The following is a 55,628-nucleotide window of genomic DNA, read 5'->3' as shown; positions in this document are numbered from 1 at the left end:
AAAGTGCCCGCACGCCCCTCGTGGCGGCGGCGCGCCGTGCCCCACACTGAGTCGCGGTGCTTGAGTCCTCGGAGCCCTGGAGGTCGCCCCCGTGCAGGCCCAGACCCAGACCCTGACCGAAACCGCAGCGCACCCGGAACCCGCAGAAGCCGTCGAGGACGAGGCGGAGGCGGAGGCCGTGGGAGACGAGCCCGAGTCCTCGGATCCGGCCGAACGGCTGCCCGCGCAGCGCCGGCGGACGGAGAGCGCGGGCGGGGGGCCGTCCGCCGACCTGTTCCGGCAGTACCTGCGCGAGATAGGCAGGATCCCGCTGCTCACCGCGGCGGAGGAAGTGGACCTGGCCCGGCGGGTGGAGGCCGGACTGTTCGCCGAGGAGAAGCTCGGCAGCACCCCCGACCTCGACTCCCAGCTGGCCGTGGACCTCGACCGGCTGGTGGTCATGGGCCGGATGGCCAAACGCCGGCTGATCGAGGCCAACCTGCGGCTCGTGGTGTCCGTCGCCAAACGCTACGTCGGCCGCGGCCTGACCATGCTCGACCTGGTCCAGGAGGGCAACCTCGGACTGATCCGGGCGGTCGAGAAGTTCGACTACGCCCGCGGCTACAAGTTCTCCACCTATGCCACCTGGTGGATACGCCAGGCCATGTCCCGGGCGCTCGCCGACCAGGCCCGCACCATCCGGGTGCCGGTCCACGTGGTGGAGCTGATCAACCGGGTCATCCGGGTCCAGCGCCGCATGCTCCAGGAGCGCGGCTACGAGCCCACCGCCGAAGAGGTCGCCCACCAGCTGGAACTGACCCCCGAGCGGGTCAGCGAGGTGCTCCGGCTCGCCCAGGAACCGGTGTCCCTGCACGCCCCGGTCGGCGAGGAGGACGATGTCGCCCTCGGCGACCTCATCGAGGACGGCGACGCCGCCTCACCGGTGGAGTCCGCGGCCTTCTTCCTGCTCCGTGAACACCTGGAAGCGGTCCTCTCCACCCTCGGCGAACGCGAACGCAAGGTGGTCCAGCTGCGCTACGGACTCGCCGACGGCCGTCCCCGCACCCTGGAGGAGATCGGGCGGATCTTCGGGGTGACCCGGGAGCGGATCCGGCAGATCGAGTCCAAGACCCTCAACAAGCTCCGCGACCACGCCTTCGCCGACCAGCTCCGCGGCTACCTGGACTGACCCCGGGAACGGGAACGGGATCGGGAACGGGATCGGGAACGGGATCGGGAACGGGCCGGGAGCCGCGTACGCGACCACCCGCCCCGGCCCCGATCCCGGTCCGCCCCCCGGCTCAGTCGACCTCGGCGACCGCCTGCGCGAACTGCGCCGCGTACAGCCGGGAGTAGGACCCGCCCGAGGTCAGCAGCTCCTCGTGGCCGCCCTGCTCCACGATCGACCCGTTCTCCATCACCAGGATCACGTCCGCGTCGCGGATCGTGGACAGCCGGTGCGCGATCACGAACGAGGTCCGGCCGGCCGACAGCCGCGCCATCGCCTTCTGGATCAGCACCTCGGTCCGGGTGTCCACCGAACTCGTCGCCTCGTCCAGCACCAGGATCACCGGATCGGACAGGAACGCCCGGGCGATGGTGATCAGCTGCTTCTCGCCCGCGCTGACCCCGGCGCCCTCGTCGTCCAGCACCGTGTCGTAGCCCTCCGGCAGGGTGCGGACGAACCGGTCCGCGTGCGCCGCCCGCGCCGCCGCCTCGATCTCCGCCCGGGTCACCTCGCGGGAGGCGCCGTAGGCGATGTTCTCCGCGATGGTGCCGCCGAACAGCCAGGTGTCCTGGAGCACCATCCCGATCGCCCCGCGCAGTTCCTCGCGGGTCATCCGGGCGATGTCCACCCCGTCCAGGGCGATCCGGCCGCCGGTCACCTCGTAGAACCGCATCAGCAGGTTGACCAGGGTGGTCTTGCCCGCCCCGGTCGGGCCGACGATCGCGACCGTCTGCCCCGGCTCCACCTTCAGCGTCAGGTCCTCGATCAGTGGCCGGTCCGGCTCGTACCGGAAGGCCACCTTGTCCAGGGTGACCTGGCCGCGGACCGACTCCGGCCGCTCCGGGACCTCCGCGTCCGGTTCCTGCTCGGGCGCGTCCAGCAGCTCGTACACCCGCTCCGCCGAAGCCACCCCGGACTGCACCAGGTTGGCCATCGACGCCATCTGCGACAGCGGCATCGAGAACTGCCGCGAGTACTGGATGAACGCCTGCACATCACCGATCGACAGGGTGCCGGAGGCCACCCGCAGCCCGCCGACCACCGCCACCAGCACGTAGTTGACGTTCGATATGAACAGCATCACCGGCTGCATGATCCCGCTGACGAACTGGGCCTTGAAGCCCGCCCGGTACAGCGCCTCGTTCTGCTCGGCGAACACCGCCGCGGACTCCCGCTGCCGGCCGAACACCTTCACCAGGGTGTGCCCCGAGTACATCTCCTCCACATGGGCGTTCAGGGCGCCGGTGCTCTTCCACTGCGCCACGAACTCCGGCTGCGACCGCTTCCCGATCCTCGCCGCGATCACGATGGACAGCGGCACCGTCACCAGCGCGACCAGCGCCAGCAGCGGGGAGATCCAGAACATCATCGCGAGCACGCCCACGATGGTCAGCAGGGAGTTCAGCAGCTGCCCCATCGTCTGCTGGAGGGTCTGCCCGATGTTGTCGATGTCGTTGGTGGCCCGGCTCAGCACCTCGCCGCGCTTCTGCTGGTCGAAGTACGACAGCGGCAGCCGCGACAGCTTCGCCTGGAGCTCCTCGCGCAGCCGGTAGACGGTGCCGTTGGTCACCTGGTTGGTCAGCCGGGTCGCCACCAGCATCAGCAGACCGGCCAGCACGAACACCACCAGGGCCCAGACCGCCACCGTGCCCACGGCACCGAAGTCGATGCCCCGGCCCGGGGTGAAGTCGGTGCCCTTGAGCATGTCGGCCATGCCGCCGTGGCCGTCGGCCCGCAGCCGGTTCAGCGCCTGTTCCTTGGTCAGCCCGGCCGGCATCTCCCGGCCCACGATCCCCGAGAACACCAGGTCGGTGGCCTGTCCCAGGATCTTCGGGCCTATCACCGTCAGGGCCACGCTGCCGACCACGGCCAGCACCATGCCCCAGAGCCTGCCCCGGTCCTTGCCGATCTGCCGCAGCAGCCGCTTCCCCGAGTTCCTGAAGTCGAGGGCCCCCTGGCCCGAGGACCCCATCATCATCCGTCCGCCGGGCCCGCTCACGCCGCTTCCGCCTCCGTCAGCTGGGAGAGCACGATCTCCCGGTAGGTCTCGTTGCCGGCCATCAGCTCGTGGTGCCGGCCGACGCCGACCACCTGGCCCTCGTCCAGGACCACGATCCGGTCGGCGTCCCGGATGGTCGACACCCGCTGGGCGACGATCACCACGGTCGCGTCCTCCGTCTCCCGGGACAGGGCCGAGCGCAGCGCCGCGTCCGTGGCGTAGTCCAGGGCCGAGAAGGAGTCGTCGAACAGATAGATCTCCGGCCGCTGCACCAGGGTCCGGGCGATCGCCAGCCGCTGCCGCTGCCCGCCGGACACATTGGTGCCGCCCTGGGTGACCGGGGCCTCCAGACCGCCCTCCAGCCGCTCCACGAACTCCTTGGCCTGGGCGACCTCCAGGGCCCGCCACAGCTCCTCGTCGGTGGCGTCCGGACGGCCGTAGCGCAGGTTGGAGGCCACCGTCCCGGAGAACAGGTACGGCTTCTGCGGGACCATGCCCACCGTCCGCGCCAGCAGCTCCGGATCGAGCCGCCGGACGTCCTCCCCGTCGACCAGCACCTCCCCGCCGGTCGCGTCGAACAGCCGGGGCACCAGACCCAGCAGGGTGGACTTCCCGCTGCCGGTGGAGCCGATCACCGCGGTGGTCTCACCGGGCCGGGCCAGCAGGTCCACCCCGCGGAGCACCGGGGCCTCGGCCCCCGGATAGCGGAAGTCGGCGCCGCGCAGCTCCAGCAGCCCGCGCCGGGACAGCGTACGGACCGGGTCGGCGGGCGGGACCACGCTGGAGGAGGTGTCCAGCACCTCGGTGATCCGCTCGGCGCACACCTCGGCCCGCGGCACCATCATGAACATGAAGGTGGCCATCATCACGGACATGACGATCTGCAGCAGATAGGCCAGGAACGCCGTCAGCTGGCCGATCTCCATGCCGCCGCTGTCGATGCGCATCGCACCGAACCAGACCACCGCCACGCTGGACACGTTCACCACCACGATGACCACCGGGAACATCAGCGCCAGCCAGCGGCCGGCCGCCAGCGACACGTCGGTGAGCTCCGCGTTGGCCTTCCGGAACCGCTCCTTCTCGTAGTCGTCGCGGACGAAGGCCCGGATCACCCGGTTGCCGGTGATCTGCTCGCGCAGCACCCGGTTCACGGTGTCCAGCCGCTGCTGCATCAGCCGGAACAGCGGCCGGGTCCGCATCACGATCGCACCGACCGAGACGCCGAGCACCGGCACCACCGCGATCAGCACGCTCGACAGCTTCACGTCCAGGGACAGGGCCATCACGATGCCGCCCACGCACATGATCGGCGCCGACACCATCAGGGTGAATGCCATCAGCACCAGCATCTGGACCTGCTGGACGTCATTGGTGGTGCGGGTGATCAGCGTCGGGGCGCCGAACTGGCCGAGCTCCCGCGCGGAGAAGCTCTGCACCCGGTCGAAGACGGCCGCGCGGACGTCCCGGCCGAGGGCCGCGGCGGTCCGGGCCCCGTAGTAGACGGCACCGGTGTTGCACACCAGCTGCACCAGCGACACCGCCAGCATCAGGGCGCCGAAGCCCAGGATGTAGCCGGTGTCGCCGTTGACGACACCGTTGTCGATGATGTCGGCGTTCAGCGTGGGCAGATAGAGGCTGGCACTGGTCTGGAACAGCTGGAGCAGCACCAGCAGTCCGATGGGTTTCCGGTACGGACCGAGATGGGTCCGCAGAAGTCGTATGAGCACGCGCAGGCTCCGGGTCGGCAAGATCGGGGGTCACCCCATCTTCGACCACCCGGTCTCCCGATCCCCACTGTTTTTCGCAAAGCCGGTCCAAAAGGAGGACCGGCTCCGCGAAGGGCCTCGGTCGCGCTGCCTAGGCCTGCGCGTGCCCGTGCGCCGGGCCCTGCGCGTGGCCCTGGGCCTGGACCTGCTCCGGGGTGCCGAAGGCCCCCGGGTGCACCGACTCCCTGGTGGCCGCGTACTGCTGGCGCACCGCCTGCCAGGCCGGCAGCAGCTCCTCGTCCGGGTCGAACACCTGGGCCGCCGCCTCCGGCCAGGCCGGCGGGGTGTGCGGGGCCAGCGTGCCCTGCGCCACACCCAGCGCCCAGGCCGCCTGCCGGGCCGCGCCCAGCGCCGCGTAGTCCGCCGGCTCCGGCACCACGATCCTGGTGCCGAACAGCCCCGGCGCCGCGGCCTGCACGGCCGGCAGCTCGGCCGCCGCCCCCAGCAGGAACACCCGCCGGATCTCCACTCCGCGGCCGCGCAGCACGTCCAGCGCGTCCACCAGACCGCACAACATGCCCTCGAAGGCCGCCTGCGCCAGGTGCTCGGGCTTCATGGAGTCCCGGCGCAGCCCCGACAGGGTGCCGGCGGTGTGCGGCAGGTTCGGGGTCCGCTCGCCCTCCAGGTACGGGAGCAGTACGAGGCCGTGGGCGCCCGGAGTCGACTTCAGCGCGAGCTCGCTCAGCCCGGCCAGATCGGTGCCCAGCAGCTCGGCGGTGCCGCGCAGGGTCCGTACCGCGTTGGAGGTGTTCACCACCGGCAGGTGCATGCCGGCCGCGTCGGCCAGCGAGGTGATCAGCCCGCCCGGCTCCGCCAGCGCCTCGTGGTGCACGGCCATCACCGAACCGGAGGCGCCCAGCGACACCACCGCGTCCCCCGGGCCCAGCCCCAGCCCCAGGGCCGCGGCCATGGTCTCGCCGGTGCCCGCCGAGATCAGCAGCCCCTCCGGGGTGGTGCCGGCCGCGTCGGCCGGACCGAGCACCTCCGGCAGCACCGCACGGTGGCCGAGCGCCAGCTCGACCAGATCGGGGCGGTAGGAGCCGGTGGCCGCCGACCACCAGCCGGTGCCGGAGGCCCCGCCCCGGTCGGTGGTCCGCCGGGCCGGGCGGCCCAGCAGCTGCCACACCAGCCAGTCGTGCGGCTGCATCAGCACCGCCACCCGGGCGGCCGCCTCGGGCTCGCTGCGCGCCAGCCAGGCCAGCTTCGCCAGCGGCTGCGCGTACTGCGGAACGGAACCGACCGCCTCCACCCAGCCCGCACGGCCCCCGAACCGCTCCACCAGATCGGCCGCGGCCACCTGCGCCCGCTTGTCGTTGCCGACCAGCGCCGGGCGGACCAGCGCGCCCTGGGCGTCCAGCGGCAGCAGCCCGTGCCCCTGCGCCGACACGCCGATGGCCTGGACCCCTTCGAGGAGCCCGCCGCCGGCCGCCTCGCCCAGCGAGAGCAGCCAGGCCTGCGGATCGATCTCGTACGGACCCGGGCCGTCGGGGTCGTCCGCGGGCACCGGATGGGGCGCGTACCCCTGACGGAGCACGGCCCCGGTGTCCGTGTCGCAGACGACGATGCGAGTGAAGGCGGAAGAGCTGTCCAGCCCGGCGACTATCCCCATGCGGAGGATTCTGCCGCACCCGGCACCCGCTCAGGTGTCTCAGGTGTTGCTGGTTCCCCAATCGTCCTCGGAGACCGACCCCCGCTCGCGCAGCGACCTGATCCGCCCCGACACCGACTCCGGCAGGACATCTCCCACCTTGTCGCCCACCGCGGCGAAGGCCTTCCCGGCGAACTCCCTGGAGGTCTGGCCGGCCTGCTCGGCCGCGTTCCGCACCGCCGGGTTCTGCGCGACCTGCCGCGCGGACTTCTTCAACTGCTCGTACCGCTCCCGTCCGGCGCGCGTCCCGAGGACGTAGCCGAGGCCCAGCCCGACGACGAACGTGACCTTGTACCGCATGCCTGCCACCCTTCGTTGAGTCGGTGCCCGGCCCGCAGTCGATACCGATTGGCGGAGCACCCCCCTGCTTGCGCTAATCTATGTCTCGCAGCGAGCGACCGCCCCCCGGCGAGGCCGGAGGTGGGTCTGTTCGGTGCAACGCAGCAATCCCCTGTAGCTCAATTGGCAGAGCAGCCGACTGTTAATCGGCAGGTTACTGGTTCGAGTCCAGTCGGGGGAGCGCGATCCCCTGTAGCTCAATTGGCAGAGCAGCCGACTGTTAATCGGCAGGTTACTGGTTCGAGTCCAGTCGGGGGAGCGATGCGGACGAGGACCCCCTGTGGGGTCCTCTTCTCGTTTCCGGCCCCGCCCCCCGCCCGAAAATTTTCGGTCCGCCCGGGAACCGGGCAGCCCTCGGAGCGGTCTCTCTGGGCAGGCGAAGCCGATCATGCGAGACACCCGAGGCAGGAGATCGTATGAGCGGCTATGCTGCGGCAGACGGCGCGCACACTTGTACGCGCCACGCCGTGGAGGGGCGGTAGCTCAGCCGGTTAGAGCAGCGGACTCATAATCCGTCGGCCGTGGGTTCGAGTCCCACCCGCCCCACCGCAAGCCTGGTGAGCAGAAACGTTGCAACCAGCACCCGAGGTGCCCCGCCCGACTTGTCCGGGCCGGGGCACCTTCGCGTTTCCGGGCCGCTGGAAAGGGGCGGTCGGGCCGACCGGCCGACTGCTATGGGCCGAGCCGGGGGAGCCGACGGTGCGGTCATATACTCGCGGCCCATGAGCGAGCACCCCCCGGACCCGTCTGCCGGTTCCTGGTCCCCGCCGGCCGGCTCCTGGGCCTCCTCGGCCGCGAACCGGCGCAGCATGCTCGGAAACCGGAGCCGCGACACCACTCCGGAGCGCGCCCTGCGCTCACTCGTTCACGCGGCCGGACTCCGCTACCGGGTCGCGGCCAAGCCGTTGCCGGGCATGCGCCGCACAGCCGACCTGCTCTTCCGTCCCACCCGCGTGGCGGTTTTCGTCGACGGCTGCTTCTGGCACGGCTGTCCCGAGCACTTCGTACCGCCCAAGACCAACCCGGACTACTGGCGGGAGAAGATCGGGAGGAACGTGCAGCGCGATAGGGACACCGACGCGCGCCTCGCGGACGCCGGATGGCTGGTCCTGCGGTTCTGGGAGCACGAACCGGCTGACGAGAGCTCGGCGGCCGTCTGCGCCGCCGTCAGGTCGCGGCGTGCGGAGGCGGCTCCTCCCCGCCCAGTGGACTAGTAATGCTTCGTGACGTCGGGTGATCTTGCCTGCTCGTGGGCAGTCTGCGCATGAGGTTGGGAGAGGTGGAACGGCTCCGGGGCGAGTTGGCGGAGTTCGTTGCCGATGTCTTTGGGTCCTTGCCGCGGCGGGATCAGCGCCGGTGGGGCGAGTGTTATCTGCGGGGATTGATGCTCGACGGCCGGCGCAAGTCGATCCAGCCGATGGCCGATCGTCTTCCGGACGGCAACATGCAAGCGCTGCAGCAGTTCGTGAACCAGTAGCCGTGGGATCCGCTGCCGGTGCGGCAGCGGATCGCCGAGCGTCTGTGCGAGGTGATTCAGCCCGAGGTGTGGGTCGTCGACGACGTGTCGTTCCCCAAGTGCGGCACCGAGTCGGCGGGGGTGGCCCGACAGTACTGCGGAGCACTGGGGCGGATGCCGGCTACGGCCGCAGCGTCTCCTTCAGGCTCGCTCTGGAGGAACGCGGCTGGTCCTATGTCGTGGCCGTTGACCCCAAGGAGGTCGCTCGGCCCGCGGCGGCTGAGCCTCATCAGCCTGTCTACAGCGGGCTGGGGCCGCCCACGCTGCCCCGCTACCGCGAGGCGGCCCGGCCCCTGCCCTGCCTTGTCGAGACCGGCACCCGGTTCGAGGAGGTCACCTGGCGGCAGGGCAGCAAAGGCGCGATGACCTCGCACTTCGCCGTGATCGAAGTACGGCCCTCGGGGAAGGAGGCCACCCGCTCGGCTCAGGAGCAGGCTGGCGGACGCAGTCGTTGGGACGGGCTGCTGCCCCTGCGGACCATGCTCGTCGAGCAGCCCGCGGAAGCAGCCGAACCGACCGGCTACTGGATGACGAACCTGCCCCCGACTACTCCGGTCACTGATCTGCTGCGGTGGGCGAAGATGCGCTGGAGGATCGAGCACGACTACCGCGAGCTCAAGCACGGCCTGGGCCTGGACCACTTCGAAGGCCGCACCTGGCGCGGCTGGCATCACCACGTCACCCTCGTCACCGCCGCCCAGGCCTTCCTCACCCTGCGACGGCTCGACCCAAAAGTCCGGATGCCGGCCTGAGCCTCTACCAGGTCCTCGATGCCCTCCAGGACCTGCTTCGGTGCTGGGCCGGCACCTGCACCACCTGCGGCCGAACCCTGCCGACCAGCAGAACCAGAACCTAACGAAGCACTACTAGGCCGTTTCCTTCGGATCATCTCGCTGACCAGATGAAGATGGCGGCGAGGTGGAGTCCGGCGAGGTAGCTGGTGGCGGTCTCGTCGTACCTGGTGGCCAGGCCGCGCCACTGCTTCAGCTTGTTGATGCACCGCTCGACAGTGTTTCGCTGCTTGCAGGCCTCACGGTCGAAGGCCGGCGGGCGGCCGCCGAGGCGGCCGAGCCGTTTGCGGTTGGCCGCCTGGTCGGCAGGCTGCGGGATCACCGCCCGGATCCCACGTCGCCGCAGGTGCCGGCGGATTGCCCGGGACGAGTAGGCCTTGTCGGCCAGGACCACGTCTGGCCTGAGCCTTGGGCGGCCGATCCGGCGTGGTACTCGTAATCGGGCCATGACCTGCGGGAACGCCGGTGCGTCGCCGGCCTGGCCGGGGCTGATGACGAACGCGAGTGATCGGCAGCGGCTGTCGGCGGCGAGGTGGATTTTGGTGGTCAGCCCGCCGCGGGAGCGTCCGATGGCATGGTCGACGGGCTCGCTGGCCGGGGCCCCTTTTGACGGGCCCCGGCAGCGTGCTGATGTGCCCGCACGATCGTGGAGTCGACCGCGACGACCCAGTCGAGGTCGCCTTCGGCGTCGGCCTGGGCGAGGGGGGGGGCGGTGAACACCTTCTCCCAGGTGCCGCCGGCAGCCCACATCCGCAGCCGGTTGTGGGCGCCCTTCCACGAGCCGAAGTGCTCGGGAAGGTCCATCCACGGCGTGCCGGTGCGGTACTTGAACGCGATCGCGTCGATCACCTGCCGGTGATCCCGCCACCGACCACCCCTCCAGGTGTCCGGTCCGGCAGCAACGGCTCAACACGGGCCCACTGGGCGTCAGTCAACGACACTACATCAACCAACGATCCGATGATCTGAAAGGAACGGCCTAGCCGTACATCTGAGGGTTCTGCTGGCACGGAGTGCAACAGCGCCCCTTCGTCTAACGTATCGACCAGCGCAGATGCGGTCGCGCCGGACTGGACGATGCGCGGCCGAACCAGAACAGCAAGGTGGGGGGCACCTACGCATGGCGGTCGAACGCACGAACAGGGATGTCAAGACGCTCATCCGCCAGATTGCTGGCGGGGAGATCATGCTTCCGGAGATCCAGCGGGGCTACGTCTGGCGTGCCTCGCAGGTCGCGAAGCTCATCGAATCGATGTACCTCGGGTACCCGGCCGGGACGCTCCTCTTGTGGAGGACGGCCGAGGGGACCGAGACCCGCGCACCTGCGATAGGCCGGGGGCAGGGGCTGCCGAGCGTCATGCCGCTATACCTCTTGGACGGCCAGCAGCGCCTCACCTCGCTGTACCGGGTGTTCAACGACCACCCCACCGCCCAGATCGTCTTCAACATTGAGACGGAGGCGTTCCAGAACCAGAGCAACGCCACGCTCAAGAGCCCGAAATGGGTCAAGGTCCATGACGTCATCGGGCCGGGCGCCGACCCGTTCGCGCTCCAGCTGCAGCTCCGGTCGGCCGGTCTCGCCATCGACGGCGCCGAGATCGGGCGCCGCCTCGCAGCACTCGAATCGATCTCGCAGCGCGACTTCCACATGGAGGTCCTCCACGGCTTCAGCTACGAGGAGGTCACCCAGATCTTCGTCCGGGTCAACAGCGGCGGCCGCGCGCTGAAGACTACCGACCTGGCGATGGCGACGCTCTCCGCGCGGACGCCCGGATTCCTCGGTGAACTGGAGGACGAGTCGGCACGCTGGGCCGATCGCGGCTACCGCGCGGTCGATGCGAACTTCCTTATCAAGGCGATCACGCTGAGCCTGTCCATCTCCGGCAAGCGGACGTCCTCCGTGTCCAGGCTGACCACGGCCAGCCCGGGGTCGGTGGCGGAGGGCTGGGAGCGGGTGCGTCGCGGCCTGGAGCGCGTCGTCCCTCTGCTCTGCGAGCAGCTCCTGCTCCCGAACACCGTGCTCATCTCGTCCGTCACGGCTCTGCACCCGCTGATCGTCTTCTACGGCCGCCTGCCCGCCGGATCGAGGGTGGAACCCGAAGTGGAGAAAGGCCTGCTCTACTGGTTCTTGGCCGCGATCGGCAGCAATCGCTATGCGGGAGCGACCGACAGCGCCCTGACCCAGGACGTCAACGCCCTCGACTCGCACGAACCGGTCCGCGCCCTCCTGGCCAACCTCCGCTTGGACGAGAAGGGGTTCAGGGTGACCGCCCGCGACCTGTCCGGGCGCAACATCCAAAGCCCCTACATCATGCTTTCCTACCTGGCGGCAGCCCATTCTGGTGCCGAGGACTGGTGGTCCGGGGGGCCGATCTCCATCACGGGAGAGGGCAGCGAGAAGCTCCAATACAGCATGCTGCACCCGGCCGCACAGCTTCGCAACCACCGGAACAAGTACTCGTCCGCTGAGATCAACGAACTGGCGAACATCGCCTTCGTCTCGCAGCAGACGGCGAAGAACATCATCGGCAACCGGTCTCCGGCCGAGTACATCAAGGACGTCCAAGCAGGGGACCTCGTCGCCCATGCCGTCCCCGCAGGGCCGCACGTACTGGAGGCCGACGGGTTCCGGGACTTCCTCGCTGCCCGCCGAACGCTCCTGGCGGAGCGGATCTCCGCGCTCCTGGAGCGCTTCCGGCCCTCCTTCATCGACCCTGTCGGCAGCGGCAGCTTCTCAGCAGACGCTCCCCACCGTGTTCTCGTGCTCACTGGCTTCGCCGCAGGGAGCCGCACCCTTCTGCTGGCTGAGGCGCAGGTCGGCGCACGGCACTGGGCCGGGCGGATCGACACTGCCGAACTCGACGGCGCGCTCGACGCCGCTGACAGCGGACTCGACGGTGACGTGACCGTGGCCGGCGAGGCGTCGCCGTTGAAGGTCGACGAAGACGGGGCGACCCTGCTGGTCGGCCCCTTCCGGCTCCGAGGGACAGTGCAGCAGTGGCGGGCCGCGTTGAAGGACGCCTTCACAGACGCTCTGCCTGCGGCTGACTGCCCGGAGGGTCAGTCGCCGGCATGGGCCGACGAGACCGATGAGTTCCTGCTCGCGGACGTCAGTATCCAGACGGCTTAGCCGGTCGTACCCGCTCAACGGGTCGGAAGCGTACGCCGGGTGGCAGGTGCTCCCGCCCTCAGCCGCCCGGCGGGGGCGGCCGGAGGAGCCCGGGGGCCCCGGGAACGAGCAGGGGGGCGAGCCGAGGGATGCCCGGGTCGAGGAAATCGGGTGGAATGTCGAGTCGGCAGGTCTCCCACTGCCCGAAGGCACCGCTGTCTTGAGGCACCTGCCTTCTGATCCACTCGGCCGGGACGGAGGCGACCGCCGCGACCGTCCCGAGGTCGGCGGTGAGCTGGACGACTACGAGCTGCCATGCCGGATCGCCGCACATCGTCCTGTACTCGTGCCGGGACAGGTAGACGGCAACCCTTCCGCGGCGGGCGGTGCTCTTCGCTTCGATGTGCAGGGGGTGCTGCCGGGAGCGCACGGCTATGTCGTAGCCGAAACTGTCGGTGTACCCGGCCACGTGGTCGATCCGGGCACCGGTGGCGCTTTCCAGGAGGGCGACGAGGGCTAGCTCGCCGGCGTTTCCGATCCGGTTCCGCGCGTCCATGTCCACCTTGCCCCAGACCGCGCCGACTTGCTCGAACGCGGCGTGGGCGGGGATGCCCAGGGCCTCCGCGGCCCGGAGGGCGTCCTCCGGGAGCTCGTCCGGCCCCCTCACGAGGACATCGGCATCCGGCAGCCAGGCGGCACCGCTGGAGGTGAGCGCGGCACGGAAGACGCGCTCGCCCGCAGGGGTGCTGCTGTGCAGGTCCTCGAGCAGCCCATTCTCCGTGAGCCACGAGTACGCGGCTTCGAACTGGGTGGGAGTGAGCTCGCTGAAGTCGTCGTGGTTCGCGAACAGGGCCCGGCACCGCGCGGGGCTTGAGGCCGGAAGCCGCTCAAGCCACCACACGGCGGCGCGAAGGACCGGGCTAGGAAGGCTGGGCATGGAGGTGGCCCATCAGAGCCTGGAGGTCCTGTTGGTCCAAGCCGCCGCCGACGGAGGGCTCCTCGTCGAGGTCGGCGAGCTCCTGCACCGCGGAGTCGTCCAGGATCCGCCCCATGAAGAGCAGCTTGTCTCCCAGGCGCTGGTCGACCACCTCGTCGATGGTCCCCTCGGAGGCCAGCACGGTGACACGGGTCTCCGTCCCCGGCCCGAGCCCGAGGCGGTGGATCCGGTCGAGGCTCTGGAGGAAGCGCCCGGCCGCGAAGTCGCGGTCGACGTAGACGGCGTCGTGGCAGTTGTGGTGCAGGCTGATCCCCTCGCCGAGGGTGGCGGGGTTGGACAGCAGCACCATGCAGGCCGGATCACTGCGGAAGCGCTCGAGCTCCGCTTGGCGGTCCTCGGTCCCTCCATGCACCATGGCCGGGCGGAACTCCCTGAGGATCCTGTCCAGTGTGTTCAGACTGCGGATGAACGTGGACCACACCAGGGTCTTGCGGCCTTCGGCGGCGTTCTGCGCGACGATGGCCAGTACCTCCCGGTACTTCGGCGACATCTCGTAGCTGGGCAGGTCGCGCATCAGGTCGAAGAGGGGGCTGCCTTCGGGGACGGCCAGCGGGGGGACCCGGTAGGCGAGCGGTTCGTGTCGGGTGGTGCCGACCGCGAGCAGAGCCGGGCTGGTGGCCGCCATGAGCATGTAGACGATGATCTTGCCGAGTGCCTGGAAGTCGTCCTCAGCACCGGAAGCCCTGGCCGAGAACCGGCCGATCAGGGCCTCGTACACCTCCTGGTGGAGCGGAGGCAGTGGCAGGGTCCGAACGGTGGTCCGAACGGGAGGCAGCCCGAGCTCGCCCTTGGTGGTTCGGGTGAACAGCGGCCGCAAGACCTTGCTTGCCTTGGCGAGGTCCCCGCCTGCCACGGCATGCGTCACCTTCTGCCGCCCGTGCCCGGGCCAGACGAACCCGAAGAGGTTCTCGATGTCCTTGACGCCGTTCGGAGCCGGGGTGCCGGTCAGGACCAGCCGGTGGCGGGCCCGGGGCCCGAGGGCGAGGCAGGCGGCCCCGTACGTCCCTTCAGCACCGAGCTTCATCCGGTGCGCCTCATCGAGGAGGATCATCGACGGCCGGTCCGTCAGCCACCGGCCGAGCGCGTCGACGGACGGGCTGAGGCGCTCGTAGTTGACGATGAGCACCTCGGCGGCCGGGTCGACGTCCCGAGACAGGACCTCCATGCGCAGCGGCTCGCCGAGGCACTGGGCGTTCTCCTCGTGCCAGGCCTCGTAGCAGGACTTCGGGCCGACGATCAGCAGGCGCTCGATGCCCTTGGTGAGGCGCAGTGCCTGGAATACGGCGAGCCCGACGCGGGTCTTGCCCGCTCCCGGCACGGAGAAGTTGGCGCCGTGGCGTAGTGAGAGGAGTTTGGCGAGGTCGCGGCGCTGGAAGGGGGTGAGGGGTGCGGTCCAGTCGGTACCCAGCAGCCCGTCGATGTCCTCCTCGCGGACTTCGCGGGCACCCGGTGACGCGGGGTCCAGCCGCTCGGCCACGGTCTGGGCGTCCACTGCAGAGTCGGTCGCGAGGGCTGCGAGCTGGCTGTCCCAGGACACACTCGATGGCGCAGGCCATGTCGTCAGGGCCACGAGGTTCGTCAGCAGGTCGTCGATGTCCACGTCGACGCTCCCAGGTGTGCGCTGCACACTGGTGCTGAAGCGCAGGGCGAGGCGGCGGAGCTCGCCCTCCAGGCCGCTGCCGGCCTGCATCCGGGCCTGTGTCACGCTGTCGCCGAAGCCGATCTGGAGGCTCGGGGCCTCCGGAGGCGCTGCCATCAGCCCTCCCGGGTGGCGTTGAGCAGCCATTCAACGCCGTCACCGGGCGAGCTGAACGTACGGCTGGCCTGCCTGGCCAGCCGTGCGAGGCTCCTGCGGAGGGCGATTAGGGCGTCGTCGAAGGCATCTTCGTCGAGGGCACGCTTCGACTTCGCCTCGGCGAACTCGGCCGCGCACTGGTTCACGTAGTCCGCCGCGTCGGTCAGGCGGTCCGGTACCGCGATCTTCCGCTTCTGGAGGGAGGCGTCCTGGCCGGCCAGCTTCACGGCGACGTCGAACGTACCGCGGGCCGACTTGATCTTCGCTGCTGCCCGCGCCACCTCGGCCGGGGTGAGCTTGCTGACGGCGAGGGATGCCGCCTTGGCCCGCAGCAGGTCGTCGGTGAGCGCCCGGGTCGTCTTCACGGTGGCGGTGGCGTCCGGGACCGAGACCCCCGGCAGGCCCGGGATGGAGACGGGGGCGGACGCCTGTGCGGCCGGGCGCAGGTCTTCCGGCAGCCGCTCGTCGAGGTAGCGGGTGTGGAAGTCCGCCTCTGCCAGGCGTACCGAGGTCTTGGGGTAGTTCAGCACGACCATCGCCAGCCGGGTCTCCTTCAACTGCTCGGCCGCATCCGTGTCCGTCTTCGCGAGCTTGCTGTAGTCGCGCTGCAGTTCGCGGAGCTTCTCCTGCTGCTCCTCGAAGTCCACCAGGCGGAGGCCGGTGCCGCTGTCCGGGTCCTTGCTGCGCTCGATGGCGCTGCTGACCAGCTGGTAGACCCAGCGGTCCTGGTGCAGCGTCGGGGTCTTGATGTTGAAGTCCCGGGCCACGTCCTCCGGGCGGCGCCCGTTGGTCAGCTCCTCCTCGATCGCGATGAGCCGGTTGATGTAGGAGTACTCGCGCCGCTTGTCGCGCCGCAGTTGGAGCGCCAGCTCGACGCTGTTGATGTCGCCCCGCGAGGTGTCCGCGGGAAGGACGCCCACGCGGATGTCCTTGGTGCCGAGCTTGCGGAGGGCGGCACAGCGGGTGTTCCCGTCGACGAGGATGCCGTCGGGGCTGATGATGCCGGGTTCCTTCTGCCCGAAGTCGTCCAACTCGTCCATCAGCGCGGTGAAGTCCGGGTCGACCTGGGTCGGGTTGGACGGGCTGCGGCTGAGGAGCAGAGCGAGGTAGGACTGGGCTACCTCGCTCCAGGGCTGGTCCTGGAGCACGAGGTTCTTGTCGGGTTCCAGGTCCCGCTGGGCGCGGATGCGGTGGGTGTCCGGGTTCAAGTAGAGCAGGTCCACCGGCATGGAGATGACACTCAAGTGCTTCTGCTCGCCGCGCCATTCCACCGTCACCTTGGCGCCGTTTTCCGCCATGGCCTGCTTGAGCCGATCCTCGACGATGGAGCGGATCCGCTCGCCTTCGGGCGGAACACCGAACTTCGCAGCCATATCCAGAACCTCTCCCCTATACCAGTCGCACTCGCTCGTCAGGAATAATGTCAGCAATCACCGACAACCGAACTGCGATCATCCAGTCCCGGACACCACAGGACCTGACGAATGGAGCAGAGGTGGCACTCCCCAGCTGGGACGACCCGGACCTCAAGGGCGGGACCATGATCAGGGGCGCGCTGTGGCTGGTGCAGGTAGTCGGCGAGGGCAATACCTTCACCAAGGAGCAGCTCCGCGAAGCGTTCCCCGGAGTGGCGCAGGCCGATCGCCGGATCCGGGACCTCCGGACCTACAAGTGGGTCATCCACACCAATACCGAAGATGCCGCTCTGCTGGCTGAGGACCAGCGGTTCGTGGAGGCGGGCGTGCCCGTGTGGGACCGGGCGGCACGGCGGGCGGCTGCCCCGCAGAAGGCGGTCACGGCCAAGGAGCTGCAGGCTGTGCTGGCGCGTGACGGCTATATGTGCACGGTGTGCGGGATCGGGGGCGCAGAGCCTTATCTCGACGACTCGAACCAGACGGCAGTGCTGTCGGTCACCCGCCGCCCCACGGTCCTTCTCGACGGACGCGAGGAGGTGCTCCTCGTCACCGAGTGCAAGCGGTGCCGCGCCGGAGGCGGCGGCCCGGTCGCACGCGCAGACGAGGTCGCAGCGGAGATCAGGGCCCTGGAAGCGGCCGATCAGCGGCGGCTGGTGCGCTGGGTAGAGCGGGGGCGCAGGGGCTCGACGCCGCTGGAGCGGGCCTGGAACGCCTACCGGCGCCTCCCCGCCGATGCGAGGGACGAGGTCCGGGGCGCCCTGGAGCCCTGACCTCGTATGCTGGTGGACCGCGCTGCGGAGCGTGACGGCGCTGGTGTCACTCCCGCCCCGTAGACTTCGGTTCTTGTCCGGTTCCGCAGAGGTGGACGCCGTCGTGCGGTCCTGTACACACAGGGTGGTACAGCGATGCCTGTGCGGCCGGATACGAGTGTGCCACCACGGCGGGCCCGTCGGCCCCGCCTGCTCAGCGCTGGAAGGTCTGGCGTGCCTGGAGGGAGATCGCTATGTCGGCTGTCGGGTCCGGAGAGCCGCTAGAGGTCGTTGAGATCTGCGCGGGCGCGGGCGGCCAGTCGCTGGGCCTGGAGCGCGCCGGGTTCCGCCACCGCCTTGCTGTAGAACTCGACCACCATGCGGCCGAGACGCTTCGCTGCAATCTGGTCGAGTTCCTCGGCTACTCCGAGGAGGAGGCTGCGGCTTCGGTCAAGGTCGGCGACGTCGCGGACCCGGAGACCTTCAACCCCGGCGACCACATCGGCATCGACCTCCTCGCCGGCGGTGTGCCCTGCCCTCCGTTCAGCATCGCGGGCAAGCAACTGGGCAGCAGCGATGAGCGGGACCTCTTCGCCTGGGCCATCGAGCTCTGCGGTGAGATGCGGCCCAAGGCCCTCCTTCTCGAGAATGTCAAAGGGCTCAGTGCCAACCGCTTCGCCGGCTACCGCCAGCATGTGCTCGACCGCCTGAAGGGCTACGGGTACATCGCGGAGTGGCAGCTCCTCAACGCGGACGACTTCGGTGTGTCGCAGCTGCGTCCGCGCTTCGTGCTTGTGGCGCTGCAGGAGGAGTTCGCCCCGTACTTCCACTGGCCGGAGCGGAAGCCGGGCAGCGCACCGACAGTCGGCGAACTGCTCAAGGACCTCATGGGGGAGAAGGGCTGGGACGGGGTCGACAGCTGGGTCAAGCAGGCGAAGGACATCGCGCCCACGATCGTGGGCGGCTCCAAGAAGCATGGCGGCGCCGACCTCGGCCCCACACGCGCCAAGCGTGCTTGGGCTGCTCTGGGCGTGGACGCCATGGGCGTCGCGGACGGACCTCCGTCGCCCGCGCTGCCCCCGGCCGTAGAGGCACCCGGTCCGAAGCTCACCACTGCCATGGTCGCCCGGATCCAGGGCTGGCACGACGCTGACAGTGCCCGCAACGGCGGGGAGGACGAGGACTTCCGCTGGAGGTTCCACGGTCGGAAGACCAGCGTGTACCGTCAGATCGGCAATGCCTTCCCGCCTCCGGTGGCGAAGGCGCTCGGGGTCTCGATCAAGAACGCCCTGGACAAGAACTCCCCGCGCCGCGACCTCGTCGAGGCGGGGGACGTCGTTGCCGACCCCGTCTACAAGGTGCTGCGCAGCAGTCCGCGGGCGCTGTCGGTCGACCAGATCATCGCCAAGCTCGAGTCGGCGGGGACGGTGATGGACCAGCCCGGGGTCGAGAGGCACCTCAACCATCTGAAGCACGACTTCGAAGTGGAGGCGGTGACCCGCTCGAACGGGGCGGCCGCCTACCGGCTGGGTGAGTTCAAGGCGTTCGTGGGCCAGGACGACCACCAGCGCCATGATCTCTTCAACCAGCACCGATCCAAAATCAGCTGATCCTCGGTGATCCGGCGGCCCTGCCGGGGTTGCGGGATCACGCCCGGAGTGCGGCTACCAGTTCCTCCTGCTCGGTTTCGGACAGGGAGGACTTCTTGATCGCTTTGACGACGAGCGAGTGCAGCTGGGCAAGGTCGAGGTCGAGGGAAGCCAGCCTGTAGTGGCCGACGCCCTCGTGCTTCACGGCGTCGATGCGCAGGCCGAGCTCGCGGAGCTCGCGGATGCGCCGCTCCGTGTGGATGTCGTCCGCGTTGATCGCACGAAGGACGGCCGTCTCGACGGGTGTGCCCAGGTGTGCGTGGAGAAGCCCGTAGAGGTCTTGGTTCGCGGTGCTGTCGTAGGGGACGGACAGGTACTTCTCGGGTACGCGTCCGCCGAACCGCTCCAACAGGGCTCGGCGGACCTGCTCGCGCATCTCGTGGAAGGCCTGCCGGGACGGAGGCAGGGTCGATCGGAGGAGCTCCTGCATGGAGCGGGCCAGGTCCCGCTTCGCGGCCAGGTAGGCGCCGAAGATTGCGTCTGCTGACTCCGTGCCCTCACTGAGCAGGCTGGCCAGCTGCCCCACTGCGAACTGGGTGTTGGGCTTGCGGCGCTGCCAGTCTGCGTGCGCTTCCTGGTTCCTCATGGCTCCTCTTCGTGTGGATCCGGTGCGGCAGCCCCGGAGGTCAGCCGAGTTCGTTCCTGTTCGCCTCGGCCTGCTGTGCGGCGAGGCTCCGCAGGACGGCGTGGTCGGCCTGGGGCAGGTCCTTCAGCAGCCGGACGAACCATGACGCGATCCACGACGACTCGCGGTAGACCCAGTCGCCGTGCCGGAACACGGTTGCCGATTCCCAGGCTCCCGGCGGGGCCTCGGCACTCCGTGAAGCGGCCGCGATGTCCACTCCGCGCTCGCCCGCTGAAGGAGTGCGCCGACCCAGCTGCTCGGTGACGCCGATCAGCCACCACTGGAACACCCGGAAGGCCGGTGCTGAAGATTCCAGCGCCGACCGCGCCCCGGCCGTGGTGAGGCCGACCGAGCGGGACGCGCTGGCGGCGAGTCCCGGAGGAGGCGCGATGTGCGCGGCGTTGTGGAGGCGCACTACTCCGCCCTCTTCCTCCAGCAGCTCCTCCTGGACGGTGGAGATCCGCTCGATCTCCTCGTATGTGGTCGCGTTCAAGCCGGTGTGGAGGAACTGCTTGATCCCGCCGAAGAAGAGCGGGGGCGTCTCAATACGGAGCTCGGCGCCCGCCCGGGCCCGTACTTCGTCGAAGAGCCTCGGCCACGGGCGCTGGGTGCCGCCCGGTGCCCGCCCGGTCTCGTACCAGTCCTCCTTGGTGTCATTGGAGACGAAGAGGATGCGGCGGGAGTCGGCAGGCAGGTCCTTCGCGTGCTCAACGAGCTCCTCCCACAGGAGGAAGTCCGCCGCGGCCTTCATCGGGGTGTCCTTGCCTATGTCCCGGTAGCCCGGAGGGATCTCATTCGGGAAGCGGAAGTTGACGGCTTCCTCGACGCGTGCGCGAAGCAGTGCGTCATCGGGCGGGGTCCCGATGCGGTCGCCGTACATGCGGGCCACGCGCAGGAGGACGGGGTCCTTGTCCTCGGAGAGGTCGGCCGGCAGGCCGTGCTGGGACTTCAGGGTGTCGAGACGCTCCTTCAGGACGGCCTGGTACTCCTCCAGCTGCCCTTTGACTCCCGGTTCGCTGATGAGCTGCGTCAGCTCCGCTGCTGCCTCTGGTGACGCGCCGTACTTCGTGATCTGCCTGCTCACGGTGTTGCGGGCCGCGATGACCGACTTCACGGCCTGCATCAGGTGCTGGTTGACTTCTTTGGCCGCGCCGATGAGGGCCGTCTTGCGGGACTTCAGCGTGCTCCGTCGTCCGCGTACGAACTCCAGGCCCACCTGGTGCGGCATCCAGAGCCGTTCTGACACGGACTCCAGCGCCGTGAGCACATCCTCGCGTGCGGACTCCGTGTACTCGTACAGGCTGAGCAGGATGTTCGTGTCGAGGACGATGAGCCCGTCCGTGAAGAACCTCTCCCGGGCAGCGTCCTCGGCCGATGGAGCCGACTGCAGCCAGGATCGGAATCGCTGGAGCAGCAGAGGTTCGCTGTGGTCCACGTGCTCTCCTGCGGTTCGTCCGGCCATGGCTCGGAGATCATGCTGCCATGAGCCCGGTAGGGACGGAAATGAGTTCGAACACACAGGGAAGCCGCAGGTGCGGAACGGATCGCGCCTGCGGCTCCGTGTTTTCTCGGGCGTACGGGAACCGGGGAGCGGGCCGGGTCAGAAGGACTCGGTGGTGTCGGCCAGGTGGTGCAGGACGTCCTTCAGGTCGCCCCGGCGGGCGAAGGCGGTGCGCTGGAGGTGGGCGCCCGAGCCGTCGCGGAGCAGGGCGGTGAGGGTGGCCGCCGCGTGGTCCAGGTCGCCGGCCGCGGAGAGTTCCGGGGCGAGGTGCTCCAGCAGGGTCTCCGCGAGTTCGGCGGCCGGCAGCTCGGCCCCCGTGTAGGGGTCCAGGCCGAAGCCCTCCAGGCCGTCGCGGGCGGCCCGCCAGCGGGCCAGTCGCAGCAGCTCGTCCCGGGGTTGGGGGGCGGGCCGGAACTCGGCGATCTCGCGGAGTGCGGTGGCCACCAGCGCGCGGGCCAGCTCGGCCTGCAGCACGGCGGTGTCCAGGTCCGGGGACATGTCGGGGGCCCGGATTTCGAGGGTGGGCCAGTTCCCGGAGGGCCGGAGGTCCCAGTAGACCATCTTGGTGTCGAGCGCCGCCCCGCTGCCGAGGAGGGTCGCCACCGTGCGCCGGTAGTGGGCCGTGGAGGTGAAGTGCGGGGGGAGGCCCGCCGAGGGCCAGCTCGACCAGGCCATGGCGCGCCAGCTGGCGTGGCCGGTGTCACGGCCCTGCCAGAAGGGCGAGTTGGCGGCCAGCGCGATCAGCGTCGGCAGCCACGGCCGGACCCGGTTGGCCACGGCCACGGCGGTGTCCGTGTCGAGGGTGCCGACGTGGATGTGCCGGCCGCAGCCCACCAGGGTGTCGGTGAGCGCGCCGAACCGGCGGTGCTGCTCCCGCTGCCGGGGTTCGTCGTCGGTCAGGTGCAGCGGCCCCTCCAGGGCCATCACGGGAGACGGGCTGGCGAGCAGCCGGCAGCCGTGCGTACGGGCGGCCTTCGCGAGCGAGCGGCGCAGCGCGCCGAGCTCCGCGCGGAGGGCGGCGGCCGAATCGGCCACCGGGGTGGAGATCTCCACCTGGTACCGGGTGCCCTCGGGGTGCAGCCGGTGCGGGTCGAGGCCCGCGGTGGCGAGGACCTGCGGGGCGGCCGGGACCACCCGGAGGGTGCGTTCGTCGACGAGGAGGAACTCCTCCTCGACCCCGAGGGTGAGGGGGACCGGTCCGGTGCGTCCGGCGGGGTCCTCCCCGGGGAGCCTTCCGTGGAGCTCCCGGTGGAGCGTCTTGCTCGTGGTTCCTTTGCCAGGTTCGATCACTACGCCTCCCTGGACATACGAGTCGTTTCATCATGGGCGGAGGCCTGCGGTCCAGACCCCGGCGATTCGGTCAAATGTCCGGGGAAAATGGCGGGTTACCGGTACGGAACGGTCACCTCTGCGGCCCAGGAGCCGGCTGGGGTGACTGGTGCCGGTGAGGGGCCCGGACCGGGGGCCCGCGAGAAAAACCCGAGGGGGCCGGGAGGGGGCGCCGGTTAGCATCCCCTGTGACCCGTACGCCCTCCGAAACCCGGCCCGCCCCGCCCCGCCGGCGAATATTCGCCGACCTGACCCCGCTGCGCACCTCGCCCCACTACCGGCGCGTGTGGGTGGGCAACACCATCTCCTGGACGGGTGCGGCGATGACCGTGCTGGCGGTCCAGCTCCAGGTGTACGACATCACGGGATCCAGCTTCTCGGTGGGCCTGGTCGGACTGTTCTCCCTGGTCCCCCTGGTGGCCTTCGGCCTCTACGGCGGCGCGATCGCCGACTCGGTGGACCGCCGCAAACTGGGTCTGGTCAGCTCCGGCGGGCTCGGGGTCCTCTCGGTGGCGCTGGCCGCCGCCGCGCTGCTCGACTACCACCGGGTCTGGCTGCTCTACACGGTGGTCGCCCTCCAGGCGGTGTGCGGGGCGATCAGCTCGCCCGCCCGGTCGGCGATGATCCCGCGCCTGGTGCCGCCCGAGCAGCTGCCCGCCGCCAACGCCCTCCAGTCGATGACCACCACCTTCGGCTTCCTGGCCGGTCCGATGCTGGGCGGGCTGGTCGTGGGCCTGTGGGGGTACCAGGCCGCCTATCTGATCGACGCGGTCGCCTTCACCGCGGCCTTCTACGCGATGTGGCGGCTGCCCGCGATGCGGCCGGAACGGGCGGACGGCAAGCGGGGCCGGGCCTCGGTGCTGGACGGGCTGCGGTTCCTCGCCACCCGCCCGAACGTCCGGATGACCTTCTTCACCGATCTGAGCGCGATGGTGCTGGCCCAGCCCAAGGCGCTGTTCCCGGCCATCGCCGTGCTCTGGTACGGCGGGGACGCGTTCACCGTCGGCCTGCTGGGGGCGGCCACCGCCGTCGGCGCCCTGCTGGGCGGGGTGTTCTCCGGCTGGCAGGGCCGGATCCGCCGGCACGGGCTGGCGATCCTGCTGTCGGTGGGCGCCTGGGGGCTGGCCGTCGCCGTGTTCGGACTCACCCGGAACCTGTGGCTGGGGCTGTTCTTCCTGGCGCTGGCGGGCTGGATGGACACCATCTCGATGGTGTTCCGGACCACCATGCTCCAGGCCGCCACCCCCGACGACATGCGCGGCCGGCTCCAGGGCGTGTTCATCGTGGTGGTCGCCGGCGGGCCCCGGCTGGGCGACTTCCTGGCCGGTACGGCCGCCGACCTCACCTCCCCGGGCGCGGCCGTCACCGGCGGCGGGCTGGCCTGCGTCGTGGTCCTGGTCCTGCTGGCCGCCCGCTGGCGGAACTTCGCCCGCTACGACGCGCGGCACCCGCAGGCGTAGGGCGGCCGGCGTCCTGATGTGAACGATTTCGAATCACCATATGACAGTTCGGAAGTCCGTCGATCACGCCCTTCTCCCAGGGCGGCCGGGGGCGAGGGACCCCTCGCCGGGGACGGCACGGACTCCGGGGGCCGCACCCTCCAGCGGGTCCAGACCTGGAGCGGCAGCGCGACGGCCGGTTCGCGCTCGGCCGGCAGTACGCCTACGCGGTGGACCCCGGGCACGGCCTGGTCGAGCTGGCACCCACCCGGGACGGCCGGCTGATCGTCCTGGAGCGCGGCTTCACCCGGGAGTTCGCCATCACCGTCCGGCTGTACCTGGCCGACCCGCTGCGCGCCACCGACACCCGGAACGTGGAGCGGCTCGCCGGGGCCCCCGGCTGCGGACCGCCCGCAAGACCCTGCTGGGCGACTTCGGCACCTGCCCGACGCTGGGCGCCCCCTCGAAGCTGCCGCAGAATCATCCGCTGGTCGACAACGCCGAGGCCATGGTGGTGACCGGCTGCGAGGGCGACCGCCGGGTGCGGCTGCTGCTGCCCAGCGACGACAACGAACTGCCGCAGCAGACCACCCGCCTCTGCACCGCCGAGGTGCGGCTGCCGGCCCGTACCCGGCACTGACCGCGCCCGCCGCACCGTCCCCGGGAACGGGACCGGTCAGGCGGGCGGCTCGCCGTCCGCGGTGACGATGCCCCGGGCCACCCCCAGGTCCACCAGGTCCTGGGGGCGCAGCCGCAGCTGGCCGGCGGTGGCCGGGGCCTGGTCGGCGGGCCGCTTGAGGATGGCCGCGGCCAGTTCGGGGGCGATCACCGAGAAGTAGCTGTCCGGGGTGACCCAGGTGTTGCCCGGTGCGGCCAGCGCGAGGGCCCCGCCGGAGCCGCCCTCCCCGATCAGCAGGGTGGTGACCGGGACGGTGGCCGCGGCCAGCGCGGCGAAGGCGTCGGCGATGGCCGCCCCGGCCCCGGCGTGCTCGGCGGCCGCGTCGTTGGCCGCGCCCGGGGTGTCGACCAGGGTGAGGACCGGGACACCGAGCCGGTCGGCGAGCCGGACCAGCCGGGCGGCGGTCCGGTAGCCGGCCGGGCGGGTGGCGGTGCCGCACTGGGCGGCGTACGCGACCGGGCGGCCCTTCCGCAGGCCGAAGCCGCAGAGGATGCCGGGGTCGGTGCCGCCGGCGCGGTCCCCGGAGAGCGGCAGCCGGGACTCGAAGTAGGCGTCCAGATAGGCGCGGGCGCGCGGCCGGTCCGGATGGCGGGCGCGCAGCACGGCCTCCCAGCCGGTGGCCGGTGCCGGGTCCTCGCCGGACCGGCCCAGCGCGGCGGGCGGTTCGGCGGCCGGTATCCCGGAGGGTCCGGCGGGGCCCGGGGCGGCCAGCAGGGCCAGCCAGCCGCCGACGGTGGCGCGGAGCTCCGCCGGGGGGACCACGGCGTCCACGTGCCCGGCCGCGTACTGGCCCTCGGCGGTGTACGCGGCCGGGTCGGCGTCGGCCGGCCGGACCCGGGACCCGGCGAAGCCCACCTGGGCGCCGGGCAGGGCGAGCACCACGTCCGCGCCCGCGCCGAGGGTGGCCCAGCCGCCCCCGGTGGTGGGGTCGCGGAGCACCGCGATCTGTGCCAGGCCGGCCGCCCGGGTGAGGACCGACTGGCGTGCCACCCGCTGGAGTTGGGTCAGCGCGAGCATGCCCTCCTGCATTCGGGAGCCGCCGGTGGCGATCAGCGAGACCAGGGGCAACCGGTGGTCCCGGGCGTGCCCGTAGGCGGCCTCCAGCCGGTCGCCGGTGCGCTGCCCCAGCGAGCCGCCGAGGAAGCCGAACTCGAAGGAGACCAGCACGGTTTGGCGTCCGCCGACCCGGGCGGTCCCCACGACCACGGACTCCTGCTCGCCGGTACGCTCCCGCGCACGCTCCACCGAACCGCCGTACCCGGCCCAGCCGATGGGGCCGTCCGGGTCGGACTTCCTTGTGGGGGAGGGCAGTTCGTCGAAACTTCCCGGATCGGCCACGGATTCGAGGGCCGCGCGGGCGGACAGGCGGGTCACGGTCTCGGTCACGGGCCCAGCCTAGGGGGTGACCGGTGGATCAAGACTGGACCGGCCACCCGGGCCGGGGCCCGGGCCCCGGCCACCCGGGCCGTACCGGCAGGCCCGGGCCATCGGCCGCGACCGGGGGCCCGGGTCCGACCCGGCGGTCGGTGCGGGCTAGCCGAGGCCGGGCAGGGGTGTGGCGATCTTCAGGGCGTAGGCGGCGATCAGGCCGTGGCCGAGGCGGAAGGTCCAGGTGCGGACGGTGGGGGAGATGCGGGCGCCGGCGAAGGAGCCCAGGGCGGCGAGGGAGTGCTGCCAGAGCAGGGAGGCGAGGAGCACCCCGGCCGCGAAGGCCCCGGCGGCGGCGGGGCCGTCCAGCCGGGCGCCCTGGGCGGTGGTGAGCGCGGCGAAGTAGAGGGCGGTGGTGGGGTTCACGGCGGTCAGGGCGACGTACCGCCAGAAGGTCCGGCCCGCCGAGGAGGAGCCGGACGCGGGCCCGACGTCCGCCGGGGAGGCCGGCGCGGCCGGCGCGGCCGTTCGGGAGTCGAGGAGGCCGCGGGTGGCGATGGTGAGGAGGACGACGGCGGCCGCCAGCCGGACCCAGGCCTCCACCGGGGCCACATGGGAGGCCACCCAGGGGCCCACGGCCACGGCCAGCCCGGCGTACGCGAAGTCCACCACCGCGATGCCGGTGGCTCCGGCCATGGCCGCCCGCCGTGACCGGATCGCCTCCTGCAGCAGCAGGACGCTCATGGCGCCCATCGGCATCGCCACGCCCAGCCCGGCGGCCGCGCCGGCCAGCGACGGCCCCATCCACGCGCCGGGAGCCGCCAGCGCGGCCAGCTCGGTCAGTCCGGTGAGCTCAGTCAGGTCGGTCATGGCGGGCAGCCTGCGCCCGGGGCCGGGAAACGCGCGGGCCATTACCGGGCCGGACTGCGAGAATCGCGGTATGGACGCACTGGACAGGGAGATTCTCGGCATCCTCCAGCAGGATGCGCGGATCTCGTACCGTGATCTCGGGGTCCGGGTGGGCCTCAGCGCCAATGCGGCGGCCGACCGGGTGCGCCGGATGCGCCGGGACGGGGTGATCCGCGGGTTCACCACGCTGGTCGACCCGGCCGCCGACACCCGGGGCGGGCTGGTGGTCTTCATCGACCTCACGCTGCGCCAGGACACCACGAACGACGCCTTCGAGCAGGCCATCACCCGGCTGCCGGGGATCACCGAGGCGGTGCACGTCACCGGGGCGTACGACTATCTGGTGCGGGCCAGGGCCGCGGATCCGGCCGCCCTGGACACTCTGCTGCGGCGGCTGAAGGCGGAGGCCGGGGTCGCCCAGTCCAGCACCCGGATCGCGCTGCGCGCCGCGAACCGTCCGGGCGGACCCGCGCCCACCCCTGGCTAGTCCGTCTCTTCCGGATCTTGCCGGGCGGCGCGGGCCCGGCAAGATCCGGAAGAGACGGACTAGACCCCCGGTCCGCTGCCCGCCGGTTCCCGGGTGGCGGCCGGAGCCCCTTCCAGGGCGGACCGCCAGGCCAGGGTGGTGCCCCGGGTGCCGGATTCGGTGTGGCCGTCGTCGGTGACGGTGAGCCGGACGGAGTCCGGGTCGGCGTCCACCGACACGTTCACCGAGCCGACCCCGGGCCTGCGGTGCGCGGCCGCCAGGGCACCCCGCAGCACGGCCAGCAGGTCGGCCGCGACCGGGTCCGCGACCAGCGCGTCCACCGCGCCGGTGAAGTGCACGGACGGCTGGAAGCCGAGGAGGACCCCGGCCCCGCCGGTCTCCCGCAGGACCCGGCCGCGGAAGGTGGTCGGGGCGTCGGTGGGCGGCTGCTGGAGGGCGAAGATGGCCGTCCGGACCTCCTGGATGGTGGAGTCCAGCTCGTCCACGGCCCGGGCGAGTTCCTCGCCCACGGTGTCCCCGGCGGGGGCCGCCGAGGAGCGGCGCCGGGTGCTCTCCAGCATCATCTCGGTGGCGAAGAGCCGCTGGACCACCAGGTCGTGCAGATCGCGGGCGATCCGGTCGCGGTCCTCGTAGACGGCGAGCTGTTCGCGGTCGTGCTGGGCGTCGGCCAGGACGAGCGCCAGCGCGGCCTGGGAGGCGAACTGGGAGGCCAGCAGCCGGTCCACCGCGTCGTAGGGGCGGCCGTCGCGGTGCCGGGGGAGGGCCAGGGTGCCGATCAGCTGCCCGCCGCTCTGCAGCGGCAGCATCATGCTGGGGCCGAACCGCTCGCGGACCCGGGTGGTCATCCGTGGGTCGGTGGCGGAGTCCTCGACGAAGACCGGTTCGCCGCCGAGGAGCTGTTCCAGGACGGCGCTGCCGGGGGCGATGGCGGTGCCGACCAGATCGCCGGGATCGCCGTCGGTGGAGGCGGCCACGATCTCCATGCCGCCCTCCGGGGTGGGCTGGAGCACCACCCCGGCGGCCGCGTCGGCCAGCAGTCTGGCCCGTTCGGCCACGCACCGCAGCGCGTCCGCGGCCGGCCGGCCCGCCAGCAGGGTGGTGGTGACGGCGGCCGCGCCCTCGATCCAGCGCTCCCGGCGGCGGGCGGTCTCGTACAGCCGGGCGTTGCCGATGGCCGTGCCCGCCTGGGAGGCGAGGACCCGCAGCAGGGCCAGGTCCTGGTCGGTGAAGGGGGCGCCGGTGAGCTTGTCGGTGAGGTAGAGGTTGCCGAAGACCTCGGTGTGCACCCGGATCGGGACCCCGAGGAAGGACTCCATGGAGGGGTGTCCGGGCGGGAACCCGGCCGACCGCGGGTCCTCGGGGATCCGCTCGACCTTCAGCGGGCGCGGATCGTGGATGAGGGTGCCGAGCAGCCCGGAGCGGCCGTCCGGGAGGCGGGCGATCCGGGCCCGGCCGGCCTCGTCGAGCCCGGTGGTGAACAGTTCGGCGATCCGGCCGCGCTCGGGGTCGAGGACCCCGAGCGCCCCGTACCGGGCTCCGCAGAGTTCGGCCGCGGACTCCACCACGTGCTGGAGGGTGGAGTGCAGTCCGAGCTCCGAGCCGACACTCAGGACGGCTTCCAGCAGCACCGGGAGCCGGGGCGGCGGGTCCGCGGGGCCGCCGGGCGGCGGTGGTGCGTCATTCATACCGTCGGGCCGTTCGGTCGGTCGGTGGTCCGGGTCATCCGGTGCCCTGTCCGGTCTGTCCGGTCTGTCCGGCCTGTCGGCCTCCGGGCAGGCGGGCCGTGGGGTCGGCCGGGTCAGTCGGGTCAGCCGGCCAGCGGGTTGAGGACCATGGGGGCGATCTTCCCCTCCAGCATCGCACCGAGGCCCAGGATCGCGCACACGTCCGGGCGTTCGGCGATGGCCACCGGCATTCCGGTGGAGTCCCGCAGCATCTGGTCCAGGCCTGGGAGCAGCGCGCTGCCGCCCACCATCATGATCCCCCGGTCCGTCAGGTCGGCGACCAGGTCGGGCGGGCAGTCCCGGAGCACCTTGCCGATGCCGTCGAGGACGGCGGTCAGCGGGGTGTGGATGGCGTCGCGCACCGCGGCGGTGTCCACGTGTACGGACCGGGCCAGCCCGGTGGCCACGTCCCGGCCGTGGATCAGGGTGGAGGAGGGGCCCTCCCCGGTGATCCCGGTGCCGTGCAGGGCCAGCTGGAGCGGCCGGACGGCCTGGCTGGGCAGCATCAGCTCGTGGGCGTGCCGGAGGTGCTGGACCACGGCGTGGTCGATGGCCTCGCCGCCCACCGGGATCCGCTGGGCGGTCACGATGGAGCCGAGGGAGAGCACCGCCACCTGGGTGGCGGCCGCCCCGCACACCATGATCATGGTCGCGGTCGGCTGCTCCACGGGGAGTCCGCAGCCGACGGCCGCCGCGATCAGGGTGTCGACGAGTTCGACCCGGCGGGCGCCGAGGCCGACCAGGGTCTCCACGGTGGCGCGCTGGGCGAGCGGGTCGGCGTCGTGCGGGGTGCAGGCGGCGGCGCGCAGCCGGGGCTTGCGGCGCAGGGCGCGCCGGAGCTTCTCGCCGAGGAGGTGGCGCAGCATCCGCTGGGCCATCTCGATGTCGACCACGGTGCCGCCGGAGACGGGGCGGACCACCCGGATGTAGTCGGGGGTCCGGCCGGTCATCCGTTCGGCGAAGGTGCCGACGGCGATGAGTGCGCCGGTGCGCGTGTTGACCGCGGCGACGCTGGGCTCGTCGACGACCAGTCCGGCGCCCTTGACGTAGACGCGGGTGCGGGCGGCCCCCAGGTCGACGGCGACGTGGCACCGGCGCAGCTGCTCAAGGCTGACGGTCACGGCGGATCCTCCCGAGTGCGCTGACACAAGGTGACCGGCGTCCTGCCCGTCACATATCCCATCATTTCGGGCAAAACGGGCTGATGGCTCGTTGGGTTGCTCCGGTCGGGGTGCTGCGCAGGGGTGGATTTCTGTACCGACAGGCCGCAGCATGCCCTCACCAACCGCGCTACTCGTGCGTAACAAGGTAGGGGAGAGCCGATGCTGACGACCCGCCAGGGACTGGCCGCGCCGCTGACACGCTGTCTGGCGCTGCTCGCCCTGCTCGTCCTGACCGTGGCGCTCGCGCCGCGGCCCGCCCAGGCGGCCGCACCCGCGGCCGCCCGGAACCCGGTGGTCCTGGTCCACGGCTACAACGCCGACCCGGGGGTCTGGGGCTCGCTGCGCGAGGACCTGCGCGCCGCCGGATACGCCGAGTCCGAGCTGTTCTCCTGGGGCTACGACACCCACCAGTCCGTCAACGAAGTGCTCTCCGGCCGGTTCGCCGGCTACGTCGAGGAGGTCCGCCGGCAGACCGGCGCCGCCCGGGTCGACGTGGTCTCCCACTCCTTCGGCTCGCTGGTCACCCGCTGGTACGTGAAGTTCGGCGGCGGGACAGCCACCGTGGGCCGCTGGGTCTCGCTGGCCGGCCCCAACCACGGCACCTCCACCGCATGGGCCTGCGCCTTGTGGGACCAGGCCTGCCGCGACATGACCCCGAACTCCTACGTGCAGAAGAACCTGGCCTCGGGCGACGAGACCCCGGGCGAGGTCCGCTACGCCACCTTCTGGTCGAACTGTGACGAGGTGGTCAACCCCGACAACAGCGTCCCGCTGACCGGGGCCCTCAACACCGGCGTCGGCTGCCTGAAGCACAACGACCTGCTCGGCGACGACCCCACCTCGGCCGGCGTCCGCGCCTTCCTGGCCGCCCCCTAGAAGCCGGGGCGCCCCCCGGGGGACCCCGGCTCAGGTGGTCTCCACCCGCTGGAGCAGCCCATGGGTGAACTCGGCCACGCAGGTCCGGCCGTCCGCCTCGAAGGCCAGCCGCCAGCGGGTGGGCGCGGTCCCCTCCAGCGGGCGCACCGGCGCGAACGCCCGCGCCACCTCGTCCACCGTGGCCGACCAGGGCAGCAGATCGGCCGGTCCGTCCAGTACGGGTCCGGGCGCACCCGGCGCCCGGACCAGCCATTCGTTCCACACCGCCCCGTCGGGCGCGGCCAGCACCTCGAACCGCAGGTCGGGCCAGAGCGGCACCGGCCACAGCAGGGCCTCGCACTCCAGGTCCCCGATCCGGCGCCGGTCGGTGGACTCCGGCGGACCGAGGACCGACCGGTAGCGGGCCAGCGCGCCGCGCGAGCGCGGCGACCGGACCATCGCCTGCCAGTGCCGGTTGGCCTCCCGCTGCTCCGCGAGCGAGGCGCCGAGCCGGAGCCGGGCCTGCTCGGCGAGATCGGGCTGGAAGTCCGCCATCCTGCGCAGAAGCACCAGCTGGAAGGCGGTGGGACCGAACTTCAACACAGGATCCTTACGTCGTCGGGATACGGATGTTGCCGAACAGCGCATAGCCTGCGGGCGCCATGGATTACTGCCACGCCTGCCACAGATACCTCAACGGCGCACTGGCGTGCGCGGGATGCGGAACCCCGGTCGAACACCTTCCGGCCGCGCCGCCCGCCCCGTACGCGACGCACAGCGCCCCGGCTCCGGCCGAGGAGCTCTCCGTCGTCCTCGGCGGCGCCCATCTCGGGGGGCGGGCCGGGGCCCGCCGCCGGGCGGGCCACCGCAGGCGGCGCCGGACCGCCCTCACCCTGGCGCTCGGTCTGACCGTGGCCGTGGGCGGCTCGCTGGCGCTGGCGCGGATGGCGGTCGACGGCGAGCAGCGCGACCGGACCTCGACCGTGCTGCTCCAGGAGGACATGCGGCAGCCGGAGCCCGAGCTGTCGCCGGGGCCGGCGGAGGCCACCACCGGGGCGCCCGCACCCGTACGGAGCGCCAAGGGCGCCGGCCGGACCGTCCGGGCGACGGCGACCGCGACCGCGACGGTCACCGGCGCGGCCCCGTCCCGGTCCGCCCCGCCGGTCTCCGATCCGGAGCCGCCGGTGGGCCCGGAGGCCTCGGCCGATCCCGGGCCGGAGGACAGCGGGGAGCCGGAGGAGTCCGGGACCCCTTCGCGGTCCGCCTCGCACAGTGCGGGCCCGTCCGCCTCCTCGAAGCCGGGCAAGGGGAAGCCGGGGAAGACCTCCAATCCGCCGAAGCCGTCCGCCCCCGCCTCCACCAGGCCGGCCCCCGAGCCCGAGCCCGAGCCGGAGCCCACGGAGGAGCCGGAGTGCGAGTGGTGGGACTGGACCTGCTGGTAGCGGTCGGCGGCCGGTTCCGGCCGGTCAGTCCAGCATCCGCCGGAGCAGGTCCCGCAGCAGCACCCGCTCCTCCGGGGACAGTCCCGCCAGGGGCTCGCGGGCGAAGCCGAGCGAGGTGCGCAGCTGCTCGGCGGTGACCAGGCCGGCCTCGGTGGGCGCGGCCATCTTGACCCGGCGGTCGGCCGGGTCGGGTCTGCGTTCGACCAGGCCGCGGCCCTCCAGCCGGTCCACGATGCCGGTCACGTTCGAGGGCTCGCACTTGAGCCGCTCCGCGATCCGTCGCATCGGCAGCGGCTCCAGGGAGAGCAGGCCGAGCAGTTTGGCCTGGGCGCCGGTGAGCTGGTGGCTGGCGGCCGCGCGTTCGTACTCCTCGTGGTACCTGGCCACCACGGAGGCGATGAGGTCCACGACTTCGGTGGTGACCGGGTCCATTCGGCTACTGGGCATGGCTCCAGCCTACCCATTTACTTGACAACATGAAATATCCAGGAGCATGGTTGTTTCATCACCTGAAGCAATTTCTCCGATCGGGAGTCCCGCCATGACCGACCTTTCCGCGATCCCCGCCGTCAGCCGCGAGTGGCACCTGGTGGCCCGTCCGCAGGGCTGGCCGACCGCCGCCGACTTCGCGCTGCGCGAGGTGCCGGTCACCGAGCCCGCCCCGGGCCGGATCCTGGTGCGCAACCTGCACATGTCGGTGGACCCCTACATGCGCGGCCGGATGAACGACACCAAGTCCTACGTACCCCCCTTCCGCCTGGACCACCCGATGGAGGGCGGCGCGGTCGGCGAGGTCGTGGCCTCCGCCGCCGAGGGCTTCGCGGTCGGCGACCACGTCCTGCACGGCCTGGGCTGGCGCGAGTACGCCGACGTGGACGCGGCCCACGCCACCAAGGTGGACGCCTCCCTCGCCCCGCTCTCCGCCTACCTCGGCGTGCTCGGCATGCCGGGCCTGACCGCCTACGCCGGCCTCTTCGAGACCGCCTCCTTCAAGGAGGGCGACGCGGTGTTCGTCTCCGGCGCCGCCGGTGCCGTCGGCAGCCTGGTCGGCCAGTTCGCGAAGATCAAGGGCGCCTCCCGGGTGATCGGCTCGGCCGGCTCCGCCGCCAAGGTCGACCTGCTCACCGGGAAGTACGGCTTCGACGCCGCCTTCAACTACAAGGACGGCCCGGTGGCCGGCCAGCTCCGCGAGGCCGCCCCCGAGGGCATCGACGTGTACTTCGACAACGTCGGCGGCGACCACCTGGAAGCCGCCATCGGCGCCCTCAACCCGCACGGCCGGGCCACCCTCTGCGGGGCCATCGCCCAGTACAACGACACCGAGCCGGCCCCCGGCCCGCGGAACCTGGTCCAGGTGATCGGCAAGCGGCTGCGGCTCCAGGGCATCCTGGTCAGCGACCACTACGGGATCCAGCAGAAGTTCGTGAAGGACGTGGCCGGCTGGCTGGCCTCCGGCGAGCTCCAGGCCGACGAGACGGTGGTCGAGGGCATCGAGAACGGGGTGGAGGCGTTCCTCGGAATGCTCCGCGGCGAGAACACCGGAAAGATGATCGTTTCTTTCACCGGTTAGGCTCTCACCACACCGCCACGACCGTGGGCGCGAGTCGCGGCGCACACCAGGAGGATCTTTCTACATGTCCATCCAGCAGTCCGACGTTCTGTACACCGCCGTCGCCACCGCCGAGAACGGCCGTGACGGCCGCGTCTCCTCCGACGACGGCCAGCTCGACGTGGTCGTGAACCCGCCGAAGGAGATGGGCGGCAGCGGCGCCGGCACCAACCCGGAGCAGCTGTTCGCCGCCGGCTACAGCGCCTGCTTCCAGGGCGCCCTCGGCGTCGTCGCCCGCAACGAGAACGCCGACATCACCGGCGCCACCGTCACCGCCGAGGTCGGCATCGGCAAGAACGACGACGGCTTCGGCATCATCGTCAAGATCGTCGCTTCCATCCCGACCGTGGACCAGGAGCGCGCCAAGGACCTGGTCGAGAAGGCCCACCAGGTGTGCCCGTACTCCAAGGCCACCCGCGGCAACATCACCGTCGAGCTCGCCGTCGCCTGACGCCTGCCCGCACGGAACAGCACGACCCGCACGGAACAGCACGACCGGAGGCCGCACCGCCCGCGAGGGGGTGCGGCCTCCGCCGTAAGCTGCCGTCATGCGTGATTTCGGTGGGGGATTCGGCTATCTGCTGGCCGGACAGAAGTGGGTGTTCCGGCACGGCCGGTGGTTCGGATTCGGGCTGCTGCCCGGTCTGGTGGCGTTCGTCCTCTATGCGGCGGCGCTGATCGGGCTCGGCTTCGGCGCCGACGACCTGGTCGCCTGGGCCACCCCCTTCGCGGACGACTGGTCCTCGCCCTGGAACGGCCTCTTCCGCAGCTTCCTCACCGCCCTGCTGTTCTGTCTGGGCCTCTTCCTCGCGGTGATCACCTTCACCGCGGTGACCCTGCTGATCGGCGAACCCTTCTACGAGTCGCTGTCCGAGCAGGTCGAGCGCAGCGAGGGCGGCAGCGTCCCGGAGTCCGGCCGCTCGCTGGCCCAGGAGCTGTGGATCTCGCTCCGGGACAGCCTGCGGGTCCTGGGCCGGGTCCTGCTCTACGGGGTGCTCCTCTTCGCCCTCGGGTTCGTCCCGCTGATCGGCCAGACCGTGGTCCCGGTCATCGGCTTCTGCGTCTCCGGGTTCTTCCTCACCCTGGAGCTCACCGCGGTCGCCCTCCAGCGCCGCGACATCCCCCTGGAACGCCGGCTGGGCCTGCTGCGCGCCCGGCGGGGCCTGGCCCTGGGCTTCGGGGTGCCGCTGGTGCTGTCCTTCCTGGTGCCGCTGGTCGCCGTCTTCCTGATGCCCGGCGCGGTGGCCGGCGCCACCCTGCTGGCCCGCGACCTGCTCCCGGACGAGGACCGCGCCGAGGACCCTTCCCGGCAGGCGGACGCGGACGACACCGCCACCGGGACCGACACCGGCACCGGGGCCCCGACCGGGTTCGGCCCGCCGCCGCCCGGCTACGGGCCGCCGCCCACCCTCTGACGGGCGGGCCCGACCCGGTGTCGGAGCGCCGTGCGATGGTGGACGGGTGACCGATCTGGAAGACCTCGTCCGGCTGCGCCGGGCCCGCGACCTGATGGACCGCGCCTACGCCGAGCCGCTGGACGTGGCCGCGCTCGCCCGGGTGGCCCTGATGTCCTCGGGCCACTTCTCCCGGAGCTTCCGGGCCGCCTTCGGCGAGACCCCGTACAGCTATCTGATGACCCGCCGGATCGAGCGGGCCAAGGCGCTGCTGAGGATGGGCGAGCTGTCGGTGACCGAGGTCTGCTTCGCGGTGGGCTGCACCTCGCTGGGCTCCTTCAGCTCCCGGTTCACCGAGCTCGTCGGCGAGAGCCCCAGCGCCTACCGGGCCCGCGGCCACGAGGAGGGCGCCGCCGTCCCCGCCTGCATCGCCAAGATCCACACCAGACCGGTCAGGAACGGAGAAGCGCGGTCCGGGCGGCGCGCCTAGCGTGGAGGGCATGGAAATCAACCTCTCCCAGTGCTTCATCGCCGTCGACGACCACGACAAGGCCCTCGGCTTCTACCGGGACGCCCTCGGTCTGGAGGTCCGCAAGGACGTGGGCTTCGAGGGGATGCGATGGGTCACCGTCGGCTCCCCGGCCCAGCCGGACGTGGAGATCGTCCTGGAACCGCCGCTCGCCGACCCGAACGCCCCCGAGGCCGACCGGAAGGCGGTCGCCGAGCTGCTCGCCAAGGGCATGCTGCGCGGAGTGATCTTCACGACCGACGACTGCGACGCCGCCTTCGAACGGATCCGCGCCGCGGGCGCCGAGGTCCTCCAGGAGCCGATCGACCAGCCCTACGGGGTCCGCGACTGCGCCTTCCGGGACCCGGCGGGCAACATGGTCCGGCTCACCCAGTCCCGGACCGCGTAGCCGTCGGCGTTCCCGGTCGGCTCAGCCGATGCCCACCGTGTACGAGGCCCGGTAGCCGGTGCCCGCCGAGACCGGGGCCAGGGTCATGGCGCGGCCGTTCTCCCGGTAGCGGCTGTCCCGGGCGTTGGGCCGGTCCGGGGCCTCCCGGTCGGAGTACGGCGGGCGCGCGTACACCTTCAGCAGGAGGTCCTCCGGGAGGTAGAACACCGAGGTGCTCCGGGTCCCGCCGTCCGGGCGGACCTTGAAGTGGATGTGCGGGGCCAGCCCCGAGTACCAGCCGGGCACGATCGTCTCGAACACCAGCCGGCCGTCCGGGCCGGTGACCTGGGTGCCGCGCAGCCAGCCGGCCGATCCGGTGGAGTAGACCCCGGCCGCGTCGGCCTGCCAGAGGTCGACCGACACCCCGGGCATCGGCCGGCAGCCCGAGGCGACCCCGACCACGGTCAGCTCCAGCCGCAGCGGAACCCCGGGCCGCCCCTCGGTGATGTCCGAGCGGACCCGTTCCCGGCTGGTGTAGTACGGACCCTCGCCGGCCTCCGGGACCAGTACGCAGCCGGGGGTGCTGCCGCCGGAGGGCAGGGCCGCGGGGGCGGCCGGCCGCCGGGCCTGCCCGCCCTCGGTGTCCGGCCGCCCGGCGCAGCCGGTGGCCAGGGCGGCCAGCCCGGCCGCTCCGGCCGAACCGGCGGCGGCCCGCAGCAGCGTACGGCGGCTGGTCGGGGAGGTGGTGCCGTGCTGCTCGGTCATGCGAACCCCTCACGCGTGCTCCGGGGGCCGTCGCCCGTGGACGGCCGCCCACCGCGCCCACCGTGCCGCAACCGCACCGCCCAGGCCGCGACCGACACGGCCGGGCCACACGGCCGGGCCACACGCCCCGGTCGGGGCCGTCGGCTCAGACCTCCCGGCCGGGCCCGTCCCCGCTCCCGGCCCCGTCCCCGCCCCCGTCCGTGCCTCCGTGCAGCAGGGTGAGGAAGGCCCGGAAGGAGCCCGCCATGTCCACCGCGCCCGGATCCAGCAGCCACTGGTACTGGAGTCCGTCCATCACGGCCGTCAGCAGCGGGGCCGCCGCCTCCGGGGTCAGCCCCGAGGGCAGCCGGTCGCCGAACTCGGCCCGCAGCACCTGGGCCATCTCCGTCCGCACCTGCGCGTAGCGCTCGGTGAAGAACTCCCGTGCCGGGTGCCCCTCCGTGACGGACTCGCCGAGCAGGGCCGAGAAGGTCTGCACGATCCCGGGCCGCATCGCGTTGTAGTCCACCAGCGAGGCCAGCAGGTCCAGCCGCCAGGCCCCGGCCGAGGCCCGGGAGCCGCCCCCGGTGTCCCACCGGTCGCGCTCCTCCAGCACCGCGACGAGCAGTGCCTCCTTGGACGGGAAGTGGTGCAGCAGCCCCTGCTGGGTCAGGCCCGCCCGTTCGGCGACCGTGCTCAGCGAGGCGCCCCGGTAGCCCCGTTCGGCGATCACTTCCACGGCCGCGCGCAGGATCTCGCCGCGCCGCTCCTCGCTCCTGGCCCGCGCCATCCGGATCGGTTCCCCTTCCGCCCCTGCCGGTGTCCTGCCGGTGGCCCGCCCGTCCGGGGGGCCGTACGAGGACCGTACGGCATCCATACATCACGAATAGATCACGAACCCTACCGTTCACCAGGTGTCGGGTCCACCATGGGGGCGACCGCACCGCTCTCGATGAGGAGGACCGGCCGTGACCGACGCCGACCAGATCCGTACGGACGCCGTAGAGGCCGCCCTCGGCAAACTCGACCTCGACACCAAGGCCCGGCTGCTGGCCGGCCAGGACATGTGGACCCTGCCCGCGCTCCCCGAGATCGGGCTGCGGTCCCTGGTGATGTCCGACGGCCCGATCGGCGTCCGGGGGGTCCGCTGGACCGCCGACGACCCCTCGGTGGCCCTGCCCTCCCCGACCGCCCTGGCCGCCGCCTGGGACCCGGAGGGCGCCCGCCGGGCCGGCCGGCTGCTCGCCCAGGAGGCCCGCCGCAAGGGCGTGCACGTGGTGCTGGCCCCGACCGTCAACCTGCACCGCTCCCCGCTCGGCGGCCGGCACTTCGAGTGCTACTCGGAGGACCCGCTGCTCACCGGCGCCATCGGCACCGGGTATGTGGCCGGGGTCCAGGAAGGCGGAGTGGGCACCACCGTCAAGCACTTCGTCGGCAACGACGCCGAGACCGAGCGGTTCACCGTGGACAGCGTCATCGCCCCGCGACCGCTGCGCGAGCTCTACCTGGCCCCCTTCGAGGCGATCGTCCGGGGCGCCCGCCCGTGGGGGATCATGACGGCCTACAACCGGGTCAACGGCATCACCATGACCGAGCACGGCCGGCTGGTGAACGAGGTGCTGCGCGGGGAATGGGGCTTCGACGGCTTCAACGTCTCCGACTGGATGGCCGCCCGCTCCACCACCGGGGACATCCTCGGCGGCATGGACGTGGCCATGCCCGGGCCGCAGACCGTCTACGGTCCGGCCCTGGCCGCCGCCGTCCGGGCCGGGGAGGTCCCGGAGAGCGCCGTGGACGAGTCCGTCCGCAACGTGCTGCGACTGGCCGCCCGGGTCGGCCTGCTGGACGGGGCCCCGCCGGTGGTCGCCGAGCCCCCGGCCGGCATCGACGGCCCGGCCCTGGCCCGCGAGCTCGCCGCCCGCGGCGCCGTCCTGGTCCGCAACGAGGGCGCCGTGCTGCCCCTCGCCCCCGCCCCGGGCCGCACCGTCGCCCTGATCGGCGCGGCCGCCCGGGACGCCCGGGTGCTCGGCGGCGGCTCCGCCACGGTCTTCCCCGAGCGGACGGTCTCCCCGCTCGACGGCCTCACCGAAGCCCTCCCGGACGGCACCCTGGTCTACGCCGTCGGCGCCGACCCCAGCGAGGAACTGGTGCCGGCCGGCCAGGGCTTCACCCTGCGCGCCGTCTGCCGGGACGCCTCCGGCACCGTCGTCGGCGAGGGCAGCCTGCCCTCCGGACAGGTCCAGTGGATCGGCGACGACCTGCCCGCCGGGGTCACCTACGAGAACCTGGCCTCCGTCGAGGTCACCGGCACCTTCACCCCCCGGGAGACCGGCGAGCACGCCTTCGGCACCCGCGGGCTCGGCGCCTTCGCCCTCACCGTGGACGGCACCCTCCTCTGGGAGGGCGTCCAGCCGATGGGCGACGAGGCCGACCCCTTCGAGGCCTTCTTCGGCGCGCCCAGCGAACGCGGCCGGGCCGCGCTCACCGCCGGCCGGCCCGTCGAGGTCTCGCTGCGCTTCCAGGTCCCCGACATGACCGGGCTGCCGCTGCGGGCCCTGATGTTCTCCTTCCTGCACCTCGGACCGCGGCGCGATCCGGACGAGCTGATCGCCGAGGCGGTGGAGGCCGCCCGGGCCGCCGACACCGCCGTGGTGGTGGTCGCCACCACGGAGCGGGTGGAGTCCGAGGGCTTCGACCGCAAGGACCTGCGGCTGCCCGGCCGCCAGGACGACCTGGTGCGGGCCGTGGCCGCCGTCAACCCCCGCACCGTGGTGGTCGTCAACGCCGGCTCCCCGGTCGAACTGCCCTGGCGCGAGGAGGTCGCCGCGATCCTGCTCAGCTGGTTCCCCGGCCAGGAGGGCGGCGCCGCCCTCGCCGACCTCCTCCTGGGACACGCCGAGCCGGGCGGCCGGCTGCCGACCACCTGGCCGGCCCTGCTCGCCGACGCGCCGGTCACCGAGGTGGTCCCGACCGACGGCCGGCTGGAGTACCGGGAGGGCCTCTTCATCGGCTACCGGGCCTACGAACGGGAGGGCGTCACCCCCGCCTACGCCTTCGGTCACGGCCTCGGCTACACCGACTGGACCTACGAGTCCCTGGAGGTCGACGGCGGCACCGCCCGGGTCCGGCTCGCCAACACCGGCGGCCGCCCCGGCCGCGAGGTGGTCCAGGTCTACCTGGCCCCGGCCGGGGACGGCCCCGACCCGGACCCGCACGGCCGCCCGGACAGCTGGCTGGCCGGATTCGCCGCGGTGACCGCCGGTCCCGGGGAGACCGTGGAGGTGGAGATCGAGCTGCCCGCCCGTGCCTTCGAGGTCTGGGACGAGGCGGCCGACGGCTGGCGGCGGATCGAGGGCCGCTACCAGGTGCGGGCGAGCCACGCGCACGACGACACCCGGCTCCGGGCCGATCTGGAGATCTGACCCGACACGCCGTATGGCCGGAAATCACCCATGAACCGGACCGGGGGAGGCCCCTGACAGCCTCCCCCGGTCCTCGGGGTCTCCCCCGGAACCTCAGATCGGCGGTTCGACCGCCGTCACCTGCCGGTGCGCCAGCTCGGCCAGCCGGGCCTGCCCGTCCTTCCCCGGATGGAACCAGTCCCACCGGCTCAACTGCTCCACGCTGAACGGGTACTGGAACACCGCGCCGCCGTCGTACCGGCACAGCCCGTCCCGCGCGCACACCTCGCGCAGCACCTCGTTGTAGGCCACCACCCGGGCCCGCACCCGCTCGCGCCGGGCCACCGAGGCGGCGGACACCGAGCCCGGGTCCGCCAGCATCGACGGGCAGATCCCCAGCTTCCAGATCTGCCGCCCCAGCGGGCTGTCCTTGCCCGTCTCCCACAGCCGCAGCAGGTCCGGCACGCTGGACACGTACACCTGGGTCTTCGGGGCCGTCCGGCGCAGTTCGGCCAGTGCCCGGCGGAAGTCCGCGCGGAACTCCGACACCGGGGTCATCGCCGAAGCCGTGGTGCGGCAGGCGTCGTTCGACCCGACCATCACCGTGACCAGCTCCGGCCGGTGCCCGGCGGCGGCGGCCAGCTGGCCGGGCAGATCCGCCATCCGGGAGCCGGTGGCCGCGTAGTTCCAGCTTCTGGCGGGCGCCGCGGCGCTGCCCAGCAGCCGGCTGGCGAGGGAGCGGACCTCCGGGTCGTCGCCGGTGGCCCAGGAGGCCTCCGGGCAGTCCGCCAGGACCGAACAGGCATCGAAACCACGGGTGATGGAGTCACCCACAGCGGCGATGGAGTCCGGGGCCGTGTTCCACCGCGGGGCGTGCGCCGGCGAGGGGCGCGCACCGCTGCGCGCGCCCTGCTTCGCGCCGGACCCGTCGCCCTCCGCGGTGCAGCCGGTCAGGCCCCCGACCAGGAACAGCGAGGCGGCCGCCGTGACCGCGAGGGCGGCCCGCGCACGCCGGCGCCCGGTCGTGATGCGCATCGCGTGCTCCCCTCCCTCGTCGCTCCCGGTCCGCCCGGGACGTCCCGCCGAGTGAATGCTCTGTGTTTCCCTGGTTCAGGACCGACGGTACGTCACACCGGGACCCCCGGCGCACGGTAGCTTTTTCCCGTGGCGTTTCGGCCGCGGGGCCCGTGACGCAATGTCTGATCATTTCCGGTAAATTACATCACGTCACATACTGTCCGTTTTCAGGAGATTCTTCCCGACCTCGTCCCACACTGGAGGTCCCGGTGACGACACGTGGAGTTCTGTACGTGCATTCCGCACCGCGCGCGCTCTGCCCGCACGTGGAATGGGCGGTCGCGGGCGTGCTCGGAGTACGGGTGAACCTCGACTGGATCAGGCAGCCCGCCTCGCCGGGCACCTGGAGAGCCGAGTTCTCCTGGCAGGCCGAGCCCGGCACCGCCTCCAAACTCGCCTCCGCACTGCGCGGCTGGCACCTGCTGCGCTTCGAGGTCACCGCGGAGCCCTGCGCCACCGCCGAGGGGGAGCGCTACAGCTCCACCCCCGAACTGGGCATCTTCCACGCGGTCACCGGTATGCACGGCGACATCCTGATCCCCGAGGACCGGCTGCGCGCCGCCCTCGCCCGCTCGGTGCGGGGCGAGACCGAGCTGGAGGCGGAGATCGCCAAGCTGCTCGGCAAGCCATGGGACGACGAGCTGGAGCCCTTCCGGTACGCCGGCGAGGGCGCCCCCGTCCGCTGGCTCCACCAGGTGGTCTGACGCGCCGTCAGCCTCCGGGCCCGCGCTCACGTCCCCCCGTCGCACGCGTGTCGTACGCGCTGCGCGGACAGGACACGACGGTGCCCCCGCCCGGATCCCGGGCGGGGGCACCATGCGTGTGCGACGGGGCGTCAGACCGACCGGAAGGCCAGGGTCACGTTGTGGCCGCCGAAGCCGAAGGAGTTGTTGATCGCGGTGATCGAGCCCTCGGCGGGCAGCTTGCGCGGCTCGCCGACGACGATGTCCGCGTCGATGTCCTCGTCCAGCTCCTCGACGTTGATCGTCGGCGGGGCGAGCCGGTGGTACAGCGCCAGCACGGTCGCGACCGTCTCGATGCCGCCCGCGCCGCCCAGCAGATGACCCGTCATCGACTTGGTGGCGGAGATCGCCACGTGGTCGAGGTCCTCGCCCAGGACCTTGCGGAGCGCCTTGATCTCGGCGATGTCACCCTGCGGGGTGGACGTGGCGTGCGCGTTGAGGTGGACCACCTCGGCCGGGTCCAGACCCGTGTTGTCCAGCAGGTTCTGCACCGCCGCGGCGACACCGCGGCCGGTCGGCTCGGGCTGCGCGATGTGGTGCGAGTCGGCCGACAGGCCCTGGCCCAGCACCTCGCAGTAGACCCGGGCACCGCGCGCGGCGGCGTGCTCGGCGGACTCCAGCACCACGACGCCCGCGCCCTCGCCGAGGACGAAGCCGTCCCGGTTCTTGTCGTAGGGGCGGGAGGCCTTGGTGGGCTCCTCGTTGTTCTTGGACATCGCCATCATGTTGGCGAACGCGGCGATCGGCAGCGGGTGGATCGCCGCCTCGGTGCCGCCCGCGACGACCACGTCGGCCCGGCCGGTACGGATCATCTCGACGGCGTAGCCGATGGCCTCGGCGCCGGAGGCGCAGGCGCTGACCGGGGTGTGCACGCCCGCCTGGGCGTTCACCTCCAGGCCCACGTTGGCCGAGGGGCCGTTCGGCATGAGCATGGGGACGGTGTGCGGGGAGACCCGGCGCACACCCTTTTCCTTCAGTACGTCGTACTGGTCCAGCAGCGTGGTGACACCGCCGATGCCGGAGGCGATCACGGTGCCCAGACGCTCCGGGGCGATGGCGGGGTCCTCGCCCGCGGGAGCGGTGTATCCGGCGTCCGCCCAGGCCTCGCGGGCCGCGATCACGGCGAACTGCGCCGAGCGGTCCAGCTTGCGGGCGAGCGGCCGGGGAAGTACCTCGCTCGGGTCGACGGCGACCGGCGCGGCGATCTTGACCGGGAGTTCCGCGAAGCGCTCGCCCTCCAGGGGCTTCACTCCGGAACGACCGGCGAGCAGACCTTCCCAGGTCGATGCGCTGTCGCCACCCAGCGGAGTGGTTGCGCCGATACCGGTGACGACCACGGTGCGATTGGTCGGGCTCACAGGAATTCTTTCTCCACGTGTAGAGGGTGCTGAATTGTCACGGCGCCACCGCCAGGTGGCGACAAGCGATCGTCAGACTCAGGCCTGGTTCTTCAGGATGTAGTTCGCGGCGTCGCCGACGGTCTTGAGGTTCTTGACGTCCTCGTCCGGGATCTTCACCTCGAAGCGCTCTTCGGCGGCGACGACGACCTCGACCATGGACAGGGAGTCGACGTCCAGGTCGTCGGTGAAGGACTTGTCGAGCTGAACGTCCTCGGTGGGGATACCGGCGATCTCGTTGACGATGTCGGCGAGGCCCTCGACGATCTCTTCCAGCGTGGCGGCCATGTTGGCACTCCTTCTCTAGCTATCTGGGGTGGAACCGGGAGGGGAAGGATCCCCAGCCCTAAGGGAGGGTAACGACCGTCGCGGCGTAGACGAGTCCCGCCCCGAAGCCGATGACGAGCGCGGTGTCGCCGCTCTTCGCCGCACCGGTCGCCAGGAGCCGCTCCATAGCGAGCGGGATCGAGGCGGCCGAGGTGTTGCCGGTGGTCTCCACGTCACGGGCGACCGTGACGTGCTCCGGCAGCTTCAAAGTCTTCACCATCGAGTCGATGATCCGCATGTTTGCCTGGTGCGGGATGAAGACGTCCAGGTCGTCCGCGGTGATCCCGGCCGCGTCGAGCGCCTGCTGGGCCACCTTGGCCATCTCGAAGACGGCCCAGCGGAACACCGCCTGGCCCTCCTGGGTGATGGCCGGGAACTTCTCGCCGCCGTCGGCTCCGCGGTACTCGTCCCACGGCACGGTCTGCTTGATGGTCTCGGACTTGTCGCCCTCCGAACCCCACACGGTGGGGCCGATGGCCGGCTCCTCCGAGGGGCCGACGACCACGGCCCCGGCACCGTCGCCGAACAGGAAGGCCGTCGCACGGTCCTCCAGGTCGGTGAGGTCCGAGAGCCGCTCCACGCCGATGACCAGGACGTACTCCGCCGAACCCTCGACGACGATGCCCTTGGCCAGGGTCAGGCCGTAGCCGAAGCCCGCGCAGCCCGCCGAGATGTCGAAGGCGGCGGGCTTCACGGCCCCGATCCGGTCGGCGATCTCGGTGGCCACGGCCGGGGTCTGCTTGAAGTGCGAGACCGTCGAGACGATCACCGCACCGATCTGCTCCGGGGAGATCCCGGCGTCCGCCAGGGCCTTCCCCGAGGCCTCCACCGACATCATCGCCACGGTCTCCTGGTCGGAGGCCCAGTGACGGCTGGCGATGCCGGAACGGGAGCGGATCCACTCGTCGGAGGAGTCGATCGTCTCCAGGATCACGTCGTTGGGCACCACCCGGACCGGCCGGTAGCCGCCGACGCCGAGGATGCGGGCATAGGGGGAGCCCTTGGCAGGCTTGATCTTCGACATGCTGTGTGGGCTCCTTGTTCTCAGACCGCGAGTTCGGCGGCGAGCGTCGCGGCCTTCTCGAGGTCGTCCGGAGTCTTCAGGGCCACGGACGGGACGCCCTTGAGTGCGCGCTTGGCCAGACCGGTCAGGGTGCCGCCGGGGCAGAGCTCGATCATCCCGGTGACGCCGAGGTCGGTGAAGGTCTCCATGCACAGGTCCCAGCGGACCGGGTTGGCGACCTGGCCGACCAGCCGGGCGACGACCTCGGCGCCCGTGGCGACGGTCCGGCCGTCCTTGTTCGACACGTACGTCACGGTCGGGTCGGCGACGGTGAGGGCCTGGGCGGCCGTCTCCAGCCGGGCCACCGCGGGAGCCATGTGCTCGGTGTGGAAGGCGCCCGCGACCTTGAGGGCGACGACCTTCATGGCACCCTCGGGCTTGTCCTCCGCGAGGGCGGCCAACTGCTCCAGGGTGCCGGCGGCGACGATCTGTCCGGCGCCGTTGATGTTCGCCGGGGTCAGCCCCAGCTTCTCCAGGTGCGCCACGACCACGTCCTGGTCGCCGCCGAGCACCGCGGACATGCCGGTCGGGGTGACCGCGGCGGCCTCGGCCATGCCCAGACCGCGGGTGCGGACGAAGGAGAGCGCCTCGGTCTCGGACAGGACGCCCGCGTACGCGGCCGCCGTGATCTCGCCGACGGAGTGGCCGGCGACGGCGCCGGGCACCACGCCTGCCAGCTGGGACGCCGCGAGCAGACCGGCCGCCACGAGCAGCGGCTGGGCCACGGCGGTGTCGCGGATCGCGTCCGCGTCGGCCTCGGTGCCGTAGTGGACGAGGTCGAGGCCGATGGCCTCGGACCAGGCGGCGACGCGGTCCGCGGCACCGGGAATCTCAAGCCAGGGGGTCAGGAAGCCGGGCGTCTGAGCGCCTTGGCCGGGAGCGACGAGTACGAGCACCCTCACACTCTCTCTTGTCTACGGTCCGCCCCGCCCGTGGGGACAGGGACGAAGAACGGTCGGGGTAATTGTTGATGTCCGACAAAAGTCTAGGACTGGCCATCCCCGTCGGCCAGACGCCCGAGGATCAGCGCGATCCGCAGAGTGAACGCGGAACGGACATCGGAGGGTGACCAGCCGGTGACGTCGGTCACACGTCGCAGCCGGTAGCGCACGGTGTTGGGGTGCACGAAGAGCATCCGAGCTGCGCCTTCGAGACTGCTCGCCTGCTCCAGGTACACGCTGAGCGTCTCAAGCAAAGCTGAGCCCGCTTCTTCAAGCGGTCTGTAGATCTCCTCCACCAACTGCTCGCGCGCCGCAGGGTCGGAGGCGATCGCCCGCTCCGGCAGCAGATCGTCCGCGAGCACCGGACGGGGCGCGTCCTGCCATGCCGAGCAGGCCTTCAGCCCGGCCGTCGCGGCCTGCGCGGAACGGGTGGCCGCCAGCAGGTCCGGCACCACCGGTCCGGCCACCACCGGACCGGCCGCGAACGGGCCGATCAGTGACTTCGCCACCTGGAGCGGGTTGTCGCTGCCGCCCGCGATGACCACCAGCCGGTCGCCCAGCACCCCGGTCAGCACCTGGAGCTTGGAATGCCGCGAGGCCCGCCGGATCGCCTCCACCGTCAGCTCGCTGTCCCCGTCCGGCGCGGTGCCCAGCACCACGCACACGTGCTCCGGGGAGTTCCAGCCCAGCGCGGCGGCCCGGGAGAGGGCGCCCTCGTCGGCCTCCCCGGACAGCACCGCGTTGACCACCAGGGACTCCAGCCGGGCGTCCCAGGCGCCCCGGGCCTCGGCCGCCTGGGCGTACACCTGGGCGGTGGCGAACGCGATCTCCCGGGCGTACACCAGCAGCGCCTCGCGGAGCACCGACTCGTCGCCGGGCGCGGCCACCTCGTCGATGGCGGTCTCCATGACCTCGATGGTGGTGCGCACCATCTCCACGGTCTGCCGCAGGGTGATGGCCCGGGTCAGTTCGCGCGGGGCCGTCCCGAACACGTCGGTGGAGATCGCCTGTGGGGTCTCCGGGTGCCGGAACCACTCGGTGAACGCGGCGATGCCGGCCTGGGCGACCAGACCGATCCACGACCGGTTCTCCGGTGGCATCGCCCGGTACCACGGCAGCGTCTCGTCCATCCGGGCGATCGCGTTCGCGGCGAGCCGCCCGGAGGACTTCTCCAGCCTGCGCAGCGTCGCGGTGTGCGGATGGGCGGGCTGCGTGGCGGCTCGCGCGGGCACGTGCTCGGGGAAATGCTCACGTTCGGGTTGGGGCACGGCACAAGACTGCCTTATCCGGACGGCCTGACGCTGTCCCGGGGCCCGCTACCGTGGCGGTCATGATGGATGTACGCCGTGGCGGGGACCGCTACCGGGGCGGGGACGAGAGCGCCGGCATCGACACCCGGCACGCCTTCAGCTTCGGGAGTTTCTACGACCCGGACAACCTCGGGTTCGGCCCGCTGCGCGCGGTCAACGAGGAGATCCTGGCCCCGGGCGCGGGTTTCGACGAGCACCCGCACAGCCACACCGAGATCGTGACCTGGGTGGTCGAGGGCCGGCTCGGCCACAAGGACGACGCCGGTCACACCGGCACCGTCGAGGCCGGGGACCTCCAGCACCTGAGCGCGGCGTCCGGGGTGCGGCACGTGGAGCGCAACGACGCCACCGAGCGGCTGCGCTTCGTCCAGACCTGGCTGGCGCCGGTGGCCGCGGACCCGGGGGCCGCCGCGGAGCCCTCGTACCGGGTGGTGCGGGCGCTGCCGGACGGGGCCCGTTACGAGGTGCCGGCGGCGGCCGCGGTGCTGCACGTGCGGCGGCCGGGGGCGGGCGAGCGGATCCCGCTGCCGTCCGCGCCCCGGGTGTACGTGCACGTGGTGCGCGGGGACGTGCGGCTGGGCGGGGAGGAGCTGGGTCCCGGGGACTCGGCGCGGATCACCGGCGCGGAGGGCGCGGAGGTGCTGGCCGGGTCCCCGGGGGAGCTGCTGATCTGGGAGCTCGCCGATCCGGGAGCCCCCTGACGGGGGGTCAGTCCTTGAGGTGGACCAGCCCGTCGGTGGTGATCGCCGGGCGTCCCGGGGTGCCCTCGACGACGATCTTGACGGTGTGCTTGCCCTGGGTGGGCCAGGAGGTGGTCCAGAGGGCGTCGCGGTACTTCACGGTGTCCGACTTCAGGTCCACGGTGGCCTTCTTCACCCCGTCCACGTAGACGTGGGCCCGGCCGGAGCCGCTCGCCCGGGAGACCACCCAGGCCGCCGAGCGGCCGGTGAAGGTCCAGGTCAGGCTGGCGTTCGCGGTGGAGCTGGTGAGGGAGGCCCCGCCGAGGTAGCTGCTGGCGGACTTGCTGGTCCAGGTGCCCGTCCGGGTCGCGGCGGTCTCCTGGACGATCACCGGGGTGCCCCAGGCGCCCGCGTACTTGAGGTTGCCGGCGAAGTCGACGGCCTTCAGGTCCCAGAGGGCGGCGGTGTTGGCCTTGGCGGTGTGGGCGGCGGTGGTGACGGTGGGGCCGTAGGTCGCGGTGACCGGCTTCATCAGCTGGACCTGGCGCAGCGCGTGGCTGTCGGCGGCCTTCCAGTTGACGCTGATCGGGACGGCGCCGAGGTCGACGGTGCCGGTCCGCAGGGCCAGCGAGGTCGGGGCGGTGAAGGTGGGCGCGGTCTGGTCGGCGACCACGGTCACGGCCGGGGAGAGGGTGGTCCGGCCGCCCCGGTGGGTGGCGCGCACCTGCACCTGGTGGCTGCCGGGGGCGAGGGTGGTGGTGGGGGCGGAGGTGGCGGTCCCGGCGGTGGTGGCCACCGTCCTCCCGTCCACGAGGACCTCGAACCGGCTGATGAACTCGGCCGGGGTGGCGGAGGTCCAGCCCACCGTGGCCTTGCCCTTGGTGTACCAGGTGGAGCCGGAGAGGGCCGCGTCCCTGACGGTGCCGACGGTCAGTCCGGTGACCGGGCCGGCGGCCCAGGCGCGGATCTGCGGGAGCTGCCCGTAGAGCAGGGTGCCGGGGCACTCGGTGGCGAATCCGTCGCGGTGGCCGGAGATCCGCTGGAAGGCGACCTTCTGGCCGGGCTTGAACTTGCCGTTGTCGGTGGCGGCGGTGAGGGTGACGGTGCCCGCCGGGTCGTAGGCGTACTGGCCGAGCTTCCAGGCCGCGATCCGGGCGACGGAGGCCTTGGCGACGGCGCTCGCGTCCGCCGCGGAGTAGCTGCCGATGACGGCGATGCCGGCCGTGTCGGTGTTCCAGCCCAGGGTGTGGGCACCGGTCACCGGCAGGTCGGCGCCGCCCTTGCGGCCCTCGAAGATCGTGCCGCACTTGTCGACCACGAAGTTGTAGCCGAGGTCCTTCCAGCCGTTGGTCTTCACGTGCAGGGTGTGCAGGGCGCGCATGATGGCGGCGGACTGGGCGCAGTCGTAGGTGTTGGTCTGCGCGGTGTGGTGCACGTAGACGACCTTGACCTCCTTGCCGTAGGTCGCGGCCTCGGAGTTGATGCTCTCGTCGGCGCCCCACTGGGCCCGGGTGACGATCTGCGGGCGCGGTGCGGTGGAGGGCGGGCCGGTGGGGCTCGCGGTCGGCGAGGGCGCCGTGGGGGAGGCCGAGGGGACCGGCGGGGTGGGGGAGGCCGGGGCGCTGGGGGAACCGCTGGCGGTGGTCGGCGCGCTGGGGGTGCCGGTCGGGTCGCCGGGGGTGCCGGAGGGGCTGCCGGTCGGGCCGGCGGAGTCGCTCGGGCTGCCGGCGGGGGCGCTGGGGGAGGGCGTGGTGTCCACGCCGAAGGCGGCCGGTTCGGCGCGCAGCACGGTGGCGGTGCCCGGGTCGACCAGGTCCACCCGGAGGCCGGCCGGGAGGGTGCCGCGGCCGGTGACCGCGACCTCCACGCCCTCGGAGGGGCCGGCCCAGACGGGTTCGGAGACCCCGCGCAGATGGGGCCGGTCCGCGCCGTCGTTGGCGGAGTTGTTCTCGGAGCCCAGGGTGGTCCAGCCGGACCAGGTGCCGGACTTCGCGGCCTTGGTGCGGACCCGGATCTCACCGTCGACCCTGCGGTCCGGCTCGTCCCAGGAGACGGCGAGCATGCTGAAGGGCTCGGTGTCCGCGTCCTTGAAGCCGGCGCCGGAGCCGCGGACGGCGAGCGCCGCCGTGCGGACCTCGGAGCTGACCGGGCCGGTGACCACCGGGGCGGGGGCTGCCTTGGCGTCGCTGCCCGCGGTCCCGCCGGGGCCGCCCGTGCCGGGGCCGGTGGTGCCGGTCACGCCCTGGACGGCGAGCACGCCGACGACGCCTGCGGTGACGGTCGCGGCCGTCAGCCAGATTCTGCGGGTCCGCAACCGGATCCCCCCGATGATTCAACGGTTGATGAGAACCGGAATCTACCGAGCGGTTTTCGGGCACCAACCGGGGCGATCCGGCCGGAACGGAGCAGATCGCCGAAGCCGGTGGTGTGAAGTACGTCTCAGACGGTGCGGGCGAGTTCGGCCAGGACGGCGTCGGTGAACACCGGCCACGCCTCCACGGCCCAGGGGCCGAAGGCCCGGTCGGTCAGCGCCACGCAGGCGGCGCCCGCCACCGGGTCCACCCACAGGAAGGTGCCGGACTGGCCGAAGTGCCCGAAGGTGCGCGGGGAGGAGCCGGCGCCGGTCCAGTGCGGGGACTTGCCGTCGCGGATCTCCATCCCGAGGCCCCAGTCGTTCGGGGACTGGTGGCCGTAGCCCGGCAGGACCCCCTTGAGGCCGGGGTGGACCACCGTGGTGGCCTCGGCCAGCGTGGAGGGGTCCAGCAGCCGGGGGGCCTGGAGTTCGGCGGCGAACCGCAGCAGGTCGGTGACGGTGGAGACGCCGTCCTTGGCGGGCGACCCCTCCAGCGCCGTCGAGGTCATGCCCAGCGGCTGGAACACGGCCTGGTGCAGGTACTCGGCGAAGGGGATGCCGGTGGCCTTGGCCAGGTGGTCGCCGAGCACCTCGAAACCCGCGTTGGAGTACAGCCGGCGCTGTCCGGCCGGGGCCATCACCCGGTGCTCGTCGAAGGCCAGACCGCTGGTGTGGGCCAGCAGATGACGGACCGTCGAGCCCTCGGGCCCGGCCGGCTCGTCGAGCTCGACCGCGCCCTCCTCGTACGCGACCAGGGCGGCGTACGCGGTCAGCGGCTTGGTGACGGAGGCCAGCGGGAACCGGTGGTGCAGCGGGCCGTGGGCCCCGGCGAGGGTGCCGTCGGCGCGGACCACCGCGGCGGCCGCGGTCGGCACCGGCCAGGTCTCGACGAGGCGCAGGCTGTCCAGGCCCGACGGACCGGCCGGGTTCACGGGGTTCTGAGGGCTCTCCATGCCGCCGAGCCTACTTGCTTGGAGTGTGCTCCAAGGTTTTAGCGTGTGGTCATGAGCCTGACGGAGACGCGGTACACGATCAGCGAGGTCGAGGCCCGGACCGGGCTGACCCAGCACACCCTGCGCTGGTACGAACGGATCGGACTGCTGCCGCAGGTGGACCGCTCGCACTCCGGACAGCGCCGGTTCACCGACCGCGACCTGGACTGGCTGGCCTTCGTGGGCAAGCTGCGGGCCACCGGGATGTCGGTGGCGGACATGGTCCGGTACGCCGAGCTGGTCCGGGCCGGCGAGCACACCTCCCGGGAGCGCCGGGAGCTGCTGGAGCGGACCCGGGCCGAGGTGCGGGCGCGGATCGCGGAACTCGGCGACGCGCTCGCGGTGCTGGACCGCAAGATCGGGGCCTACGCGGGGCGCGGCTGCGGGGAGCACTAGGCCGCCTCTAGCCGGTCATTCGCGGCCCGGCCCGGCCCGGCCTCGAAGCCGGGTCGGGCCGCGTCGGGTCGGGCCGCCGTCTCAGCTCGTCTCGGCAGCGAAACGATCCCGCAGGGCGGCGTACTCGGCGTCCGTCAGCAGACCGGCGCCGTGCAGCTCGCTCAGGTGCCGCATCCGGTCCGACTCCTCCGGGGACAGCCGGGCCGGCGGCACCGAGGCGACCGGGGTCCGGGCCCGGGCGGCCGCCAGGACCGCCGCGGCGAACGGCAGCGACTCGTGGACCGCGCCGTAGCCGAGGGCGAACACCACCGCCGCCGGATCCTGGTCCGGCGCCGGATCGGAAAGCCCCTCCCGGCCCCGCAGCCGCAGCCGCAGATGCCCGCCGGGACCCTCCGGCGAACTCCACTCCACCCCGCAGACACCGGCCAGCGGGTACTCCCGGTCGCCGGTCTTCCACTTGGTGCTGCTGGCGCCCGTACGGGACCAGCGGAACGTGACGGCGGAGCCGTCGAACGCGGCCCGCGCGTCGTACGCCTTGAGCGCCAGCGGCGGCTCGGGCACCCCGACCAGGAAGGCCGGCGCCTCCTCGGCGGGCCCGAGCAGCGGCCTGAGCTCCTCCAGCAGCGAGGCGGTCGGCTGCGCCCGGTCGCCCGGCAGCACCAGCCGGTACGGGTCGCAGACCTCCTTGAGCTGCCCGTCGGCGGCTTCCATCAGCGGATCGGCGCCCGGTCTCGGCACCCCCCGCAGGATCACGGTGTCCCGCTTTCCAGGAGTCAGGCTCAGCCCGGACAGCGCCTCGTACGGGATACGCCGCTCACCGAGCGCGTTCCACAGCCGCCGTGTCCTGATCCCCCGTACGAAGCGGATGACCACCGAGTCCGAGTCGAACTCCCAGACGGCGTGATTTCCGGCCAGTACGTCACCCATGCGGGCCATCGTAAGGGGCGTCGGCCCCGGCCGTCTGCCTCGATGCGGAGACCGCTTTCCTGCGGATTCTCCGGTCTCGCCCCGGCTCAGTGGTCTTCGGTGGCGGAAATGCCCCGGAGACACGACTCGTCCTCCGGTGCGCAGCGCACGGAACCGAACGAACCGGTTCCGATTCCGGCGAGGTTCGCGACCGACTCGGTGCCTGGCTCGAAATAGCCCGTATGACTTCCGGCCCCGGCCGAGGAGATCCGGCGCGCGCCGAATCCGTCGCCCATCGGGTCCGCCCCGTGGCCCAGTCCGCCGACCTCCAGGTGCGGGACGTCGGCGATCCAGTCCCCGGAGTCCCGCATCGCCCAGATCCGGGCCGTGGACCCGAGCTCGTCGGCGTTCCCGGCCCGCATCCCGGGGCTGCCCGCCACCACGATGTCGGTCACCCGCTCGGGCAGGCCGGCCGCGGCCAGCCCGCACACCACGGAGCCGTAGCTGTGGCAGAACAGGGCGGTGGTCGCCGTCGGGGGCAGCGAGGCGGTCAGTGCCTTCAGCCGGACCGCGCCCTCCACGGCCAGCCGTCCGGTGGCCGCGTCCACGCCGACGCCGGCGGGGGCCGTGTAGTCGGCCCAGGCGATGACCGCGCTCGGCACGGTCGGGGCGGCCGCGCGCTCGGCGGCGTAGAGGGAGAGGGCCATGCCCACCGGGGCGGTGTAGCGGCGGGCGGTCCGCTGGAAGGTGAGCAGGTTGGTGTCCACCCCCGGCACCACCACGGAGATCCGGCGGGCCCGGTCGAGGTCCCCGAGGACCTCGGCGGCCCGGCCGCCACCGGTGGGGTCGAAGGACAGGATCTGCCGGCCGCGGGAGGACAGCGAGCCGAACCGGTGCATCCGCCGCACGGCCTCGCCGCGGTCGGCGGGCGACAGCCGCACGTCCTCGGCGCGGACCCGCTCCACCTCCCGGAAGGTGACCAGCGACCGGCGGTTCGCCCGGTAGCGCAGCTGCGCGGGCACCCCGGCGAGGTTGCCGACCACGAGCGGATAGCCGTCCGCGAGCCGGGTCCGCTGGGCCGGGTCCAGGCCGGCGAAGAACCGGGCGACGGTCCGGACCGGGGCGTCCGCGGGCGGTACCGGACGGCCGCCGACCCGGGCTCCGGCCCAGGCGGCGAGGGCCGCGGCGCGCGGGGAGACCCCGCGGTCCGGCCGGTGCACGGCGGTCCACCCGGTGGTGGCCAGCATGACGAAGACCACCGCCAGCGCCAGCAGTGCGCGCATGGCGGTGGGGGAGGTCTGGAGGGAGGCGGCGGGGCCGGACAGGTTCACTGGGAAACAGCGTAGGAGACGAGTTCCGGGGTTGGTGCGCGGGGTGACGGGGGTCACGTTTGAGGCCCGTCACAGCATCCCGCCGGGCGCGGGCCGGGGCCGCTCAGCGGTCCGGGGAGGGCTCGGCCAGGGCCGGTGCCAGCCGGTCCAGGAACTCCTCGGTCATCCGCCGGATCGAGGCCACGCTCTCGTCCTGGCCCCGCCCCCACAGCCGGCCGGTCAGCCGCAGCACCCCGAAGACGGCGGCCACGGTCACCCGCGGCCCCGGATCGGCGTCCACGTCCAGGCCCTCGCGGCGGGCGATCAGCCGGGAGATCCGTTCCTCCAGCTCGGCGGAGCGCCTCAGGTGCACGGCGAGCAGCGTCGGGGTGGACTCGATCAGCCGGCAGGCGCGCATGTGCAGGTCCACCGGGACCACCTCGGAGACCGCCGGGCCCAGGGTGTCCCAGCCGTCGAGGACCGCGTTCCGCAGCGCCTCCACCGGGCCCTCGGCGGCCGGCCGGGCGGCCAGCGCGGCCAGCAGGCGGGACTCCACCAGGTCCTGGACCGCGAAGGCGGCCTCCTCCTTGTTCGCGAAGTAGCGGAAGAAGGTCCGCTGGGACACCTCGGCGGCCTCGGTGATCTCGTCGACGGTGGTCCGCTCGTAGCCCTGGGAGGTGAAGAGCAGCAGGGCGGCACGGAGCAGGGCGTCGCGGGTGCGCCGCTTCTTCCGCTCGCGCAGCCCGGCCGGGGCCGGGGGCGCGGACCGCTGGTCGGTGATCACGGTGGTCCTCCTCCGTGTGCGCGGCCAGGCTACCTGGGCACACCCCGGATTCCCGGGGGGTCGGGCCCCGGGGCGTCCCTCTTTCGGGTAGCCGCCGCCGGCCGGGGCGCGGGGCGCGGAAGCCGTGCGGCAGCGGCCCCGAGGGTGTCCGGCAGCCATCCGGAGGAGTCAACTCCGTGTGATCGGGGCGGCCTCCGGGGGGGGTTCCCGCGCACTGTCCCCTATCTGTGCGGTTCCCTCGCGGAGCTCTTCCGGTCCGGCGTCCGCGCAGGTCAGCGTGGGGTCACGGCGATCCGTACGGGCCCCCGGCCGACCCCGGCCACCTGTACGGGCCCTTCGCCGTGCGAGGAGTTGACCCCCATGCGCGTGATTTCCGTGGTCCTGGCCGCCGCCGTCCTGGCCGGCACCGCCCTCGTCCCCTCGGCCTCCGGGGCTCCCGCCGTCCCGGGCGCCCCGGCCGGCCGCGCCGCCCCCGGCGCACGGGCCGGCGCGCCGCCCGCCACCCTGGGGCCCTGCGCGGCCGGCCAGCTCTGCCTGTGGGCCAAGCCCGACTTCACCGGCGGCCGGCAGGTCCACGAGCTCAGCGGGCTCGACGTGGACTCCTGCACCCCGCTGCCCGCCGGGAAGACCGCCCAGGCCCTCGCCAACCGCACCGGCCGCCCGGTGACCACCTACCAGTCGGCCGAGTGCGCCGAGACCGGGGAGTTCCAGACCTACCCGGGCGACGGGGTCTGGGTGCCCCGGGCCCCGTACCAGATCCGGGCCTTCAAGGTCTGGGAGAACTGAGGTGGGACGGCCCGG

52 protein-coding genes, 3 tRNA genes and 2 pseudogenes (1 of these 57 cut by a window edge) are annotated in these 55,628 nt (G+C 72.3%); 26 read left to right on the top strand and 31 right to left on the bottom strand.

Annotation, left to right across the window (positions count from 1 at the left end; all coding sequences use genetic code 11):
- Positions 1-76 precede the first annotated feature (76 nt).
- A complete protein-coding gene (locus ACZ50K_RS03140; protein ID WP_468897201.1) occupies positions 77-1,168 on the top strand; it encodes an RNA polymerase sigma factor in 1,092 nt (363 codons plus the stop codon).
- 112 nt (positions 1,169-1,280) lie between these two features.
- On the opposite strand, the gene ACZ50K_RS03135 is transcribed toward ACZ50K_RS03140, so the two are convergent.
- The 4 genes from ACZ50K_RS03135 to ACZ50K_RS03120 form a co-directional block, all read right to left on the bottom strand.
- Entirely contained in the window at positions 1,281-3,206 is a 1,926-nt protein-coding gene (locus ACZ50K_RS03135; protein ID WP_468896777.1) for an ABC transporter ATP-binding protein, read from the bottom strand.
- Positions 3,203-4,936: an ABC transporter ATP-binding protein gene (locus tag ACZ50K_RS03130; protein WP_468896775.1), complete on the bottom strand. Its 1,734-nt coding sequence runs from the start codon at positions 4,934-4,936 to the stop codon at positions 3,203-3,205. The genes ACZ50K_RS03135 and ACZ50K_RS03130 overlap by 4 nt, the downstream gene beginning before the upstream one ends.
- Positions 4,937-5,066: 130 nt before the next feature.
- Positions 5,067-6,584, bottom strand: a complete 1,518-nt coding sequence (locus tag ACZ50K_RS03125; protein WP_468896773.1) for an FGGY family carbohydrate kinase — start codon at positions 6,582-6,584, stop codon at positions 5,067-5,069.
- Between the two features lie 39 nt (positions 6,585-6,623).
- Complete coding sequence (locus ACZ50K_RS03120) at positions 6,624-6,923, bottom strand: YtxH domain-containing protein (protein WP_468896771.1); 300 nt, start codon at positions 6,921-6,923, stop codon at positions 6,624-6,626.
- A gap of 147 nt (positions 6,924-7,070) precedes the next feature.
- Between ACZ50K_RS03120 and ACZ50K_RS03115 the strand changes: the two genes are divergently transcribed.
- The 6 genes and pseudogenes from ACZ50K_RS03115 to ACZ50K_RS03090 all read left to right on the top strand — a co-directional run bounded on the left by ACZ50K_RS03115 (position 7,071) and on the right by ACZ50K_RS03090 (position 9,230).
- Positions 7,071-7,143: transfer RNA gene (locus ACZ50K_RS03115), tRNA-Asn, on the top strand.
- Positions 7,144-7,148: 5 nt separating this feature from the next.
- A tRNA-Asn gene (locus tag ACZ50K_RS03110) sits at positions 7,149-7,221 on the top strand.
- Between the two features lie 213 nt (positions 7,222-7,434).
- Positions 7,435-7,508, top strand: a tRNA-Ile gene (locus ACZ50K_RS03105).
- A 176-nt stretch (positions 7,509-7,684) separates the two neighbouring features.
- Complete coding sequence (locus tag ACZ50K_RS03100; protein ID WP_468896769.1) at positions 7,685-8,176, top strand: very short patch repair endonuclease; 492 nt, start codon at positions 7,685-7,687, stop codon at positions 8,174-8,176.
- A 50-nt stretch (positions 8,177-8,226) separates the two neighbouring features.
- Positions 8,227-8,601 (top strand): annotated as a pseudogene (locus ACZ50K_RS03095) (transposase); the annotation flags it as partial.
- Entirely contained in the window at positions 8,484-9,230 is a 747-nt protein-coding gene (locus ACZ50K_RS03090) for an IS701 family transposase (protein WP_468896767.1), read from the top strand. The pseudogene ACZ50K_RS03095 and the gene ACZ50K_RS03090, both read left to right, overlap by 118 nt.
- Before the next feature lie 133 nt (positions 9,231-9,363).
- Here ACZ50K_RS03090 and ACZ50K_RS03085 read toward each other — a convergent pair.
- A pseudogene (locus ACZ50K_RS03085) lies at positions 9,364-10,222 on the bottom strand (IS5 family transposase).
- A 167-nt stretch (positions 10,223-10,389) separates the two neighbouring features.
- Between ACZ50K_RS03085 and ACZ50K_RS03080 the strand changes: the two are divergent.
- A complete protein-coding gene (locus tag ACZ50K_RS03080) occupies positions 10,390-12,399 on the top strand; it encodes a GmrSD restriction endonuclease domain-containing protein (protein WP_468896765.1) in 2,010 nt (669 codons plus the stop codon).
- Positions 12,400-12,457: 58 nt separating this feature from the next.
- On the opposite strand, the gene ACZ50K_RS03075 is transcribed toward ACZ50K_RS03080, so the two are convergent.
- Genes ACZ50K_RS03075 through ACZ50K_RS03065 form a run of 3 tightly spaced genes read right to left on the bottom strand, consistent with a single transcriptional unit; the run spans position 12,458 to position 16,543 of the window.
- Positions 12,458-13,315 (bottom strand): hypothetical protein, encoded by an 858-nt coding sequence (locus ACZ50K_RS03075; RefSeq protein WP_468896763.1) that lies wholly within the window; start codon positions 13,313-13,315, stop codon positions 12,458-12,460.
- On the bottom strand, positions 13,299-15,131 hold the full coding sequence (locus ACZ50K_RS03070) for a DEAD/DEAH box helicase (RefSeq protein WP_468896761.1): 1,833 nt from the start codon (positions 15,129-15,131) through the stop codon (positions 13,299-13,301). The genes ACZ50K_RS03075 and ACZ50K_RS03070 overlap by 17 nt, the downstream gene beginning before the upstream one ends.
- A complete protein-coding gene (locus tag ACZ50K_RS03065; protein WP_468896759.1) occupies positions 15,131-16,543 on the bottom strand; it encodes a transcriptional regulator in 1,413 nt (470 codons plus the stop codon). Before ACZ50K_RS03065 ends, ACZ50K_RS03070 begins: the two co-directional genes overlap by 1 nt.
- 122 nt (positions 16,544-16,665) lie before the next feature.
- Between ACZ50K_RS03065 and ACZ50K_RS03060 the strand changes: the two genes are divergently transcribed.
- The gene (locus tag ACZ50K_RS03060; RefSeq protein WP_468896757.1) at positions 16,666-17,355 is read left to right on the top strand and encodes a hypothetical protein; all 690 of its coding nucleotides are present in this window, start codon (positions 16,666-16,668) and stop codon (positions 17,353-17,355) included.
- A gap of 233 nt (positions 17,356-17,588) precedes the next feature.
- Positions 17,589-18,944: a DNA cytosine methyltransferase gene (locus ACZ50K_RS03055; RefSeq protein WP_468896756.1), complete on the top strand. Its 1,356-nt coding sequence runs from the start codon at positions 17,589-17,591 to the stop codon at positions 18,942-18,944.
- 37 nt (positions 18,945-18,981) lie between these two features.
- Here the strand turns inward: ACZ50K_RS03055 and ACZ50K_RS03050 are convergent, their stop codons facing one another.
- From ACZ50K_RS03050 to ACZ50K_RS03040, 3 genes are all read right to left on the bottom strand, one after another.
- On the bottom strand, positions 18,982-19,569 hold the full coding sequence (locus ACZ50K_RS03050; RefSeq protein ID WP_468896754.1) for a hypothetical protein: 588 nt from the start codon (positions 19,567-19,569) through the stop codon (positions 18,982-18,984).
- Between the two features lie 40 nt (positions 19,570-19,609).
- Positions 19,610-21,043, bottom strand: a complete 1,434-nt coding sequence (locus ACZ50K_RS03045; protein WP_468896752.1) for a PIN-like domain-containing protein — start codon at positions 21,041-21,043, stop codon at positions 19,610-19,612.
- 165 nt (positions 21,044-21,208) lie between these two features.
- Positions 21,209-22,399 (bottom strand): carboxylate-amine ligase, encoded by a 1,191-nt coding sequence (locus ACZ50K_RS03040; protein ID WP_468896750.1) that lies wholly within the window; start codon positions 22,397-22,399, stop codon positions 21,209-21,211.
- A gap of 227 nt (positions 22,400-22,626) precedes the next feature.
- Here ACZ50K_RS03040 and ACZ50K_RS03035 point away from each other — a divergent pair, with 227 nt between their 5' ends.
- The 3 genes from ACZ50K_RS03035 (at position 22,627) to ACZ50K_RS03025 (ending at position 24,517) form a co-directional block, all read left to right on the top strand.
- Positions 22,627-23,898, top strand: a complete 1,272-nt coding sequence (locus ACZ50K_RS03035; protein ID WP_468896748.1) for an MFS transporter — start codon at positions 22,627-22,629, stop codon at positions 23,896-23,898.
- A 62-nt stretch (positions 23,899-23,960) separates the two neighbouring features.
- Complete coding sequence (locus ACZ50K_RS03030; protein WP_468897199.1) at positions 23,961-24,395, top strand: esterase-like activity of phytase family protein; 435 nt, start codon at positions 23,961-23,963, stop codon at positions 24,393-24,395.
- Entirely contained in the window at positions 24,386-24,517 is a 132-nt protein-coding gene (locus ACZ50K_RS03025) for a hypothetical protein (RefSeq protein ID WP_468896747.1), read from the top strand. The genes ACZ50K_RS03030 and ACZ50K_RS03025 overlap by 10 nt, the downstream gene beginning before the upstream one ends.
- A gap of 36 nt (positions 24,518-24,553) precedes the next feature.
- Here ACZ50K_RS03025 and ACZ50K_RS03020 read toward each other — a convergent pair whose 3' ends face one another.
- Positions 24,554-25,942 carry a carboxyl transferase domain-containing protein gene (locus ACZ50K_RS03020; protein ID WP_468896746.1) on the bottom strand — a complete coding sequence of 463 codons (1,389 nt, stop codon included), beginning with the start codon at positions 25,940-25,942 and terminating at the stop codon, positions 24,554-24,556.
- 147 nt (positions 25,943-26,089) lie between these two features.
- Positions 26,090-26,794: a LysE family transporter gene (locus ACZ50K_RS03015; protein ID WP_468896744.1), complete on the bottom strand. Its 705-nt coding sequence runs from the start codon at positions 26,792-26,794 to the stop codon at positions 26,090-26,092.
- 70 nt (positions 26,795-26,864) lie between these two features.
- Between ACZ50K_RS03015 and ACZ50K_RS03010 the strand changes: the two genes are divergently transcribed.
- Positions 26,865-27,320 carry an Lrp/AsnC family transcriptional regulator gene (locus tag ACZ50K_RS03010; protein ID WP_468896742.1) on the top strand — a complete coding sequence of 152 codons (456 nt, stop codon included), beginning with the start codon at positions 26,865-26,867 and terminating at the stop codon, positions 27,318-27,320.
- A 59-nt stretch (positions 27,321-27,379) separates the two neighbouring features.
- Here the strand turns inward: ACZ50K_RS03010 and ACZ50K_RS03005 are convergent, their stop codons facing one another.
- Together ACZ50K_RS03005 and ACZ50K_RS03000 are read right to left on the bottom strand one after the other, a co-directional pair.
- Complete coding sequence (locus ACZ50K_RS03005) at positions 27,380-29,005, bottom strand: sensor histidine kinase (protein WP_468896740.1); 1,626 nt, start codon at positions 29,003-29,005, stop codon at positions 27,380-27,382.
- Between the two features lie 122 nt (positions 29,006-29,127).
- On the bottom strand, positions 29,128-30,165 hold the full coding sequence (locus tag ACZ50K_RS03000; RefSeq protein WP_468896738.1) for a rod shape-determining protein: 1,038 nt from the start codon (positions 30,163-30,165) through the stop codon (positions 29,128-29,130).
- Positions 30,166-30,366: 201 nt separating this feature from the next.
- On the opposite strand from ACZ50K_RS03000, the gene ACZ50K_RS02995 reads away from it, so the two are divergent.
- Positions 30,367-31,083, top strand: a complete 717-nt coding sequence (locus ACZ50K_RS02995) for an esterase/lipase family protein (RefSeq protein WP_468896736.1) — start codon at positions 30,367-30,369, stop codon at positions 31,081-31,083.
- A gap of 30 nt (positions 31,084-31,113) precedes the next feature.
- Here ACZ50K_RS02995 and ACZ50K_RS02990 read toward each other — a convergent pair whose 3' ends face one another.
- Positions 31,114-31,710 (bottom strand): RNA-binding protein, encoded by a 597-nt coding sequence (locus tag ACZ50K_RS02990; RefSeq protein WP_468896734.1) that lies wholly within the window; start codon positions 31,708-31,710, stop codon positions 31,114-31,116.
- A 14-nt stretch (positions 31,711-31,724) separates the two neighbouring features.
- On the opposite strand from ACZ50K_RS02990, the gene ACZ50K_RS02985 reads away from it, so the two are divergent.
- Positions 31,725-32,504, top strand: coding sequence for an SCO2400 family protein (locus tag ACZ50K_RS02985; RefSeq protein ID WP_468896732.1), 780 nt, complete (start codon positions 31,725-31,727; stop codon positions 32,502-32,504).
- A gap of 24 nt (positions 32,505-32,528) precedes the next feature.
- Here ACZ50K_RS02985 and ACZ50K_RS02980 read toward each other — a convergent pair whose 3' ends face one another.
- On the bottom strand, positions 32,529-32,951 hold the full coding sequence (locus ACZ50K_RS02980; RefSeq protein WP_468896730.1) for a MarR family winged helix-turn-helix transcriptional regulator: 423 nt from the start codon (positions 32,949-32,951) through the stop codon (positions 32,529-32,531).
- Between the two features lie 94 nt (positions 32,952-33,045).
- Between ACZ50K_RS02980 and ACZ50K_RS02975 the strand changes: the two genes are divergently transcribed.
- The 5 genes from ACZ50K_RS02975 to ACZ50K_RS02955 all read left to right on the top strand — a co-directional run bounded on the left by ACZ50K_RS02975 (position 33,046) and on the right by ACZ50K_RS02955 (position 36,424).
- On the top strand, positions 33,046-34,074 hold the full coding sequence (locus ACZ50K_RS02975) for an NADP-dependent oxidoreductase (protein WP_468896728.1): 1,029 nt from the start codon (positions 33,046-33,048) through the stop codon (positions 34,072-34,074).
- A 64-nt stretch (positions 34,075-34,138) separates the two neighbouring features.
- Positions 34,139-34,564: an organic hydroperoxide resistance protein gene (locus ACZ50K_RS02970; protein ID WP_468896726.1), complete on the top strand. Its 426-nt coding sequence runs from the start codon at positions 34,139-34,141 to the stop codon at positions 34,562-34,564.
- Positions 34,565-34,661: 97 nt separating this feature from the next.
- Complete coding sequence (locus tag ACZ50K_RS02965) at positions 34,662-35,528, top strand: EI24 domain-containing protein (protein WP_468896724.1); 867 nt, start codon at positions 34,662-34,664, stop codon at positions 35,526-35,528.
- Between the two features lie 46 nt (positions 35,529-35,574).
- Positions 35,575-35,997: a helix-turn-helix domain-containing protein gene (locus ACZ50K_RS02960; RefSeq protein WP_468896722.1), complete on the top strand. Its 423-nt coding sequence runs from the start codon at positions 35,575-35,577 to the stop codon at positions 35,995-35,997.
- A gap of 10 nt (positions 35,998-36,007) precedes the next feature.
- Positions 36,008-36,424: a VOC family protein gene (locus tag ACZ50K_RS02955; protein WP_468896720.1), complete on the top strand. Its 417-nt coding sequence runs from the start codon at positions 36,008-36,010 to the stop codon at positions 36,422-36,424.
- A 21-nt stretch (positions 36,425-36,445) separates the two neighbouring features.
- On the opposite strand, the gene ACZ50K_RS02950 is transcribed toward ACZ50K_RS02955, so the two are convergent.
- Both ACZ50K_RS02950 and ACZ50K_RS02945 read right to left on the bottom strand, forming a co-directional pair.
- A complete protein-coding gene (locus tag ACZ50K_RS02950; RefSeq protein ID WP_468896718.1) occupies positions 36,446-37,168 on the bottom strand; it encodes a dioxygenase family protein in 723 nt (240 codons plus the stop codon).
- A 145-nt stretch (positions 37,169-37,313) separates the two neighbouring features.
- A complete protein-coding gene (locus ACZ50K_RS02945; protein ID WP_468896716.1) occupies positions 37,314-37,937 on the bottom strand; it encodes a TetR/AcrR family transcriptional regulator in 624 nt (207 codons plus the stop codon).
- 178 nt (positions 37,938-38,115) lie between these two features.
- Between ACZ50K_RS02945 and ACZ50K_RS02940 the strand changes: the two genes are divergently transcribed.
- Positions 38,116-40,569: a glycoside hydrolase family 3 protein gene (locus ACZ50K_RS02940; protein ID WP_468896714.1), complete on the top strand. Its 2,454-nt coding sequence runs from the start codon at positions 38,116-38,118 to the stop codon at positions 40,567-40,569.
- 93 nt (positions 40,570-40,662) lie between these two features.
- Here ACZ50K_RS02940 and ACZ50K_RS02935 read toward each other — a convergent pair whose 3' ends face one another.
- On the bottom strand, positions 40,663-41,583 hold the full coding sequence (locus tag ACZ50K_RS02935; protein WP_468896712.1) for an SGNH/GDSL hydrolase family protein: 921 nt from the start codon (positions 41,581-41,583) through the stop codon (positions 40,663-40,665).
- 251 nt (positions 41,584-41,834) lie between these two features.
- Between ACZ50K_RS02935 and ACZ50K_RS02930 the strand changes: the two genes are divergently transcribed.
- Entirely contained in the window at positions 41,835-42,329 is a 495-nt protein-coding gene (locus ACZ50K_RS02930) for a DUF3145 domain-containing protein (protein ID WP_468896710.1), read from the top strand.
- A 131-nt stretch (positions 42,330-42,460) separates the two neighbouring features.
- On the opposite strand, the gene fabF is transcribed toward ACZ50K_RS02930, so the two are convergent.
- The 5 genes from fabF to ACZ50K_RS02905 all read right to left on the bottom strand — a co-directional run bounded on the left by fabF (position 42,461) and on the right by ACZ50K_RS02905 (position 47,328).
- The gene (gene fabF, locus ACZ50K_RS02925) at positions 42,461-43,726 is read right to left on the bottom strand and encodes a beta-ketoacyl-ACP synthase II (protein WP_468896708.1); all 1,266 of its coding nucleotides are present in this window, start codon (positions 43,724-43,726) and stop codon (positions 42,461-42,463) included.
- Positions 43,727-43,804: 78 nt separating this feature from the next.
- Entirely contained in the window at positions 43,805-44,053 is a 249-nt protein-coding gene (locus ACZ50K_RS02920; RefSeq protein WP_468896706.1) for an acyl carrier protein, read from the bottom strand.
- A 58-nt stretch (positions 44,054-44,111) separates the two neighbouring features.
- Complete coding sequence (locus ACZ50K_RS02915; protein ID WP_468896704.1) at positions 44,112-45,116, bottom strand: beta-ketoacyl-ACP synthase 3; 1,005 nt, start codon at positions 45,114-45,116, stop codon at positions 44,112-44,114.
- A 20-nt stretch (positions 45,117-45,136) separates the two neighbouring features.
- Entirely contained in the window at positions 45,137-46,051 is a 915-nt protein-coding gene (locus tag ACZ50K_RS02910; RefSeq protein ID WP_468896702.1) for an ACP S-malonyltransferase, read from the bottom strand.
- A gap of 89 nt (positions 46,052-46,140) precedes the next feature.
- Positions 46,141-47,328 (bottom strand): PucR family transcriptional regulator, encoded by a 1,188-nt coding sequence (locus ACZ50K_RS02905; protein ID WP_468896700.1) that lies wholly within the window; start codon positions 47,326-47,328, stop codon positions 46,141-46,143.
- Between the two features lie 98 nt (positions 47,329-47,426).
- Here ACZ50K_RS02905 and ACZ50K_RS02900 point away from each other — a divergent pair, with 98 nt between their 5' ends.
- The gene (locus ACZ50K_RS02900) at positions 47,427-48,107 is read left to right on the top strand and encodes a pirin family protein (RefSeq protein WP_468896698.1); all 681 of its coding nucleotides are present in this window, start codon (positions 47,427-47,429) and stop codon (positions 48,105-48,107) included.
- A 7-nt stretch (positions 48,108-48,114) separates the two neighbouring features.
- Here the strand turns inward: ACZ50K_RS02900 and ACZ50K_RS02895 are convergent, their stop codons facing one another.
- Complete coding sequence (locus tag ACZ50K_RS02895) at positions 48,115-50,400, bottom strand: N-acetylmuramoyl-L-alanine amidase (protein ID WP_468896696.1); 2,286 nt, start codon at positions 50,398-50,400, stop codon at positions 48,115-48,117.
- Between the two features lie 125 nt (positions 50,401-50,525).
- Positions 50,526-51,347, bottom strand: coding sequence for a serine hydrolase domain-containing protein (locus tag ACZ50K_RS02890; RefSeq protein ID WP_468897197.1), 822 nt, complete (start codon positions 51,345-51,347; stop codon positions 50,526-50,528).
- A gap of 96 nt (positions 51,348-51,443) precedes the next feature.
- Between ACZ50K_RS02890 and ACZ50K_RS02885 the strand changes: the two genes are divergently transcribed.
- Positions 51,444-51,827 (top strand): MerR family transcriptional regulator, encoded by a 384-nt coding sequence (locus ACZ50K_RS02885; RefSeq protein WP_468896693.1) that lies wholly within the window; start codon positions 51,444-51,446, stop codon positions 51,825-51,827.
- A gap of 81 nt (positions 51,828-51,908) precedes the next feature.
- Here ACZ50K_RS02885 and ACZ50K_RS02880 read toward each other — a convergent pair whose 3' ends face one another.
- The 3 genes from ACZ50K_RS02880 to ACZ50K_RS02870 form a co-directional block, all read right to left on the bottom strand.
- Complete coding sequence (locus ACZ50K_RS02880; RefSeq protein ID WP_468896691.1) at positions 51,909-52,763, bottom strand: DUF4429 domain-containing protein; 855 nt, start codon at positions 52,761-52,763, stop codon at positions 51,909-51,911.
- A 77-nt stretch (positions 52,764-52,840) separates the two neighbouring features.
- Entirely contained in the window at positions 52,841-54,016 is a 1,176-nt protein-coding gene (locus ACZ50K_RS02875) for an alpha/beta hydrolase (RefSeq protein WP_468897195.1), read from the bottom strand.
- Positions 54,017-54,167: 151 nt separating this feature from the next.
- On the bottom strand, positions 54,168-54,824 hold the full coding sequence (locus ACZ50K_RS02870; protein WP_468897193.1) for a TetR family transcriptional regulator: 657 nt from the start codon (positions 54,822-54,824) through the stop codon (positions 54,168-54,170).
- A 363-nt stretch (positions 54,825-55,187) separates the two neighbouring features.
- Between ACZ50K_RS02870 and ACZ50K_RS02865 the strand changes: the two genes are divergently transcribed.
- Complete coding sequence (locus tag ACZ50K_RS02865; protein WP_468896688.1) at positions 55,188-55,613, top strand: peptidase inhibitor family I36 protein; 426 nt, start codon at positions 55,188-55,190, stop codon at positions 55,611-55,613.
- Here ACZ50K_RS02865 and ACZ50K_RS02860 read toward each other — a convergent pair.
- Positions 55,594-55,628: the 3' portion of a potassium channel family protein gene (locus tag ACZ50K_RS02860; RefSeq protein ID WP_468896686.1), read on the bottom strand. It continues 805 nt past the right edge of the window; 35 of the gene's 840 nt are visible here — the last part of the coding sequence; its start codon lies beyond the right edge, outside the window; its stop codon occupies positions 55,594-55,596. The genes ACZ50K_RS02865 and ACZ50K_RS02860 overlap by 20 nt on opposite strands.

The organism is Streptomyces sp. NPDC033845 (assembly GCF_055576225.1).
The sequence above is the reverse complement of the archived record's forward strand: the minus strand, read 5'-3'. Positions and strand labels throughout refer to the sequence as shown.

What these genes read in the sequence shown, in the direction of transcription:
- ACZ50K_RS03025 (WP_468896747.1), top strand. Translation starts at nt 24,386, where the DNA reads ATGGTGGTGACCGGCTGCGAGGGCGACCGCCGGGTGCGGCTGCTGCTG.
- ACZ50K_RS03080 (WP_468896765.1), top strand. Translation starts at nt 10,390, where the DNA reads ATGGCGGTCGAACGCACGAACAGGGATGTCAAGACGCTCATCCGCCAG.
- ACZ50K_RS02965 (WP_468896724.1), top strand. Translation starts at nt 34,662, where the DNA reads ATGCGTGATTTCGGTGGGGGATTCGGCTATCTGCTGGCCGGACAGAAG.
- ACZ50K_RS03075 (WP_468896763.1), bottom strand. Translation starts at nt 13,315, where the DNA reads ATGCCCAGCCTTCCTAGCCCGGTCCTTCGCGCCGCCGTGTGGTGGCTT.
- ACZ50K_RS03070 (WP_468896761.1), bottom strand. Translation starts at nt 15,131, where the DNA reads ATGGCAGCGCCTCCGGAGGCCCCGAGCCTCCAGATCGGCTTCGGCGAC.
- ACZ50K_RS02970 (WP_468896726.1), top strand. Translation starts at nt 34,139, where the DNA reads ATGTCCATCCAGCAGTCCGACGTTCTGTACACCGCCGTCGCCACCGCC.
- ACZ50K_RS02990 (WP_468896734.1), bottom strand. Translation starts at nt 31,710, where the DNA reads ATGCGCTGTTCGGCAACATCCGTATCCCGACGACGTAAGGATCCTGTG.
- ACZ50K_RS02985 (WP_468896732.1), top strand. Translation starts at nt 31,725, where the DNA reads ATGGATTACTGCCACGCCTGCCACAGATACCTCAACGGCGCACTGGCG.
- ACZ50K_RS03065 (WP_468896759.1), bottom strand. Translation starts at nt 16,543, where the DNA reads ATGGCTGCGAAGTTCGGTGTTCCGCCCGAAGGCGAGCGGATCCGCTCC.
- ACZ50K_RS02915 (WP_468896704.1), bottom strand. Translation starts at nt 45,116, where the DNA reads ATGTCGAAGATCAAGCCTGCCAAGGGCTCCCCCTATGCCCGCATCCTC.
- ACZ50K_RS02865 (WP_468896688.1), top strand. Translation starts at nt 55,188, where the DNA reads ATGCGCGTGATTTCCGTGGTCCTGGCCGCCGCCGTCCTGGCCGGCACC.
- ACZ50K_RS02935 (WP_468896712.1), bottom strand. Translation starts at nt 41,583, where the DNA reads ATGCGCATCACGACCGGGCGCCGGCGTGCGCGGGCCGCCCTCGCGGTC.
- ACZ50K_RS02875 (WP_468897195.1), bottom strand. Translation starts at nt 54,016, where the DNA reads ATGCGCGCACTGCTGGCGCTGGCGGTGGTCTTCGTCATGCTGGCCACC.
- ACZ50K_RS02885 (WP_468896693.1), top strand. Translation starts at nt 51,444, where the DNA reads ATGAGCCTGACGGAGACGCGGTACACGATCAGCGAGGTCGAGGCCCGG.
- ACZ50K_RS03120 (WP_468896771.1), bottom strand. Translation starts at nt 6,923, where the DNA reads ATGCGGTACAAGGTCACGTTCGTCGTCGGGCTGGGCCTCGGCTACGTC.
- ACZ50K_RS02980 (WP_468896730.1), bottom strand. Translation starts at nt 32,951, where the DNA reads ATGCCCAGTAGCCGAATGGACCCGGTCACCACCGAAGTCGTGGACCTC.
- ACZ50K_RS02945 (WP_468896716.1), bottom strand. Translation starts at nt 37,937, where the DNA reads ATGGCGCGGGCCAGGAGCGAGGAGCGGCGCGGCGAGATCCTGCGCGCG.
- ACZ50K_RS02950 (WP_468896718.1), bottom strand. Translation starts at nt 37,168, where the DNA reads ATGACCGAGCAGCACGGCACCACCTCCCCGACCAGCCGCCGTACGCTG.
- ACZ50K_RS02880 (WP_468896691.1), bottom strand. Translation starts at nt 52,763, where the DNA reads ATGGCCCGCATGGGTGACGTACTGGCCGGAAATCACGCCGTCTGGGAG.
- ACZ50K_RS03010 (WP_468896742.1), top strand. Translation starts at nt 26,865, where the DNA reads ATGGACGCACTGGACAGGGAGATTCTCGGCATCCTCCAGCAGGATGCG.
- ACZ50K_RS02900 (WP_468896698.1), top strand. Translation starts at nt 47,427, where the DNA reads ATGATGGATGTACGCCGTGGCGGGGACCGCTACCGGGGCGGGGACGAG.
- ACZ50K_RS02995 (WP_468896736.1), top strand. Translation starts at nt 30,367, where the DNA reads ATGCTGACGACCCGCCAGGGACTGGCCGCGCCGCTGACACGCTGTCTG.
- ACZ50K_RS03015 (WP_468896744.1), bottom strand. Translation starts at nt 26,794, where the DNA reads ATGACCGACCTGACTGAGCTCACCGGACTGACCGAGCTGGCCGCGCTG.
- ACZ50K_RS02975 (WP_468896728.1), top strand. Translation starts at nt 33,046, where the DNA reads ATGACCGACCTTTCCGCGATCCCCGCCGTCAGCCGCGAGTGGCACCTG.
- ACZ50K_RS02955 (WP_468896720.1), top strand. Translation starts at nt 36,008, where the DNA reads ATGGAAATCAACCTCTCCCAGTGCTTCATCGCCGTCGACGACCACGAC.
- ACZ50K_RS03100 (WP_468896769.1), top strand. Translation starts at nt 7,685, where the DNA reads ATGAGCGAGCACCCCCCGGACCCGTCTGCCGGTTCCTGGTCCCCGCCG.
- ACZ50K_RS03050 (WP_468896754.1), bottom strand. Translation starts at nt 19,569, where the DNA reads ATGAGGAACCAGGAAGCGCACGCAGACTGGCAGCGCCGCAAGCCCAAC.
- ACZ50K_RS02920 (WP_468896706.1), bottom strand. Translation starts at nt 44,053, where the DNA reads ATGGCCGCCACGCTGGAAGAGATCGTCGAGGGCCTCGCCGACATCGTC.
- ACZ50K_RS03005 (WP_468896740.1), bottom strand. Translation starts at nt 29,005, where the DNA reads ATGAATGACGCACCACCGCCGCCCGGCGGCCCCGCGGACCCGCCGCCC.
- ACZ50K_RS03125 (WP_468896773.1), bottom strand. Translation starts at nt 6,584, where the DNA reads ATGGGGATAGTCGCCGGGCTGGACAGCTCTTCCGCCTTCACTCGCATC.
- ACZ50K_RS03055 (WP_468896756.1), top strand. Translation starts at nt 17,589, where the DNA reads ATGTCGGCTGTCGGGTCCGGAGAGCCGCTAGAGGTCGTTGAGATCTGC.